Raw genomic sequence first — 57671 nt, 5'->3', positions numbered from 1 at the left:
TCGACGCGCACCGCCACAGGGGCCTGCGCACTCGGTTTCTTTGAAAGGAAATCCCAATGAACACTGGTACAGTCAAATGGTTCAACGCCACCAAGGGCTTCGGCTTTATTCAGCCTGACAACGGCCAGCCGGATGTCTTCGTGCACATCTCGGCAGTGCAGCGCGCTGGCCTGCAGGGCCTCAACGACGGTCAGAAGGTTGAGTTCGAAATCGCTCAGGACCGTCGCACCGGCAAGAGCTCCGCAGAAAGCCTGCGCGCTCTGTAAAAATCATTCGCCCATGTTGACGGGATGTACTGGCAACACGTGGCTGAGTGAAATGGAAAGGTCGGGAAATCCCGGCCTTTTTTTGTTGTTCCATGGGTGCCGCTATTCCAGACCCTGCGAGCTGTTGGCAAGCTCATTGACGAACGTCACGGCAGTGCAATGACCGGATTGAAAGTGGAGGGCGAAATGGACGTTACCGCCTTCCTGAACGCATTACACTTCCGCCGCTGCGCACGCTGCGATCAACATTAGGTTGAGTATTTGAGGCGAATTGCTTGCTTTAGTCGCAGCATTGATGCATGGTCAATCCATCGGCAGCCAATTATCCGGGCGCTGCTGTGAGGGTGGCAGAAGTGCCCTAGCCCCAATAAAAGGAGGACGAAATGTCTTCCGCTCAATACAGACAATTTCTCAACCCCGCAGACCTGAGAATGTTGGACGATGCTCTCAAACTCGCTGGCATGGGCAACCATCACACGCCGGGGCAACAGGAAGTCCGCATGAAAGCCGCGCGATATTTGATTACGCGCTTTCAGCAGGGTGCAAGATCCCCTTCGGAACTCGCTCGCGAACTGCTTGCGCGCGCCGTAGAGCAACCGCGACCAACGGAAATTTCGGCAGTCAGCGAATCGAAGGCCGGCGCCCCGCCTTCATGGCACATCTTGGGACCCGAAAACCCCTTTGGCCCGTACAGGTTTGGTCGCCGCGTAGAAACTGACAGGACATGGACTATTTTTCATGTCTTTACCGGCGAACCTGCCCGGTATGGAACTTGGACGATGAAAGGCCTGAATGCAATGGACGCTTCAAGGGTGCTCCGGACGCTGAACACGCCTCTGACTGCAAATAGCTAGGATCGCAAAATGGATACGTTCGTCTACTATGGTACTACGCTCGCGGCTAAGAAATCGCATCCCCTTCCCACAACCAGGAAAAATAGCAGACCTATCAGACTGGCCACAAGAAAACGCAACGGCGGTGCCGCAGCGCTAATGGTTCTATCGATCATCTGGCTGCCGCTCGCGCGACTGTAATGGCTGCTTTTTCAGCCGTGAGCAGGCGGCGGCGTTGACTGCCAGTGGGGTTCCCTCAGAACTTTAAAAAAGATATTCAAGGCATTGTTTGTTTAGCTATTTTCTGTCGATATGACTTTGTGCGGCCCAAGCCATCAACCTGCCTCCAGCCAACATTTTCGATGAAAATGGCCATGAGAGGATAGCAAATCCATCAGTGGAAGTCGGCAACGGTCAACGTACAAATCGTATGTGAATGCCCCCGATTGTACGCTTTCCTGGCAACTGACAGTATCTCGTCCCGGCAATCGTCGAAAGTGATCAGCAGATCCGATTCCGCGAAGGCGCTACGCGTCGATAATTTCCTCAATACGTCAGCCTCAATGTAAAACTGAACCTCGAAAACCCCATCATAGCCGGCGAACCGCACACGGTTGCCCGTCTGGTCAAAGCTTCGCATATGGTTGGGAAAAGAAAGTGGCACCGCACTCTCCTGTAAATCCGCGCGCAAGTTACGCATCTGATTATAGCACACTTCACCGGACAATGCTTGCCTGTTGCCGGCGCCAAAACCAGTGAGAGCCTAGGCAGCCTGCATTCGCAGATAATGTCAGGCTTGGGCAGAAATCATCCGCTCAGAGATGCTCCGGTGCGAGAATAGAGCTTGTCATCGCCGGAACCATCGGATGAAAGCTCAAGATTTTTCCACTCCGCATCAAGCGTATTGTAGGCCGCTTGCATCATGTCGACATCGTTGATCTGGCTGATTCCGGCCAGGGCGATCATCACATCGCCAATCTCGGCCACGACGTCTGTCGCCGGCCTGGAATAGATTGCCTTGGCCAGCCCACCAGCTTCATCAAGGGTCCCTCCCATCGCTCGATACAACTCTAGCGCATTTTCCAGAAAGCGGGTCCGTCTTTCGACAGTGTCCATTGCGACGGCCGCACCTGGACCTGCAACCAACAATTCAACCGCCCTGTTCTGAAACTCGCTCATCTTGTCCTCTCACCTCAGCTCCCGCAAGGGGCTGCTGCAACATCCTGGCGGCCCGACGGCAGTTTCCTGCGTCCGGCCGAATTGCCCACGCCTTTCCGGTAGATGAAGCCGCTGCAAAAGCGCGCCATCCACCGCCAATACTTTCGCGGTGCGTGAGACATTGCGAATTATGCATCACGACAGGTTGAAAAAGTGCAAACTGCGCGCATCTTCATTGGTTGATACCGCAAATAATGTTGCCTCGACGGCTGAAGGCGACGACGGGGCAACATCAACCTTTCAAAACCGCAATAGATCGAATGCAGCTTCCCTAAACGCCGCCAGGATTCTACTTTCTCTGCGAAACTTCGGCGAGAGAGAAAACCGACCATGTTTATCGGACGTGTCATTGCCATTGTGTTTGCCGTCGCCGGTTCTGTGCTAACAGCGCAAGCCGAGGACGCCGGCCGACTGCAGCCGCAAAACAATTCACACGGTGGAATTTTGGGCCTCTTGCCACCGGATTCTGTAAGCCGGCATGTGCTGAAGACCGTGTCCCGTGAACTGGTCTATACCGCGACCGCCGGCACAATGGATCTCTATGGCGCTGACGGCAAGATCGCTGCGAAAGTCTATTACACCGCCTATATCGCGCAGGACACCGCCCCGAACCGCCCCCTCACCTTTGCCTTCAATGGCGGTCCGGGCGCTGCCTCCGCCTATCTCCATCTTGGCCTGGTAGGGCCGAAAGTCCTCGAATTCGGCCCCGGGGACAATGGCGGGACGACACCCTCGGTGAAAGACAATCCGGAAAGCTGGCTCGACTTTACCGACCTGGTGTTGATCGATCCGGTGGGGACCGGCTGGAGTCGTGCAGCAAGCGATGGCGACAACGCCAAATACTTCGGTGTCAAGCAGGATGCCGAAAGCCTCGCCAAGGTCATTGCCCTCTACGTCCAGAAGAACCAGCGTATCGAATCTGCGAAGTACTTGCTTGGGGAAAGCTATGGCGGCTTTCGCGCCGCCAAGGTCGCCGCGGCGCTGAAAGACAGCCAGGGCATACTCGTTTCAGGCATTGTGATGGTGTCACCTCTGATCGATTCCAGGCTGATATTCGGAGCGACGGACTACCCTCTTGGCGCGGCCCTGCAATTTCCGTCGCTGGCCGCAGCCGAGATGGAGCGCACCAACCGCTTTGACGAGCGTGCCGTGGAAGATGCCGAGCAATTCGCGATGACGGATTACCTTGTTGCGCTTGCCGGTCCTTCGCTCGTCGGCAACGCTGCTGCGAGCTTCTACGGCAAGGTCTCCGGCATGACGGGGGTATCGCTGCGCGACGTCGAACGGACGCGCGGCTTCGTCGACAACGTCTACGCCAAATCCGCAAAATCAGCGTCGGGCGACATCGTCAGCCCCTATGATGCGGCGGTGGCGGCTCCCGATCCCTACCCCGAAGGAAACTGGCAACGCGGCGGCGACCCGGTGCTGGACGGATTTACACGCGCCTATGGATCGGCATTCGTCAGCTATGCGCGCACCGACCTGGGCTTTGCCTGCGACATGACCTACTCGCTGCTGAACACCGATGTGAACCGCCGCTGGGAGTGGGATGGCAACAGAGCGGACGCCAGTGCTGACGATGACATTCGTGATCTGCTGTCGACAATTCCATCGTTCCGGCTGCTGGTGTCGCACGGCTACAGCGACGTGCTGACCCCCTATGGCGCCAGCAAATATGTGCTCGATCACCTGCCTCCCCGGCTTGCACAGGGCCGGACGCGACTGACCCTCTATCGTGGGGGCCACATGTTCTACACGCGAGGCGATTCACGCCGGAAAATGACCGAGGACGCACGGGCCTTCTTTGCTGGTGGAGGAGACGGCAACTGAGAACCGCACCCTTTATGCAGTTCCATTTCCGGTCTTGTCTGCAAAAGCCGGACTCGGTAGGTCGCATATCCCATCTTTTGCCCGGAATTTGGCCGATCCCAGGAACAGCGAATGACTCTTCTGCCAAGACTGATCTGCACACTGATGGTGTCAATCTTCACAGCAACGGCCGCGATGGCCGGGTCCGTTTCCGGCCAGGCCATTGACGAAACCGGAAATCCTGTGGCCGGCGTGCATGTCGAAGTCGTCTATCAGACATGGCGCGCCGATCAGATCATGGGCTACGGCGAAAGCATCAAGGCCGAAGCCGTAACCGGCAGCGATGGACGCTACAGCATCGACACCGGCAGCCTGCCTCCCGGCGAATATGCGGCACACGCGTACCAACCGATCACCAATGGCGGCGAGCAAGCCAACATCGATCTGGTGCCGGACAACAATGCGACCTTCATCGGCCAGGGCGATGCGATTCGCAACTTCAAGGCCGGCATCGTCGAGAGTTCCGACGAATTGCCCTATGGCAATGTCGGCATCTTCGTCCTCAACAATGCAATTTCCGATTTTACCGACCTCAGCACCGCCGAAATGACCCTGGTCAATATCGACACCGGCAAGACCTATGTGAAGGCGGTGCGCAGCAGTGGCGAGGGGCTTGTGGTCACCGGCATCCCATTCGGCACCTATCGCGCATCGGTGAGCCTCAATGGCAAACCCTTGCAGGTTGCCCTCTGGGGTCCGGGTCTATCCGACACTTTTGGCGCCAGCGTCGTGCACGATTTCACCATGGGCTATATGGGAAACCAGATGCAGGTTCAGGTGAAGCCCTGAACTAGCTGCCGTCCCGCATGGGATGCGCCAGCACGCTGATGATGCGGCAATCGCAGATATGGCCGTGACCGCACTCCTTGATCATGCGGGCAAGTTCTTCGCGCAGTGCCTGCAACCGCGCAATCCTCTGGTCGACTTCGCGCAGATGGTTCATGGCGATGCTGTCGGCCTGATGGCACGATGCCTGCGGCTCCGCAGCCATGTCGAGCAATTCCCTGATGTCGTCCACCTCGAAGCCGAGTTCGCGCGCATTGCGGATGAAGTTCAGCCGGTCCACCTCAGGCTGGCCATAGCGCCGCTGGTTGCCCTCGGTCCGTGGCGGCGCGGCGACCAGGCCGATCTGCTCGTAAAAGCGGATTGTCGGCACCTTGACCCCGGTTTTGAGGGAGAGTTGCCCGATCGAAAAATTCATGTTTTTCCCTCTTGAACCTCTAGTGGCTAGAGGTGCTAGCATGTTTCCATGAACTGAGAAAGGCTGGATCATGTCAGCATCACAAATCGAGAAACTGAAATACCGCATCGGCGGAATGGATTGCGCCAGTTGCGTGACGAAGATCGAAAACGCGGTCAGCCGGCTGCCGGGGGTCGATGAAGTCGGTGTATCGCTAGCTTCGGGCACGTTGACCGTGATGCCGGGCACAGCTCTGCCGAAAGGCGCAGTCGAACAGCAGGTCAAGGCGCTCGGTTATTCCATCGCGCCAATGGGAGGTCCCGCCCACGCGGCTGGCGATGATGGTGACCACAGCGGCCATAGCCATGACCATTTCGATCTTGGATCGGGCCCCTGGTGGAAAAGCCGCAAGGCCACGCTTACGCTTGTCACCGGGCTGGCACTGGTTTTGACTTACCTTGCCCATCTGGCGCTGCCTGCCGTGCCGCAATGGATCTTCGTGCCGGCGCTTGCGGTCGGCCTTGTCCCGATCGCCCGGCGCGCAATCGTCGCGGCGATGACGGGTACCCCCTTCTCGATCGAAACCCTGATGACTATTGCCGCTGTTGGCGCGATGTTCATCGGTGCAGCCGAAGAAGCGGTCATGGTGGTGTTCCTGTTTCTGGTCGGCGAACTGCTGGAGGGCGTGGCCGCCAGCCGGGCCCGCGCCAGCATTCGCGGCCTGACGGACCTCGTGCCAAAGACCGCGCTGGTCGAGATGAACGGCAAAACCGAGGAAGTCGCAGCCGAAGCCTTGACGCTCGGCAGCATCGTGGTTGTTCGGCCCGGGGACAGGATCGCGGCCGACGGCATTATCGTCGAAGGCGCGTCTGCCATCAACGAAGCACCGGTCACCGGCGAAAGCGTGCCGAAGACCAAGGGTCCGGGCGACGTGGTTTTCGCCGGAACGATCAACTCCGACACGGTCCTGAAGATCAAGGTGACGGCTGTTGCGGCCGACAACACCATTGCCCGCGTCGTCCGGCTGGTCGAGGAAGCCCAGGAAAGCAAGGCACCGACCGAACGCTTCATCGACAAGTTCTCGCGCTATTACACACCAGGGGTTCTAGTGGTCAGCGCACTCGTGGCCATCGTCCCGCCGCTTGCCTTCGGACAATCCTGGAACGAATGGATCTACAAGGGCCTCGCCGTGCTGCTCATCGGCTGCCCCTGCGCGCTGGTGATCTCGACGCCTGCTGCCATCGCAGCAGGGCTGGCGGCCGGCGCACGCCGCGGCCTGCTCATCAAGGGTGGCGCAATCATCGAAGCGCTGCGGAAGGTTACGCTCGTCGCGCTCGACAAAACCGGCACCCTGACCGAGGGTAAGCCAGTGGTGACCGATATCGTCAGCGTCGGCAGGCTGGAGAACAAGGTTCTGTCGCTCGCCGCTGCCCTGGAAAGCGGTTCGAACCATCCCCTGGCACTGGCAATTCTCGCAAAAGCAAAAGCCGACAAGGCGCCCGTCCCTCCGGCCATGAACGCCAAGGCGATCCCCGGCAAGGGCGTCTCGGGCTCTGTCGGCGGCGAGGACATTCTGCTGCTTTCGCCAAAGGCGGCTGGGGCAATGATCCCCCTCGATCCGAACTTGCTGGAAAACATCGAGGCACTGAACGCGGAGGGCAAGACAGTTTCGGTTCTGCTCGCAGGCGGCTCGGTCGCAGGTCTCCTCGCCATCCGCGACGAGCCGCGCGCCGATGCAATCGCCGGTCTCAAGGCGCTGTCGTCGGAAAACATCGGCACGGTGATGCTGACCGGCGACAATGAGCGGACTGCCAGGGCCATTGGCGCCGGACTGGGCATCGAGGTTCGCGCGGGGCTGCTGCCGGAAGACAAGCAGGCGATCGTCCGCCAAAAACAGCAGGAAGGCTACGTTGTGGCCAAGGTCGGAGACGGCATCAACGACGCTCCGGCCCTTGCCGCAGCCGATATCGGCATTGCCATGGGCGGCGGCACCGATATTGCGCTGGAAACAGCCGATGCGGCAGTGCTGCATGGCCGCGTGACCGATATCGCCAACATGATCGACCTGTCGAAGGCGACGATGGGCAACATCTGGCAAAACATCACCGTGGCACTGGGGCTGAAGGCGGTGTTCCTTGTCACTACGATCATCGGCATAACAGGGCTTTGGCCGGCCATCCTGGCTGATACCGGCGCAACCGTGCTGGTCACCATGAACGCCTTGCGGCTTCTGGCCTGGAAGGCGCCGACATCGGCCTGATGGAACCCGGCAGCGATCTGATGTGTTCTCCATCCGGAAGGAGAACACAGATGCTCGACAAATCCGAACGGCAGGAGCGCCTCGACCGCCTTCACGACTTGATAGAATCTCGCCTGCTGATGATCGTCGCGGATGCCAACCGCGACGGCTTCGCCACCGATGAAGCACTATACGCGATCGAAAAGGCAATCGGCGAACAGTGGCAGGCATTGGAACAAGATCCAGACCCGGCGGATGATCCGGAATGAAGTCCTTCATGGCTAACATGTAAGGCTCCATCTGCCACGAACGCTGCCGCACTGTCGTCACAGCAGACACATTCTGCAGCGCATGGCTCATCGCATGCGCCCCGCCCATCCCCTTCTGAAATGCACGAGCGCTATTGAATGCCGCCGCCAGCATTTCAACTTGGCCGTCTTGCATCGAACGCCAAACCGTCACCAATCCGCGGGTTTGAAAATACTTGAAATCGACGCTTGACCTTACCATTATTGGAAGGTTCATTGTTCGTGGCAGTTAAGGCCAACAGGAGAAAAACCATGAATTCGGTGACTGCCATCGGGAACGCCGACCGGACGCCAGACCAGCCCGCGGTCAATTCTGCCAACATCGCAATCTGGGGCATGACCTGCGCAAGCTGTGTGCGCCGCGTCGAGAAATCGCTGCTCGCCGTTCCCGGCGTCGTCTCCGCATCGGTCAATCTCGCCACCGAACGCGCCGAAGTCATCTATGACAAGCAGACCTCACCGGCAGATCTCAGCGCCGCAATCGTCGGCGCCGGATACCAGACCGGCGAAGAGGATATCGCGTTGGCGATCGAAGGGATGACCTGCTCGTCCTGCGTACGCCGCGTCGAAAAGGCGTTGCAGGCTGTACCCGGCGTCATCTCCGCCTCGGTCAATTTCGCCACCGAGCGCGCCGATATCAAAAGGATCGCAGGCGCCGGCGATGTCGCGGCACTGATCGGCGCCATCGAACAGGCCGGCTATAGCGCGCGCCTTTTCGAAGCTGCCGCACCCTCCGACCCGCAGGCGGACCGGCGTGCCGAGGAGAGCCGCGCGCTCGCCCGCGATTTTGCCATTGCCGCTGCGCTGACGCTGCCGGTCTTCATTCTGGAAATGGGCTCGCATTTCGTGCCGGCCATCCATGAATTCGTCATGGGCACCATCGGCATGCAGGAAAGCCGCATCCTGCAGTTTGCACTGGTGACACTGGTTCTCGCCTGGCCGGGTCTGCGTTTTTACCAGAAGGGCATTCCTTCGCTGCTGAAGGGTCATCCCGACATGAATTCGCTGGTCGCGCTGGGAACGCTGGCCGCGTGGACCTATTCGGTGATTTCGACATTTGCTCCAGGCCTGCTGCCGGAAGGCACCGTCAACGTCTATTATGAAGCCGCCGCCGTGATCGTCACACTGGTGCTGCTGGGCCGCATGCTGGAGGCGCGCGCCAAGGGCCGGACGTCGGAAGCGATCCGCAAACTTGTCGGCCTGCAAGCCAACACGGCATTGGTCATTCGCTCCGGCGAGACGGTCGAAGTGCCGATTGCCGACGTGCGCGTCGGCGACACGCTGCTGGTTCGGCCCGGAGAACGCATCGCCGTCGACGGCGAGGTCGTCAGCGGTCATTCGTTCGTCGATGAGTCGATGATTTCGGGCGAACCGATCCCGGTCGAGAAGAACGGTGGCGCCGAGCTGATCGCAGGAACCATCAACACGTCTGGCGCCCTCACCTATCGCGCCACCCGCATCGGCGCCGATACACTGCTGGCGCAGATCATCCGCATGGTCGAACAGGCGCAAGGCGCCAAGCTGCCGATCCAGTCGCTGGTCGACAGGATTACCGCTTGGTTCGTGCCTGCCGTTATGGTGATTGCCGCGCTGACTGTGCTCGTCTGGCTGATCTTCGGGCCCGATCCGGCGCTTGCCTTTGCTCTGGTCAACGGTGTTGCGGTGCTGATCATCGCCTGCCCCTGCGCCATGGGCCTGGCAACGCCCGTCTCGATCATGGTGGGCACCGGTCGCGCTGCCGAACTCGGCATCCTGTTTCGCAAGGGCGATGCCCTGCAGGGGCTCGGCGAAGCCGCCGTGGTCGCCTTCGACAAGACCGGCACGCTGACCAACGGAAAGCCCGAGCTGACCGACCTGGTGACAGCCAATGGTTATAGCCGCGATGAAGTGCTGACGCTTTCCGCATCGCTGGAGGCACTCTCTAGCCACCCGATCGCAACGGCAATCGTGACAGCGGCCAAAACAGAGGGCCTGCGGCTTCTGGCAGCCGACCGGTTCGAGAACCGTGCCGGTTTCGGTGCGCTGGCGACTGTGGACGGAAAGGCCGTCGCGATCGGAGCAGACCGGATGATGCGGGAACTTGGCATCGATGTCGCCGTTTTCGGCACCGAAGCGGCCCGGCTCGGAACCCAGGGCAAGTCACCGCTTTACGCGGCAATCGACGGCAAGCTCGCCGCCATCATCGCGGTTGCCGATCCGATCAAGAAAAGCGCTGTGCCCGCCATCCGCGCGCTCAAGGCAAACGGCATCAGGCTGGCGATGATCACCGGTGACAACCGCCGCACCGCAGAAGCTATCGCCTCGGAACTGGGCATCGACGAGGTCGTGGCCGAAGTCCTGCCCGACGGCAAGGTGGCGGCAATCGAACGGCTGCAGGCGGGCGGCAGGAAAGTGACGTTCGTCGGCGACGGTATCAACGATGCGCCGGCACTGGCGAAAGCCGACACCGGCATCGCCATCGGCACAGGCACGGATATCGCCATCGAAAGCGCCGACCTTGTGCTGATGTCCGGCGAACTCGAAGGCGTATCAAACGCAATCGCGCTCTCCAAGGCAACGATGCGCAACATCAGGCAGAACCTGTTCTGGGCGTTCGCCTACAACGCTGTCCTCATTCCGGTCGCCGCAGGGGTGCTGTATCCAGCCTACGGGTTGCTGCTGTCGCCCGCGATCGGTGCTGGAGCGATGGCGCTATCGAGCGTCTTCGTCATCGGAAATGCCCTGAGGCTTCGCCGCTTCAGGGCGGCGTAAAGCCGGCAACCAGCCGCGTTGTCGTCAGAAAGACGGCAGCGTGGCGGTGCAACCCGCGACAAACCGGAAGGAAATGACCATGAATATTGGTGACGTGGCCCGACAGTCGGGCGTTTCTGCCAAGATGATCCGCTACTATGAAAGCATCGGCCTCATTCCGGAAGCCGGGCGCAGCGAAAGCGGCTACCGCAATTACGGCACAAACGACGTCCACACGCTGCGCTTCATTCGTCGGGCGCGCGATCTGGGATTTACCGTCGAACAGATGGGGGATCTGCTGGCTCTATGGAACGACCGCTCCCGCGCCAGCGCGGAAGTCAAGAAGATTGCGCTCGATCACGTTGCGATCCTGGAAAGCAAGATCGCCGAACTGCAGGCCATGGCCCGCACGCTTGGATACCTCGCCAATCATTGCCAGGGCAACGATCGACCGGATTGTCCGATCCTGGACGACCTCGCCCAGATGGATCGTGAACCCCGGCGACATGCCGATGCGACCAAATTTGGCCGCACCGGCATCAGGCCCGCCGAACCGAAACGGTGAAGCGGGCATTAGCCCGCTTCACGATTATCAGAACTTGTAACCGACGCCGAACAGCACCTGGTGCTGCCTTGCGTCGAAGTTAACGCCGCCAATCTTCTCGCTGCCGTAATCGTTGAAGCGATACTCGGCGCGCGCGAAGATGTTCTGGGTGAACTTGTAGTCGACACCAGCACCGAGGGTATAACCCTGCAGCGCCTTGGTCTTCTTGCCGCCGTTGTTCGGATCGACGAAGCCACGCGCAGTGGTCCAGCCAGCCGCACCGTAGATCAAGGCGTCATCCCAAGCGTAACCGGCACGAGCGCGGACGGATCCAGCCCAGTCAGTCCCGACGTCGGTACCATTGATGTCCTTGTCGTTCCAGTTGTACGAGACGTCCCCTTCGATGCCGAGCACGAAGTTGTTGTCGAACTGATAGTTGTAGCCACCAAACTTGCCGATGACGCCACCGCCCGACGTGCGGCTATGCGACGATGTGCCGAAATCGTAATCGCCGTCCAGCCAGCCCGCTCCCCCGAACGCACCGATATAGGCGCCGTCCCAGCTGGAAATCGGGGCCACTTCAACGACTTCCGGTGCAACCGGCTCAGGCGTCACCACATCCGCTGCAAAAGCTGCGCTGGAAACGCCGGCCAGCAATGCGGAAATCAAAACCACTTTCTTCATCGTGCTCTCCTTCGCGAATTCCCCACAAACACCGGGAATGTCGCAGTCGCCTCCGATTTGGGAGGCTTCGTTTGATTGCATAAATGCCTGTCAAAACCCTAAGTCAGGATCGTGCATGAGCCACTTCTAGACAGAATTGTGGCGACAATAGTTCTGTATATCATGAAAAGATTTCGTACGCCATCGATCGGCAGCGGTGAGTTGCAAATCCGCCACACACAGCTCCCCGCCCTCGAAGTTTTCCACCGCCGCGGCAATGTGGGCGACAAAAATCCATTGCAAGGCGCCCCTAAATCTGTACAGTTGACTGGACAACTTGGGAAGCGAACATGTCACGACTTCTTGAAAGCGGCGAACCCTATTACCTGCAGATCGCAGGCCGTCTGCGCGGCCTCGTCGACGGACTGCCGGCAGGCGAACGACTACCGAGCGAGCCGCAGCTTGCCAAGGATTTCAAAGTGAGTCGCTTCACCGTCTCGAAGGCGGTGGAACAACTCGTCAAAGACGGTCTGATTGTGCGCAAGCAGGGCAGCGGCACATTCGTGGCCGAGGCGCCCCTGAGGCGCCAGCCGGGCTACCTGCTCTCCTTTACTGAAGCTGTAGAGGCGGCCGGACACATCGCGACCCACAAGGTGCTTGCGTTCGAGCCGACGGAGTGGTCGCCCGGCCTTCCTTATTCCCCCGATGCGGCGCTGGTGCTGTTTGATCGTCTCCGGCTGGTCGATGCAACAGCCGTTGCACGCCATCGATCCGTTCTGACAGCAGAGTTGGTCAAGACAATCGGCCTGACCCCGGATGTGGTCAGCGATCCGGCTTTCTCGCTCTATTCAAGATTCGAAAGTCACGGCCTCACGGTCGCCACCGCCAACGAGCGTCTGCTTGCGCGGCTTGCCAGCGTCGAGGAGCGGCAACTTCTGAACCTCGACGCCCACGCGGTCGTCGTTGCCGTCAGCCGCCAGACCTTTGCGCATGACGGCACGCCGCTCGACGCAGTCGATGCCACCTACGACGCTCGCCATTACTCATACGAAGCCAGGCTGACGCGTCAGCCTGAAGCCGGGAACCCAAAACCAAAACTGGAGAGAAACGATGAATTCCAAACCCATGAAGTGGATGGCCACCACGGTCCTCGCCTCGGTCCTTGGGGCGATGAGCGCGCAGGCGGCTGACAAGCCGGTCGCGCTTGTGATCGCACAGGGTGGACTGGGCGACCAGTCATACAACGATCTCGCCTATGCCGGCTTCCAGCGCGCGCTCAAGGAAACTGGCCTCGAAGGCAAGCCAGTCGAATCCAAGGACATCGTTGCGCAGGCGGCCGACATCCTGCGCCGCGCCTCCGATGCCGATTTTGGCCTGATCCTCGACCTTGAATACTCGCACGGCGAGCCGATGGTCGAAGTGGCCAAGGACTATCCGGACACAACATTCGCCATCCTCAACCAGGTCCAGAAGGGCGACAACATCGTCTCGGTCCTGTTCCAGGAACAGGAAGGCTCCTATCTCGCCGGCATGCTGGCGGCTCAGGTGACCACGGACACCTCGATCAAGGGCATCAACGACAAGCCGATCCTCGGTGTTATCGGCGGCACGAAGTCGGCCGGCATCGACAAGTTCATCGCCGGCTTCATCGAAGGCGCCAAGGCCGCCAACCCGAAGGTTGAAGTCAAGGTCGCCTATTCCAACAACTTCGGCGACCCCGCACTCGGCCAGCAGATGGCGAAAGCCATGTACGAGGAAGGCGCCGACATCATCTACCAGATCGCGGGCGGCACCGGCATTGGCGTCATCCAGGCGGCCAAGGAAACCGGCCATTATGCGATCGGCGTCGACGGTGACCAGGACGGACTTGCACCGGGCAACGTGCTGACCTCGATGATCAAGCGCGCCGATGTCGCCGTGGAGAACGTGGTCAAGGACTACGCCAAGGACGTCAAGCTCGGCGGCACCACCGTCGCGTTCGGCCTCAAGGAAGACGGCGTCGGTCTTTCCGAGATGAAGTTCACCAAGGACCTCATCCCGGCCGCCTATCTCGAAAAAGTGGAAGCCGCCAAGGCCGACATCATTTCCGGCAAGATCAAGGTCTGGAATGTCGTTGACCAGGGCTACCCCGACTATCTGAAGTAAGCGCCTTGCCGGCACCGGAGTTCATGACTTGAATACCGTAAGCAACCCGACAGCGGCCCGCGTGCGTCTTGGCGCACACGGCGTGACGCGACGCTTCGGCACACTAATCGCCAATGACACCGTGGATTTCTCCGCCCTTGCTGGAACCATCCACGCCATCGTCGGCGGCAACGGCGCCGGCAAATCGACTCTTATGCGCATCCTGCAGGGCATGGACCGGCCGGATGCGGGCACGGTGATCGTCAACGATCAGCCTGCTACTTTGAACGGACCTGCCGATGCCTTCGACAAGGGTATTGGCATGGTTCACCAGGAATTCATGCTCGTTCCCGGGCTGACGCTACTCGAAAATCTCGTTCTCGCGCGCGAGCCGGTCAAGGGTCTTGGTTTGATTGACCGCGACAAGGCCCTTGGTGCGGCTCGCGCCCTGGAGAAGGAAGCTGGCGTCACGCTCGACTGGGACATGCTGGTCGACGACGCGCCCGTGCATGTCCGCCAGATCGTGGAAATTCTCCGTCTGCTCTATCGTGGCGCCGATGTGCTGATCCTCGACGAGCCAACCGCCGTGCTGGCCCCCTCGCAGATACGCGAGCTGATTGCCCTGCTGAAACGGCTGCGCGACGATGGCCGCACAATCCTGTTCATCAGCCACAAGCTGGACGAAGTCATGGGCGTGAGCGACGACATCACCGTCATCCGTGCCGGGCGCGTGATCCGCAGCATGAAGACGTCGGAAACGACAAAGGCCGAGCTGGCCGAACTGATGATCGGCGAAATCCTGCACGAGACATCGGCGCGGCCGGGCCAGCAAGGCAAATCTGTCCTCGTCGCAGAAAACCTTTCGGCCGATGATAGCCGCGGCGTCGCCAAACTGAAGAGCGCGAACTTTACCGTTCACGCCGGCGAAATCGTCGCCATTGCCGGTGTTTCCGGCAACGGCCAGGACGAACTGATCGGTGCAGTTACCGGCCTCATCGCCGCCCGTGGCGGCAGCGTCTCGCTATCGGGCAACGATATCTCGAAACTCCCCCTGCCCGCGCGTCGCGCGCGTGGCCTGGCCTATCTGAGCCCCGATCGGGCTGCCGAGGGCCTCTGCCTCGAAGCCTCGATCGCCGAAAACGCCATTGTCGGCCATCACCGCCGCAGCGCATTCGTCTCTGCCGGCATCCTCAAGCTCGGCCAGATCGCGGCGCATGCGGAAAAGCTGCTCGACGCCTACTCGGTCAAGCGCGCCTCCTCCGACCTGCCGATATCGAGCCTTTCCGGCGGCAACCAGCAGCGTGTCGCCATCGCCCGCGAACTCGACGGCAACCCGGACATCCTTGTCGCCTGTCAGCCGACGCGCGGCGTCGATATCCGCGGTATCGCCTTCATTCACCAATGCCTGCTCGAATACCGGGACCGCGGTGGCGCGGTGCTGCTGGTATCGGAGGAACTCAACGAGATCATCACCTTGGCCGACCGCATTATAGTCCTTTACAATGGCGAACTTCGTGGCGAGTTGCATCGCGGCGACGGCGACATCGAGCTGATCGGCCGCATGATGCTCGGGGAGGCTGCATAATGGTCGCTGTCGTTTCCCCCACCCCGACGGCAAGCCGCCTTTCGTGGCTGGTGCCGGTCGTAACCGCCTTGCAGCCGCTGGTTATCGCGCTCTTGCTTGGCGCGGTCGTGCTTGCGATTGCCGGCCACAATCCGTTGGAAACCTATGGCCTGCTGTTTGCAGAATCGTTCGGTTCCACCAAGCGCATTGCGGCAACCTTGTCGGCTTCCACGCCGCTGATCTTCACCGGACTGGCAACCGCCATCGCGTTTCGCGCCGGCGCGTTCAATGTCGGTGTCGAAGGCTGCGTCAATGTCGGTGGTCTCGCCGCCGCGTTCGTCGGCTTTACCTTTGTTTCCCTGTCGGCGTTCATCCTGCTGCCTGCCGCGATCGTTGCCGCGGCCATCTTCGGCACGCTATGGATGGTCATTCCCGGCCTCTTGAAGTCGCGCCTCGATGTCGATGAAGTCGTGACGACTCTGATGCTGAACTTCATCGCCATCAGCCTGACCGCATGGCTGGTCAACGGCCCGCTGCTCGCGCCCGGCTCGGCTAACTCCGCCACGCCGATGATCGCCGACGCCGCGCGTCTTCCCAAGCTGATGCGTGGCTCAACGCTCAATGCCGGCTTCCTGATCGCACTGGCCTTCGTCATCCTCTATTGGCTTTGGGGCAAGTGGGCAGCCCTTGGATTTGAAACCCGGCTGGCCGGCATGAATGCCCGTTTTGCCACGGCATCGGGCATGAACGTTCCCGGCCTCGTCTTCAAGATGATGCTGCTTTCGGGCGCTATCGGTGGCATTGCCGGCGGCGTGCACGCACTCGGCAACGTCTTCCGCTACGTCTCCGGTTTTTCACCCGGCTACGGTTTCGTCGGCATCGCGGTGGCGTTGCTGGGTCGCGGAAACGCATTTGGCATCCTGCTTGCTGCCATCCTGTTCGGCGCGCTTGCGACTTCAGGCGCAACGATCCAGCTGTTCAGCGACGTGCCGATTGAAATCGTCAATATCCTCCAGGGCTTGGTGATGATCTTCGCGGTTGCCCGCTTCTCCTGGATCTTTTCGCGGCGGGCCAAATCATGATCGACAACATCATTCATGCCGCATTGATCATGACGACGCCGGTGCTGCTGGCAGCACTTGGCGGCCTCATCAACCGCACCGGCGGCCTCGTCAACATCGGCCTCGATTCGATGATGCTGGTCGGCGCGCTTGTCGGGCTCATCCTCGCATCGGGCAACGGAAACTGGGGCGTGGCGCTTGCCGGCGCCGGCTTTGCCGGAGCCATGATGGGCCTGATGATGTCGCTGTGCGTCACACGCCTCAGCGCCAACGAGATCATCGTCGGCCTGGGCTTCAACATCGTCGCTGCCGGTCTGGTCCGCTTCTTCCTGAAGACGACCTACGAAACGTCGGGAACGCTGAGCCTGCCTGATGTAACCCGCCTGCCGCGCTGGGATATCCCTGTCATCGAGGATATCCCCGTGCTCGGCGCAATCTTCTCCGGCCACGATATCCTGACTTGGGCCGCATGGCTGCTGGTTCCGGTAACCGTATGGTTTCTTGCCCGCACGCGTCCCGGCCTGAGGCTCCGTGCGGCGGGCGCCGGTCCCAAGGCTGCGCGTGCACTCGGCCTCGACCCACTGCGCACCAAGGATCTGTCAACGGTGTTTGCCGGCTTCATGTCCGGTCTTGCCGGAGCATATCTGTCCATCGGCGTGGTCGGCATCTTCAATGAAGGCATTACCGCCGGACGTGGCTTCATCGCCATGGCGGCCTTCTATTTCGGCCGCACAAGACCTGTGATGACCGCCATCGGCGCGTTGCTGTTCGGCTTCTTCGACGCCTTCCAGATCCGGCTCCAGGGACGTGGGCTCCCCGCTGAACTGGTCCAGACCCTCCCCTACGTCATGGTCATCGTGATCCTGACCCTAATTGCCATCGCGGCAAAGAAATCCCGCGGAGTGAAATCATGAGCACCCAGGAAAAGACTGCACTCATCCTCGTCGACGTCATCAACTCGTTCTTCGAACCGGGTCATCCCAATTACTACAAGGCCGTCGAGGATGTTCTGGAGCCCATGCGCGCGCTCAGGAAGGCCGCAAGCGAAAACAACATCGTCACGGTTCACGCCGTCGAGCGCCACCGTCCGGAAGTGTTCCATGATTTCGAATGGAAGAAGCTGCCGGTCCATCACCTGGAAGACGCGCATGACGCAGATTTCTTCGCCGATTTCCGTCCACAGGGCAAGAACGAGACCGTCGTGATCAAGCGTCGCTTCAGCGCCTTCTTCGCCACCGATCTTGCGCTTTTCTTGCACGAGCAGAAGGTGACGCGGGTCATCATCGCTGGCGTGAAGACCAATGTCTGCATCCGGGCGACCGCCCAGGACGCATTCGCCAACGGCTTCGAGCCGGTTATCGTCCGCGAGGCGACCAATTCCAACCGGCCGCATCTGGCCGAAGCGTCGCTGGAAGACATCGAGCGCTACATGGGCCGCGTCGTCAGTCTCGACGAAGGACTGGAGATGCTGGCATGACCGGCATCGCCATATCAGGCTATGCGAGCCTCGACCATGTCATCGTCCTCGACGGCGATGTCAGGCCGGGCCGCACAACCACGATCCTCAGCCGTCCGGAAAGCGCCTGGCCACGCCTCGGCGGCGGCCCTGCCTACGTCGCACAGGCAATTGCCAAAGACTACCAGGGCCCGGTTCATCCAGTGAGCTGGATCGGCACCGACGCGCCCGGCGAAGTCTATCTCGGCCAGCTCGCGGACATAGGCATCTCGCGCGACGGCATGGCGAAGGTCGAGGGCGCACGCACACCAATTTCCGTGCTTGCTTATGAGCCGACCGGCGATTGCGCCTGCCTCTACCATCCCGGCCTGCCCGATGGCATCGGACTGACCGAGCAGCAGAAGACCCTGGTGGCAAGCGCCGAGTGGGTCTGCATCGCCATCGGACCGAAGATCGTCACCGATCAGATCCTCGACATGATCCGCCCCGACCAGAAGCTTGCATGGATCGTCAAGGACGATCCGCGCGCCATTACGCCGGAACAGACGGCCCGGCTGGTGAGCCGCGCCGACCTGATCTTCTGTAACGGCCGCGAACGCAGCTTCCTCGAAAGCGCACGCACGACAAGCCACGCACGCGAAGGCCAGACCATCGTCGAGACGCAGGGCCGCCGCGGCGCCGTCTTCCTTTGCAACGGTCAAAGCACATTCGTGGCAGCCGAACCTGTTGACGTCACCGACCCGACCGGGGCCGGCGACACATTTGCCGGCGGCGTCATTGCCGCCATCATGAAGGGCGAAACCGAGCTGGAAGCCATTGGCCGGGCAGGCAATGCCGCCGCGCGCGCCCTTCTGCTCAATAGAAAAGCCGAAGAAACCGAAAGCTGATAGCATGACTGAAAAAGAACAGACGAAACAGGCCTGGTACATCGGAGCCAAGCGCGATGAAGTCGGCAAGGCCGCCATCCTCGTTGGCGACCCGGCCCGCATCGAGCGCATCGCCGCGCACATGACCGACGTGCATTTCGTGCCGGAGCAGCGCGGTCTGAAGACCGTCACCGGAACGCGCGGCGGCCAGCGCATCACCGTGTCTGCTTTCGGCATGGGCGCCCCCATTGCCACTATCGTTCTACACGAGTTGCATGCGCTCGGCATCCGCAACTTCCTGCGCATCGGCACAGCCATGGCCGTGCCGCCAGCCAAGCTTGGCGATTTCGTTCTGGCTGATGGCGCGCTGCGCACCGACGGCACGTCCAACTCCTATGCGCCGCTCGGTTTTCCGGCAATTGCCGACTTCGACCTCAACCTGGTCGTCCGCGAAAAGCTGAAGTCCAGCGGCAAGACCTGGCATGCCGGCATCTTCGGCACCTATGACGGTTTCTATACCGAGATGTTTGCGCTGTCGGGCGAGCGACGCTCGATCATCGGCAAGCTCAAGGATGACATCCAGCGCCTCGGCCTGATCGGCACCGACATGGAAACGTCGGCCCTGCTCACCGCTGCCCGCATTCTCGGTGTGCGCGCCTCGACACTCTGCATCGCCACCGTCGATGCCAACACCCAGGAAAAGATCGGCGACGACCTGATGGCCACGCTCGAGCCCGACATGTTCGAGCTTGCCCTCGATTCCATGGCCGCCATGGCCGCCGGCGAACAGTAATAGACAGAAAGGACGTGGACATGACTGATCTCTCCACCCGCTACTTCGACACCCTGATCGAGCGTCTCGCCAAGGTGCGCGACGAACAGAACGCCGCCATCGACAAGGCCGCCGAGATGTGCGCGAAATCGATCGCCGCCGGCAAGCTCGCCTTCACCTTTGGTACCGGCCACGGCGCAATCCCGGCGCTGGAAAGCTTTCCGCGCACCGGCACCATCGTCGGCTTCCGTCCGATTGTCGAAAGCACGATGATCTCGTTCCACCACGTCTGGGGCGACATGGGCGCGCGCCAGTACCGTTTCATCCACGCACAGGAAGGCTATGGCCGCGCCATCATGCGCTCGCACCAGCTCGACAGCGCCGACACGATGATCCTGTTCTCGCATTCCGGCATCAACGCCGTGATCCTCGACATCGCCATGGAGTGCAAGGAACGCGGCATCGGCCTGATTGCCGTTACATCCCTGCCGCATTCGAGCACCGTTCCGTCGCGCCACTCCTCCGGCAAGCGGCTCTATGAAGTCGCCGACGTCGTCATCGACACCGGCATTCCGAAGGGCGATGCAGCGATCTACATCGACGGCCTGGAACATCCGGTCGGCGGCAGCTCCACCAGCGTCACCATCGCGATTGCCCATGCCATCGTTTCCAACACGGCAGAAAAGCTCGTCAAGCAGGGCATCACGCCCGGCGTCATGGTCAGCCCCAACACGACCGAGAAGAAAATCGCAGACAAGCAGAACGATGAAAACTACGACGCCCTGTGGGCTCGTTTGAAAGCACGGTGACCCCCATGAACCGCAAGCTTTACATCGACGGGAAGTGGCAGGATTCGCTTTCGGGCGAAACTGCCGTCATCCTTGACCCGGCCACCAGCGACCCGGTCGGCACCAGCGCCATTGCCAGCGCCGCCGATGTTGACAAGGCCGTCGAAGCCGCCACCCGCGCGTTCCCGCTCTGGGCCAGCATGCACACCGACAAGCGCGCGCAGATCATGCACCGCGCCGCCGACCTGATCGCTGAACGCATTGATGCCATCGCCGAGCTGCTGACCCGCGAACAGGGCAAGCCCGTCCCCGATTCGAAGAAGGAAATCGCCTTCGGCATCGAGGTCATCCGCTACTATGCCGAAGAAGGCCGTCGCGTGCATGGCTCGCTGCGCCCGGGCTCGCGTGCCGATATCCGCAATATCGTCACCTCCCATCCGGTGGGCGTGGTTGCGGGCATCGTTCCCTGGAACTACCCGGTCGATCTCTACGCCTGGAAGGTTGCCCCTGTACTGGCTGCCGGCTGCGTGCTGATCGTCAAGCCGCCACACGAGACGCCCCTTGCCATCGGCATGGTGGTAAAGTGCTTCGAGGAAGCAGGCCTGCCCGCCGGCGTGCTCAACGACATTCCGGGCACCGGCCCTGAAGTCGGCGCGGCACTTTCCGCCCATAACGGCATCCACATGATCACCGCGACCGCGTCTGTTCCGGCCGGTCAGGCAATCATGCGGGCTTCGGCCGGCAACCTCAAGCGCCTGTCGCTGGAACTTGGTGGCCAGTGCCCGTTCGTGGTGCTTGATGATGCCGATCCGGTAGAGGCGGCAGCGGCTGCGGCTCGCCGTTCGTTCTCGAACATGGGCCAGATCTGCATCGCGGTGAACCGCATCCTGGTCTCGAAGGGAATTCACGCGCGCTTCGTCGAAGCGCTGGTGGAGGAAACCCGCAAGATCCAGCTCGGTCACGGCGTCAATCCCGGCGTGCTTTACGGCCCGGTGCTGAATGAAGGCGTCCGCACCCGCGTCAAGCGCCACATCGATGACGCGGTCACGCGCGGCGGCAAGCTGCTGACCGGCGGCTCGGTGCCTAAGGGCGAAGCATTCGACAAGGGCTTCTTCTTTCAGCCGGCGATCGTCGACGAGGTTCCCGATGGCGCGCTGGCAACCACCGAAGAAACCTTCGGCCCGCTGGCAGCAGTTCGTGCGGTTGCCGATGACCGTGAGGCGATCCGTATCGCCAATGCCCTGCCCTTCGGACTGGCGGCCTACGTCTACTCCGGCGATCTCGAACGCGGCTGGGGTGTCGCCGAGCAGATCGAGGCAGGCGCCGTCGGTGTCAACGTCAACGATACCAGCGAATTGCAGGCGCCTTTCGGCGGCTGGAAGATGAGCGGCGTCGGCCGCGAGCTTGGCCCTGAAGGCCTCGACGCCTTCCTTGAGAAGAAGCACATCAAGCTCAGGCTTCGCGACCGCCTGCGTTAACCCAAAACCATTACGCCCGGCTGAATGCAGCCGGGCGTAATTTGCTTTTCATGACACCGGAATGCGGCTTGCAGCCGGCATTGATCTCACGGTTTCCGACAACCCGACACGCCTGCCCCGACCACATTACGAGAGCACAATTCTATTTTTACTAATACAAAGAATAGGTTCGGCGGAAACTAAACGTTAAGCGGTTAAAGTCTTAACAAAATATGCAACATTGCAGATAGGCCTTTCCATTACTGTCGGTGATCTGAAAGGGCAGATCACGCCGATGACAGAGATTGTCACAATTTCACCAATCACCGCCGCCTATGCGACGCAATCGCTGAAGGCGAGCGCGCGCGTCAGCGGCTCGAGCCCTGCTGAACGCACGTTGCGTCAGCTTGCCAGTGAAACGATGCGCGGCGAAGACGGCCCGATGTCGACGATGGATATCGTCGGCACATCGGCAATGACGCTGTTTTTCCTGACGTCCGGCCAGAAGCGAAACCAGCCCCAGACCTCCCGGCGCCAGGCCGAGGAGGAATACCTCCTCAACAACCTCGACGAGACGCTTTCGCCGTCCGCCGAGGCACGTGAGGAAGAACAAGGGATGGGTCTCGGAGATATCCCCGAGCTTGCTCCGCCGGTTCTTGCCCTGCCCGATCTCACCGACGAAGCCTAAGCCCATCAAGGTGGCAAGCGCGGGACGTGTTCCGCGCCTGACCGATCACATCTTGTGCTGCATGCCGCCCTTGCGATCGACAACCGGGATCTCAATTTCCACGGTTCCGGCCTTTTCGAAGACGAATGTCGCCTTGACGGTGTCGCCGGCCATGAACGGCTTTTTCACGCCCATGAACATCATGTGCAGCCCACCGGGCTTCATTTCCGTCGTCTTGCCGGCGGGCAACGCGATGCCATCGTTCAGTTTGCGCATGCGCATCACGTCGCCATCCACCTTCATCTCATGGAGTTCGACATGATCGGCGCCCGAGGCAGGGCTGACGGATACCAGCCGATCATCGGTCTTGCCGTTGTTGGCAATGGTGACGAAACCGCCGCCGACCGGTTGGCCGGGCGTCATCGCCTTGATGAAGGCGGCGCTGAGTTCGAGAGCACCGACCTTGACCGGAGAAAATTCCGCAGCTTTCATCTCCATGCCGTGATGGTCGTGGCCCTCGCCCGCGGTCAGGGTGACGGTCGGCGCCGGGTTTTTCAGATCGTGCGGATTCTGGCCTTCGGCCGGCAATTCGGTCCAGGCCACCTTGCCCTCGCTGCCGCAAAGCTGGGTGCTGACGAAGGGTACGGATGTACCGGCCGCAATGCCGGAGAATTTCCCCGAAATCGTGAAGGTGTCGTAATATTCGTCCGGCAGGTTGCCGTTCTTCCAGCGAATTTCGACCGGCCCTTCCGTCACGGTCTTGCCATGCAGATCGTAGCTCTTCTGATATTTACCCTTGATGATCTCGATCTCCCAGCCGGCCTTCGGTTGCGGTTTGGCTGCAATGAAGCCTTCGGGGAGCTTGATCTGTACTTCTGTCGTGGCCTTGCCGTCACAACCATGCGGCACCTGCAGGGTGGCAAGATAATAGCTGTCGGCGGACGCTTCGGGAATCTGCATCGTGGCATGGGCGAACGCCATTGCCGGGACGGCAGACAGGATAACGGATGAAATGATTCTGATATTTTTCATAGGGATACACTCTGAATACACGCCAATGCGTGCTGGCCTTGCCGCAAGCGCGGCAGTAAGTCGTGGAGTAGACGATCAAGCCTTCAGCGGCGGTCCACGGCTTAGCTGATGAAAAGAAGTGATGCGCTTCAGGTTGGGATTGCTATCCCGATTGATTTTTTCGACCGGCTGAGCTGCGCGATTTGCCAGAACTGCGAAAGCGGGCGGCGTAAACAGGTGTATGGTCGCAAATACACAGACGTCGCAATGATTGCCGTCGGAATGCGGCGCGCCCCCATGTTCTTCACTGGGAAGGCACATCGAGGCATAGCTGCCGTCCGGCAGCATGTACTCAGCGCCATACGGCCCGATTGCCGCCCGGGTATCGGCGTGAGCGGCAAAACCGAGCATGAATAGCGCAATCACGCAGATGATGCGTGTCGCCATCGCTCTCCTTGCCCAATGCTCCATAGCTACGATCCCATAAGCCTGTCATTCTCATAGACAACTAATTGCGCGTTGGGAAGGCGGCTGCGATGTTCCCGAGGCTGCGAATTGCCGCACTCTCCCCTAACGTAAAGCGCGGCAGCGACAAATATGTGGTCCCCAGCGCCATTCCCCTTGCCATCGGCCCCGTCGAGCCGCTATCTATTGGCGACCCATTGGGAGAATCTGCATCTGGCATGCAGTGCCGAAGGAGCAACCGCCCCGGAAACTCTCAGGCAAAAGGACCAACGGGCAGGATAGAAACTCTGGAGAACGGTGCTTGCGCATCTGCCGAAGGGATAACAATCTCAGGCAAAGGGACAGAGGGGGCTTAAGTATGCGGGTGCCGAGGAGCGCCCTGTCTTGAGCGGCGCCATGCGCCAAACCCGGAGGCCTGTTCGTGAGCGAACAATCGCTGAAAAAGACCCCATTGCATGCGCTGCACCTGTCACTTGGTGCGCGGATGGTTCCGTTTGCCGGCTACGACATGCCGGTGCAATATCCCGCCGGCGTGCTCAAGGAGCACCTGTCGACCCGCACCCTGTGCGGTCTGTTCGACGTTTCCCACATGGGCCAGGTGATCATCCGCCCCAAGTCCGGCAGGATGGAAGACGCAGCCCTTGCGCTGGAGAAAATTATCCCTGTCGACATTGTCGGCCTCAAGCCCGGCCGCCAGCGCTACGGCCTGTTCACCAATGCGGAAGGCGGCATTCTCGACGATCTGATGGTCGCCAATCGCGAAGATCATTTCTACATGGTGGTCAACGCCTCCTGCAAGGACGACGATTTTGCCCATATGGCAGCGCATCTGTCCGACGCCTGCACCCTGGAAATGATCGAAGACCGCGCATTGATCGCGCTGCAGGGCCCGCATGCCGAACATGTGCTGGCAGAATTCTGTCCTGAGGTCACCAGCATGAAGTTCATGGATGTCGAGGGCGACGACCTGCACGACATCGACTGCATCATCTCCCGCAGCGGCTATTCGGGCGAAGACGGCTTCGAAATTTCGATTCCCGCCGACAAGGCCGAAACCGCGGTGCAGCGGCTGCTCGATCATCCCGATTGTGAGCCGGTCGGTCTCGGCGCCCGCGACAGCCTACGGCTCGAAGCAGGCCTGTGCCTCTACGGCAACGACATCGACACGACAACGACTCCGGTCGAAGCCGCTCTGGAATGGGCGATCCAGAAGGTCAGACGCAATGGCGGCGCACGCGCTGGCGGTTTTCCGGGCGCGGACCGTATACTTGCTGAACTGGACAATGGTGCTTCACGCCGCCGCGTCGGCCTGAAGCCGGAAGGCAAGGCGCCGGTACGCGCCCATGCAAAGCTCTATGCCGACGAAACCGGGCAGTCACCGATCGGCGAGATCACATCGGGAGGGTTCGGCCCGAGCGTCGATGGCCCGATTTCGATGGGCTATGTGCCAACAGGGTTATCCGCCGACGGCACCCGCGTCTTTGCCGAAGTGCGCGGCAAGTTCCTGCCGATGACGGTATCGGCCCTACCCTTCATTACCCCGACATACAAACGCTGAACGGAAAACCAACCGGCAAGATGTTCTCGGCCCATCACCCTAGCGTTCTCCCCGTCCTTGCATAGCGAAGGCGGCAGCAGCCGGATGAGGGGCATCAATTCAACCGCAAACAGACAATTGCAAACAGACGATTGAAGGAATCCTGAGATGTTGAAATTCACCGAAGAGCATGAGTGGCTGAAGATCGAAGACGGCGTTGCCACCGTGGGCATCACGGCGCATGCGGCCGAACAGCTCGGCGACCTCGTCTTCGTCGAACTGCCTGCGGCCGGCGCGTCTTTCGGCAAGAACGACAACGCCGCCACCGTCGAAAGCGTCAAGGCCGCCTCCGACGTGTTTTGTCCCCTCGATGGCGAGATCACCGAGGTCAACGATGCCATCACCGCGGACCCCTCGCTGGTCAATTCCGACCCGATGGGCGCGGGCTGGTTCTTCAAACTCAAGCTTGCCAATCCCTCTGACGCCGACGGCCTGATGGATGAGGCAGCCTATGCGAGGATGATTGCATAATGGCCCTCCCGACCGATTTTACCTTCACGGACTACGATCCGTACAATTTCGCTGACCGACGGCATATCGGCCCCTCGCCCGTCGAGATGGCCGCGATGCTGAAAACCGTCGGTTACTCCAGCCTCGACGCGCTGATCGACGACACTGTGCCGTCCTCGATCCGGCTGAAGACGCCGCTAAAATGGGACAAGCCGCTGACCGAGCGCGAGGCGCTCGACAAGATGCGCGAGACCGCCAACCTGAACCAGAAGCTCGTCTCGCTGATCGGCCAGGGTTATTACGGCACGATCACGCCGCCGGTCATCCAGCGCACGATCCTTGAAAATCCGGCCTGGTACACAGCCTATACGCCGTACCAGCCTGAGATCAGCCAGGGCCGTCTCGAGGCACTGTTGAACTACCAGACCATGGTCAGCGACCTGACCGGTCTCGATATCGCCAATGCCTCGCTGCTGGATGAGTCGACCGCCGCCGCCGAAGCGATGGCCATGGCGCAGCGCGTCGCCAAATCCAAGTCCCTGACCTTCTTCGCCGATGAGAACTGCCACCCGCAGAACATCGCGCTGCTCAGGACGCGCGCCGAGCCGCTTGGCTGGAACGTCGTTGTCGGCAATCCCTTCACCGACCTCGATACCAACAACGTCTTCGGTGCGATCTTCCAGTATCCGGGTACGCACGGCCATGTGCACGATTTCACTCCGCTGATGGACAAGCTGCATGCCGCCGGCGCCATCGGTATCGTAATTGCCGATCCACTTGCGCTTTGCCTGCTGAAATCGCCGGGCGAGATGGGCGCGGACATCGCTGTCGGCACCACCCAGCGTTTCGGCGTGCCGGTTGGCTATGGTGGCCCGCATGCCGCCTATATGGCGGTCAAGGACGAATGGAAGCGCTCCATGCCCGGCCGCCTCGTCGGCGTCTCGGTCGATGCGCGCGGCAACCGTGCCTATCGCCTGTCGCTGCAGACCCGCGAACAGCATATCCGCCGCGAAAAGGCGACGTCCAACATCTGCACCGCCCAGGTGCTGCTCGCCGTCATGGCCTCGATGTATGCGGTCTTCCACGGTCCGCAGGGCCTGAAGGCGATTGCCCAGAGCGTGCACCAGAAGACGGTACGGCTGGCCAAGGGCCTGGAAAAACTCGGCTACACCGTCGAGCCCGGCACGTTCTTCGACACGATCACCATCGAAGTCGGCAAGCTGCAGGGCGTCATCCTCAAGGCCGCCGAGGCCGAGGAAGTCAACCTGCGCAAGATCGGCAACGACCGGATCGGCATCTCGCTCGACGAGCGTTCGCGGCCTGTGACGCTGGAAGCCGTCTGGCGTGCGTTCGGCGGCGACTTCAAGATCGAGGAATTCCAGCCGGACTGGCGCCTCCCGGAAGAGATGCTGCGCACCAGCCAGTATCTCACCCATCCGATCTTTCACATGAACCGCGCCGAAAGCGAGATGACCCGCTACATAAGGCGGCTGTCGGACCGGGATCTGGCGCTCGATCGCTCGATGATCCCGCTCGGCTCCTGCACGATGAAGTTGAACGCGACAGCCGAAATGCTGCCGATCACCTGGCCGGAATTCGCCGAGATCCACCCCTTCGTTCCCGATCATCAGGCCTTAGGCTACAAGGTGATGCTTGACGATCTCAGCCAGAAGCTGTGCGACGTGACCGGTTACGATGCCTTCTCCATGCAGCCGAACTCCGGCGCGCAGGGTGAATATGCGGGCCTGCTGACAATCCGCAACTACCATTTCGCCCGGGGCGACAACCATCGTGACGTCTGCCTGATCCCGATGTCGGCGCATGGCACCAACCCGGCGTCTGCACAGATGGCGGGCATGAAGGTGGTTCCGGTCAAGGCTTCGGACAACGGCGACATCGACATCGCCGATTTCCGCGCCCAGGCTGAAAAGCACGCCGCCAACCTCTCCTGCGTGATGATCACCTATCCTTCGACGCATGGCGTTTTCGAGGAGACGGTGCGCGAGATCTGCGACATCACGCACGCGCATGGCGGCCAGGTCTATCTCGACGGCGCCAACATGAACGCCATGGTCGGCCTTGCCCGCCCCGGCGACATCGGCTCCGACGTCAGCCACCTCAACCTGCACAAGACGTTCTGCATCCCGCATGGCGGCGGTGGTCCCGGCATGGGGCCGATCGGCGTCAAGGCGCATCTCGCCCCCCACCTGCCCGGCCATCCGGAAAGCGACGGCAAGGACGGCGCGGTGTCTGCCGCTCCCTTCGGCTCGGCCTCGATCCTACCGATTTCCTGGAGCTACATCCTGATGATGGGTGGCGAAGGGCTGACGCAGGCAACCAAGGTGGCGATCCTCAATGCCAACTACATCGCCGCACGCCTGAAGGGCGCCTATGACGTGCTCTACACGTCCGACAAGGGCCGCGTGGCACATGAGTGCATCATCGACACAAGGCCGCTGCAGGCATCGTCGGGCGTCTCGGTCGAGGATATCGCCAAGCGGCTGATCGATTGCGGCTTCCACGCCCCGACCATGAGCTGGCCGGTGGCCGGCACGCTGATGATCGAGCCGACGGAATCGGAAACCAAGGCCGAGATCGATCGCTTCTGCGACGCCATGCTGGCGATCCGCGAGGAAACCCGCGCCATCGAGGCCGGCACCATGGACCGGGACAACAACCCGCTGAAGAATGCCCCGCACACGGTGCAGGACCTGGTGGGTGACTGGGATCGTCCCTACAGCCGCGAACAGGCCTGCTTCCCGCCGGGTGCCTTCCGTGTCGACAAGTACTGGCCTCCGGTCAATCGCGTCGACAACGTCTATGGCGACCGCAACCTCGTCTGCTCGTGCCCACCGGTGAGCGACTATCTCGAAGCGGCAGAATAACAAAAAGGCCGGAAACCCCTCAAGGTTTCCGGCCTTTTCGATTGGAAACTTTCTTCGCTCAGCGGGCGGGCACCACGGCATCGCCGCGCGCGGCAAGGGCTGCCAGATCGGCGGGCTTGAGCTCGACGGATTCGCCGCATCCGCAGGCTGATGTCTGGTTCGGATTGGAAAAGGTGAAGCCTGAGCGCAGGGTCGTGACTTCGAAGCCCATTTCGGTGCCGAGCAGATAGAGCACGGCCGCCGGCTCGACCCAGACCTTGGCGCCATCGCGCTCGATCAGGTCATCCTTGGCGTTGGGTTCGGTCACCAGATTGATGGTGTATTCCATTCCCGCACAGCCGCCCTTCTTGATCCCGACGCGGATGCCCAGCGCTTCGGAGGCGGAATTCTCGACGATTTCACGAACACGCGCCGCGGCACCATCCGTCATGGTCATTACTGCAAAGCCCATCGGCTCACTCCTTCAACGACCGGGTTCAAGGCCCGATGTTTCACGATTCCAATGTAGTCCTGGTGCGTTAAACCTTCAATACCAGCCGAGCGCAACCTGCGCTTCTTCGCTCATCCGGTCGGCGGACCACGGCGGATCGAAGGTCATCGACACTTCGACGCCCATCACACCCTCCACCGCGCTCACGGCATTTTCCACCCAGCCCGGCATCTCGCCGGCGACCGGGCAACCCGGCGCCGTCAGTGTCATGACGATCTTGACCATACGGTCGTCCTCGATATCGACGCGGTAGATCAGCCCGAGTTCGTAGATATCGGCGGGAATTTCCGGATCGTAGACCGTCTTCAGAGCCGCGACGATATCATCGGACAGCCGGTCCAGTTCCTCCGGGGGAATGGCCGACTTGACCAGCCCTTCGCGGACATCGATCTTTTCGCCTTCAGTGGTGCTCATATCATTTTTCCTTTCAGGCGAAGAACTTGCGGGCATATTCGAGTGCGTCCACCAGCGCGTCGACCTCGGTCTTGGTGTTGTAAAGGCCGAACGATGCCCTGCATGTGGAGGTGACGCCGAAGCGTTGCAAGAGCGGTTGTGCACAATGGGTGCCGGCGCGAACGGCGACACCGGCGCGGTCGATGACCATCGACACGTCGTGGGAATGGATGCCTTCGAGCTCGAAGGAGAAGATTCCACCCTTGCCCGGCGCATTGCCGAAGATTTTCAGCGAGTTGACGCTGCGCAGGCGTTCGGCGGCATAGGCAGCAAGCCCCGCTTCGTGCTCGGCAATCGCCGCCCGGCCGATACCGTCCATATAATCGAGTGCATAGCCCAACCCGATCGCCTGCACGATCGGCGGCGTACCAGCTTCGAAGCGATGCGGCGGTTCGTTATAGGTGACATTGTCCGTGGTGACTTCGACAATCATCTCGCCGCCGCCCATGAACGGCCGCATGGATTTCAGCCGGTCCGTCTTGCCATAGAGCACGCCGATGCCTGACGGCCCGTAGAGCTTGTGGCCGGTCATCACGTACCAGTCGCAATCGATGTCGCGGACATCGACCGGCATGTGCACGGCGGCCTGAGAACCATCTACCAGCACCGGAATGCCGCGCGCATGCGCGATACGGCAGACTTCCTTGACGTTGACGACGGTGCCGAGCGCATTCGACATGTGGGTGATGGCAACGAGCTTGGTCTTGTCGGTCAGGCATTTCTCGAAATCGTCGAGGTGGAAAGCCCCATCGTCATCGACCGGCGCCCACACCAGCTTGGCGCCCTGGCGCTCGCGGATGAAGTGCCACGGAACGATGTTGGAATGGTGCTCCATGATCGACACGACGATCTCGTCGCCTGCGCCGATATGCGGCATGCCGTAGCCATAGGCGACCGTGTTGATCGCCTCGGTCGAGGACTTGGTGAAGATGATTTCGTCCACCGAACCTGCATTGAGGAACCTGCGGACTTTTTCGCGCGATGCTTCATAGGCATCAGTCGCGGCATTGGAGAGGAAATGCAGCCCCCGGTGAACGTTTGCATACTCATTGGAATAGGCATGCGCCACCGCATCGATCACCGCCTGCGGCTTCTGGGCCGAGGCACCGTTGTCGAGATAAACGAGCGGCTTGCCGTAGACGGTGCGCGACAGGATGGGAAAATCCTTGCGGATCGCTTCGACGTCGTAAGTGCCAATGCCAGACATAGAGCCATCTTTCCAATTTCGTGGGGCAATGAATGCCCCTCATCCGGCTGCCGCCACCTTCTCCCCGTCGTACGGGGAGAAGGGAGTTGTGGCACGGCCAGTGCATTTAGCGTCACCTCGCCCCGCTCGCGGGGAGAGGTCAGGGTGAGGGGCAATCACCCTTCAGGCGTGCTTTTCCAGCCATGCCTGGATGATCGCTTCCAAGGGTTCTATCAGCGTCTCGTCTTCCAGTTCCTCGACAGTCTCCTGCACGAAGGCCTGCACGAGCAGTCCGCGCGCCTGCTTTTCGGGAATGCCGCGCGACTGCAGGTAGAAGAGATGGGTATGGTCGATATCGGCGACCGTCGCTCCATGTCCGCAGACCACGTCGTCGGCGAAGATTTCCAGTTCCGGCTTGGTCGCGAATTCGGCCTCGTCGGAAAGCAGCAGCGTGTTGCACGACATCTTCGCATCAGTCTTCTGGGCGTCGGGGGCAACCCGGATCTGTCCCTGGAAGATACCCTTGGCGCGGTCGAAGATCACGTTGCGCATGATCTCGGTCGAGGTCGTGTGTGGCACGTTGTGGCCCAGCACCAGCGTCACATCGGTATGGCTGTCGCCGCCGAGCAGGTTGATGCCGCGCAGCGTCAGGTCCGAGCCCTCGCCCTCGACATCGATGAAAATGTCCTGACGCACGAGCCGGCCGCCGGCATTGATCACGTAAAGCTTGAGCTTGGCATTCTTGCCGAACCGCACCTTGATCTGGCCAAGATGGGTGTCGTCTGCGCCCTGCTCCTGCAGCACGATCCAGATGACGTCAGCACCTTCGCCCAGTGTGATGTCGCTGACGGCAGTCACCAGCGCCTGCGATCCGTTGACGGCGCGATGGCGCTCGATGATAGTGGCCTTGGCGCTCGCGCCGAAATTCACCGGCAGCCGGGTGTTGACGAAACCGCCACCCTGAACGAGCTGGATTTCGACCGGCTTGTCGCTTTCGTAACGATCGGGAAAATGGATCGCATAACCATCGCTGACGAAGCTGCCATTGAGACGGCCGATCAGGTCGTCGCTGCTGCGCACCGAAAGACCCTTCAGCGCCGAGCCATCGACCAGGCTGTCACGGTAGTTCTTGACGGTCACGCCTTCGATCCGGGCATCGTCGACCGCAGTGCCATTGAGGATGGACAGGACATCCGAACCGGAAACCAGCGGATCGGCTGCGCTGACGGCCACGGGTGCGGCTTCAGGAATGGTCCTGAGCAGCGAGCGCAGGTCGGTGTAATGCCAGTTTTCAACCCGCCGCGTCGGCAGGCCGTTGGTCTTGATCGCCTGAATCAACGTCGAACGCTGGGTGGTGATGGCCGCATCGCCGGGCAACTGGCCGATCGCGCCGCCGAAGGCGTCGATCAGCGCGGTTTCCGCGGCTGTCGGCTTGATAGGAGCCTGAATGGTCATGATCTCACCTCCGGCCTCAGGCCGCTTCGCCGATAATGTCGGCGTAGCCGTTGGCTTCGAGCTCATGAGCCAGTTCCTTCGGACCCGACTTGATGATCTGGCCCTTGTAGAGCACGTGCACGGAGTCTGGCACGATATGGTCGAGCAGGCGCTGGTAATGGGTGATCACGACGATGGCGCGATCGGGCGAGCGCAGCGCGTTGACGCCGTCGGACACAATCTTCAGCGCATCGATGTCGAGACCGGAATCGGTTTCGTCGAGAACGCAAAGCGAGGGCTGCAGGAGCGACATCTGCAGGATTTCCGCGCGCTTCTTCTCACCGCCGGAGAAGCCGACATTGAGCGGCCGGCGCAGCATATCGGTGTTGATCTGCAGCTCAGCCGCGGCAGCCTTGACGCGCTTGAGGAATTCCGGCGTCGTCAGTTCGTCCTCGCCGCGCGCCTTGCGCTGCTCGTTCATCGCGACCTTGAGGAACTGCATGGTGGCAACACCGGGGATTTCGACCGGATACTGGAAGGCCAGGAACACGCCCTTGGCAGCGCGCTCGGCCGGATCGAGTTCGAGAATGCTCTCGCCGTTGAACAGGATGTCGCCTTCGGTGACTTCATAGTCTTCACGGCCCGACAGGATGTAGGACAGCGTCGACTTGCCCGAGCCGTTCGGGCCCATGATCGCGGCGACTTCGCCGGCCTTGACGGTGAGGTTCAGGCCACGGATGATTTCGGTGCCGTCTTCGGCGATGCGGGCATGAAGGTTTCTGATTTCAAGCATAGTGGTTTCCTAGCAATGGCGTGTGCGGCTTCGGGCCGCCATGAATGAGTATGACAGGCGACGATGACCGGCTTAGCCGACCGATCCCTCAAGGCTGATACCGATCAGCTTCTGCGCTTCCACGGCAAATTCCATCGGCAGTTCCTGAATGACGTCGCGGACGAAGCCATTGACGATCAGGGCGAGAGCCGCTTCTTCCGGAATGCCGCGCTGCATGCAGTAGAACAGATGATCTTCCGACACTTTCGACGTCGTCGCTTCATGCTCGAGCTGTGCCGTCGAGTTCTTTGCCTCGATATAGGGCACGGTGTGAGCACCGCACTTGTCGCCGATCAGCAGCGAGTCGCACTGGGTGAAGTTGCGGGCGTTTTCCGCCTTGCGGTGGATCGACACCTGGCCGCGATAGGTGTTGTTGGAACGGCCGGCCGAAATGCCCTTGGAGATGATGCGGCTCGAGGTGTTCTTGCCGAGATGCAGCATCTTGGTGCCCGAGTCGATCTGCTGGTAGCCGTTGGACACCGCGATCGAGTAGAACTCGCCGCGCGAACCATCGCCGCGCAGGATGCAGGACGGGTATTTCCAGGTGATCGCCGAACCGGTCTCGACCTGGGTCCAGGAGATCTTGGAATTCTTGCCACGGCAATCGCCGCGCTTGGTGACGAAGTTGTAGATGCCGCCCTTGCCGTTCTTGTCGCCGGGATACCAGTTCTGCACCGTCGAATACTTGATCTCGGCGTCATCGAGCGCCACGAGCTCGACCACCGCGGCATGCAGCTGGTTTTCGTCGCGCTGTGGGGCCGTGCAGCCTTCCAGATAGGAGACGTAGGCGCCTTCCTCGGCGATGATCAGCGTGCGTTCGAACTGGCCGGTGTTCTTCTCGTTAATGCGGAAGTAGGTCGACAGCTCCATCGGGCAGCGCACGCCCTTCGGAACGTAGACGAACGAGCCGTCAGTAAAGACCGCCGAGTTCAGTGTCGCATAGTAGTTGTCGGTCACTGGCACGACCGAGCCGATATACTTGCGTACGAGATCCGGGTGCTCGCGGAGCGCCTCGGAGATCGACATGAAGATCACGCCAGCCTTTTTCAGCTCGTCCTTGAAGGTCGTTACAACAGAGACGGAATCGAACACGGCATCAACAGCGACCCTGCGGTTCTGCACGCCGGCGAGTATTTCCTGCTCACGCAGCGGAATGCCGAGCTTCTCATAGGTCTTGAGAATCTCGGGATCGATATCGTCAAGCGACATCGGCCCGGACTGCCCCTTCGGGGCCGAATAATAGCTGATTGAGTTGAAATCGATCGTCGGATAATCGACGCGTGCCCAGGTGGGCTCGTCCATGGTCAGCCAGCGGCGATAGGCGTCGAGACGCCATTCGAGCATCCATTCGGGCTCATTCTTCTTGGCCGAAATCAACCGGATGACGTCTTCGTTCAGGCCTGGCGGCACCTTGTCGGATTCGATGTTCGTCTCGAAGCCGTATTTGTACTGGTCCACGTCGATCGCGCGGACCTGGTCTATGGTCTCTTGAACCGCAGCCATTTCGATCTCCAATCTCGCCGGGTCAAGGCCGGCAGCTTGTTGTCGTTGTGACAGCCAACACATACATTCATACGATGCGTTGCCGTCTATATAAGGTCGCCAAAAGGGATTTTTCACCCCTTTTGGCAAGCGGAAATTTGACTTCCCGCAAAAATTACGCCGCCTTTGGCTTGGCCAGCCGTCCGGCAATCTTTCGGAACGCTTCAATCGTCTGGGCGATCTCCGCCTCTGATGTCGACGGTCCGAAAGAAATCCTCAGCGCACCCATGCGCGGATCAAGCCCCATGCCCTTCAGCACATGGCTCTCGCCAACCTTGCCCGACGAACACGCGGACCCGGCCGACAGTGCGATGCCTTCGAGGTCGAAGGCGATCTGGCCGGTTTCCGACTTCATCCCTGCAAGAGAAAAGAAGGTCGTGTTCGGCAGCCGATCGGCTAAACGTCCATGAATGACCGTCTCGGGCACAATCTCCAACAGCGCAGCCTCGATGGCGTCACGCCGCGCGGCCATATCGGCGACGCGCATATCCAGCAAAGCATTCACCTCCGTTGCCGCCGCACCGAAGCCGGCAATTGCCGCTGCATTCTCCGTGCCGGAACGATGTCCTTTTTCCTGGCCTCCGCCACGGATGAGAGGCGTGGGCATCATCGCCTCGCCGCGTGCCACAAGCGCACCAGCGCCCTTTGGCCCGCCGATCTTGTGGCTGGAGACGAACAGGAAGTCCGCATCCAGCGCTTCGATATCCACGGGGATGCGGCCAAACGCCTGCACGGCATCGACAACAAGGATACCTCCATGGGCGTGGACGATCTTTGCCGCTTCACAAACCGGCTGGATGACACCCGTCTCGTTGTTGGCCAGCATCAACGCCACCATGGGCAGGCCGCTGGTCTTGTCGTGGGTCGACAGAAGAGCTTCGAGCGCCGCCAGATCCGCTACGCCATCGGCATTAACAGGAAAGATCGAAACCTCCGGCGCAGAAAACCGGCCGCCCTCGAAAACCGCCTTGTGCTCGATGGCCGAAACGTAAAGCCGTCCGATAGACAATGGCGAACGCCCCATCCGGAAGTGAGGCGTCAGGACGGTGTTGGCCGCTTCCGTAGCACCGCTGGTAAAGGTCACGCTTGCCGGCTTGGCGCCCAGCGCCTCAGCCAGCGCCCGACGTGCCGCCTCGACTTCGGCCCGGACCGCGCGTCCCTCGCGGTGGACGGAGGAAGGATTACCCTCCATCAGCGCCACGCGCAGGAAGGCATCGCGCGCGGCATCAAGCAGCGGCGCTGTCGCATTCCAGTCCATGTAGGCGCGGGCCTTGGTCACGGTAAAAATCCATCCTTGGCGAGATAACCGGTCTCGAATCGCATTTTTCTTGAAATTCCGGTCTCGCCTGTCCTATGAAGCGTCACACGAAACGGGCAAAGCCCAACTTTCGAACGGTTCTAAACTAGCTCTTAGAAAAGCTGACTGGTTTCGTCAAGACTGGAATGCGGTTTCAGGGCTGTTTTTGCGAAGTTTCAACATCTGGAGTAAGAATGCCCGAAGTCATCTTCAACGGTCCGGCCGGTCGGCTGGAAGGACGCTACCAGCCTTCCAAGCAGAAGAGCGCGCCAATAGCGATCATCCTTCATCCGCATCCGCAGTTCGGCGGTACGATGAACAACCAGATCGTCTACCAGATGTTCTACATGTTCCAGAAGCGCGGCTTCACCACGCTGCGCTTCAACTTCCGTTCGATTGGCCGCAGCCAGGGCGAATTCGACCATGGCGCCGGCGAGCTTTCCGATGCCGCTTCGGCTCTGGACTGGGTTCAGAGCCTGCATCCGGATTCGAAGAGCTGCTGGGTGGCCGGCTATTCGTTCGGATCGTGGATCGGCATGCAGTTGCTGATGCGCAGGCCCGAGATCGAAGGCTTCATCTCGGTGGCGCCACAGCCCAACACCTATGATTTCTCCTTCCTCGCCCCCTGCCCGTCTTCCGGCCTGATCATCAACGGCGATGCCGACAAGGTCGCACCGGAAAAAGACGTCACCGGCTTGGTTGAAAAACTCAAGCAGCAGAAGGGCATCCTGATCACCCACAAGACGATCCCGGACGCCAATCATTTCTTCTCCGGCCAGATGGACACGCTGATCGAGGAATGCGGCGACTATCTCGACCGTCGCATGGCCGGCGAACTGGTGCCGGAACCGGCAGCCAAGCGCATCCGGTAAAACCAATATGCGGGTTATCGCCGATACAAACGTCTTCATCAGCGCTTGTATCGGCGGTGGCGCCTCGTCAAAAGTGATCTGAGGCATTTCCACCTCAGCGCAGCAAGCGAGAAGTGGCCCTCGCGCTGCTGCGCCGCAAATAGGCTTGGTTACTCCCCCGCCCGCATCTCAAAGAACACATTGTCGCCCATTGAGGCGTTGTTTTCGAGTTCGAATTCCTGCATTCCCATCTTTTCGAGCACACGCAACGACGCCAGGTTATTGACGTCAGATGCGGCTCGCAGCGTTCCCGTGGGTCGGGAAGTGGCAAACCATGCCATCAAGGCGCGGCCGATCTCGGTGGCATAACCCTTGCCCGCTTCCTCCGGCAGGATGGAGAAGCTGAGTCCATACACATCGGCTGCGCGGTGGTAGTGAATGCCGGCGCGCCCGATGAACCGCCCCTCGTCCTTCGCGACAAGCTTCAGCATGCCGATGCCGTCGCGTTTGAACTCGGCGATCCAGCTCGCCATGCGCTCCTCGGCCCTCTCCAGCGTCCACGGCTGACCATCGGCCAGATAGCGAACCGACTCCAGCTGGCTGTGCAGCGCTTTTACCAGCACGGCGTCGCCAGGTTGCCAGTGAGTCAGGATTAACCGCTCGGTATCGAGAAACACCGGCCCGACGATCACACCTCCGGTAACGGGCTTTTTCACACCCGTGGTTCCCGGAAATGTCAGCGGTAGACCTTTTGCCGAACGTACAGCCAGATAAGCCCAGGCTTCGGCCTCCATGCTATCGCCATTGAAGCCGAAATCTTCGGCAGGTGCGACGCTGGCGCCGGCGAACAACGCCTGCAGATCGGACATGATCACCCTGTTCAGCCTGCCGCCGCCACAAACGATCACCAATACCGGAACTTCCGGCAGATGCCGTGTCGACATTGAAATTGCGGCTGCCGTCACATAAGCGAGCGTCCTTGCGCCGTCGTGCAGCCCCGCCTCGCTTGCTTCGGGCGGCCGGAAATCGTTGCGATCAAGCGACATACGTCTTTCGGACGTAAAGAACAGATTGGCCAGATAACGCTCGGCCAGGCCTCCGATGACCACACCTTCGGAGGCGATCGCACCGCCCTGATCGTAAGGCACCCCGGCCTGATCCTCCACCCACTGGTCGATGAGCGTGTTTCCCGGTCCGGAGTCGAAAGCGACAATCGCGCCATCCGAACCGATAAAGGTCAGGTTGGAAATGCCGCCGATGTTGACAAACATCACCGGCTTGCCGCCGTAGCCCTCGATACCCGCCGCCAAGGCAGCATGATAAACCGGCACCAGTGGCGCACCCTGCCCGCCATGCACCATGTCGTTGGCGCGCATGTCGTAGACGACGGAAATACCGGTCTCGGTGGCGAGCAATGGACCATCGCCAATCTGCACGGTCAGGGCCTGATGCGGCCGGTGCAAGACCGTCTGGCCGTGAAATCCAATAAAATCAACATCCTGCGATGGAATTTTGAAACGACCCAGGAAAGCCCTGACCGCTTCGGCATGACGCAAGGTGAGCTCCTGCTCTATCTGCCGCATGTCTTCCGGTCGCTCGTCGCGGTGCTTGATCGACTTGGCGATCTCCAAGGTTTGCGCAAGCCGTTTGCGGAAATCCGGCGGATAGGCAAGGCCGAGCGCTGGACCGCGCTCGACGATAGCCTCGCCGTCCGTCCTTACCAGGGCAACATCGATCCCATCCATCGAGGTGCCGCTCATCAGCCCGATTGCAGTCTTCAAGTCAGGCATTGATGGACCTCATCGCAAACATTGATGGAAGACATGCGCCAGAAGGGGTGCAACGCAGCGAAAACTTTGCTAAAGGCCCCGTGAAATCACGATTACCTTCCGAAAGCAGTCGGTCATGTCAAAATTCAAATCCGAATTTCTCCACACGCTCTCCGAGCGTGGCTTCATTCACCAGATTTCCGATGAATCGGGCCTGGATGATCTTCTACACAAGGAAACGGTAACCGCCTATATCGGATTTGATCCCACGGCGCCATCGCTTCACGCGGGTGGTCTCATCCAGATCATGATGCTGCACTGGTTGCAGAAGACTGGTCACCGGGCCATCTCGCTCATGGGTGGCGGCACCGGCATGGTCGGCGACCCCTCGTTCAAGGACGAAGCTCGCCAGTTGATGACGGTCGACACCATCGCCGACAACATTGCATCGATCAAGAAGGTGTTCTCGAGCTACCTTACCTATGGCGACGGCCCCAAGGACGCGTTGATGATCAACAACGCCGACTGGCTTGCCGGCATCAACTACCTTGAATTCCTGCGCGATGTCGGTCGCCACTTTTCGGTCAACCGCATGCTGTCGTTCGATAGCGTCAAGACGCGGCTGGACCGCGAGCAATCGCTTTCCTTCCTCGAATTCAACTACATGATCCTGCAGGCCTACGACTTCGTCGAGCTCAACAAGCGCTATGGCACGCGCCTGCAGATGGGCGGCTCGGATCAGTGGGGCAACATCATCAACGGCATCGACCTCGGCCACCGCATGGGCACGCCGCAGCTCTACGCGCTGACCTCGCCGCTGTTGACCACCTCTTCCGGTGCCAAGATGGGCAAATCGGTCAACGGAGCCGTATGGCTGAACGCCGACATGCTGTCGGCTTACGACTTCTGGCAATACTGGCGCAACACCGAGGACGCCGATGTCGGCCGCTTCCTCAAGCTATACACCACGCTGCCGATGGACGAGATTGCCCGCCTTTCGACACTGGGCGGTTCGGAAATCAATGAGGTCAAGAAGATCCTGGCGACCGAAATCACCGCCTTGCTGCATGGCCGCGCTGCTGCCGAGCAGGCAGCGGAAACCGCACGCAAGGTGTTCGAGGAAGGCGCCGCTGATTCAAACCTGCCGACGGTGACGCTGCCGGCCGCCGAGATCGAAGCCGGTATCGGCCTGCTTGGGCTGTTCGTCAAGGCAGGCCTTGCCGCCTCCAACGGCGAGATGCGCCGGCATGTTCAGGGTGGCGCGGTACGGATCAACGACGAACCGGTCTCCGACGAAAAGCGCGTCATCGGCTCTGCCGATCTCAATGCCGACCAGGTCATCAAGCTCTCGCTCGGCAAGAAGAAGCATGTGCTGGTAAAGCCGGCCTGATCAATCAAGCAGACGACATCCGATACCAGGCCCTGCCGGACACGGCGGGGCTTTTTCATTCAAACTCGAAGATGTTGCGGAACACGCCCGGCGCGATCAGCGACAGCGGGTTGATCGACAAAGCTGGCTGGTCATAGGGGCCGACCAGCTTGAATGTGATACCGAGCAGGCCGCGATCGCGGCCGTTGCCCAGAAGCACGCCAATCAGGGGAAGTTCGCTGAACAGGCGGTTCAGGCCATAAGCAGGCATGAACGTTCCGGTCATCGCCATCATCCCGTCGGCATCGCGGACAGTTCCCTGAAATGTCGCCCCGACCTCGTCGCCACGCACAACCCCGTTCTCCACACGCACGAGCTTTCCGTCGATCAGCAGCCTCGCGAAACCTCGCCGGAACTTCTGCGAACTGACATCGATATCGGCCTTGACCGCATCGGACAGGCTGCGGCCGTCTTCACCGGCCCTGGCGGAAACAATTGATTTCAACCGCGCTTCGTTGACGAGAGCAAAGTTGCGGATATCAACCGAGCCATGCCATGAATCGGCATCCCTGGACTTCAGATTGACGTTCAGCAGACCACCATTCATGTTGCGGTAGATGTCGGCAAAGCGCCCCACGGCTCCAGCATCGCCGCTCGTGACCTCGATCTGGTCCCTTCCCTTGCGAATCACCACCGCCTGCCCCGAACGGGTCACAGCGGAAAAATTCACCGCCGACATCGCCCCTTTGGCCATAACCATGTCGAGATTGACCGACGTCAGGCTCTCATTGTTGTAGCCTATCGCGCGATCGATACGGGCCGAGACCGAGTTGCTGGTATCCGCCGTCTTACCTTTATCGCTCACGCTATTGCCGGACTTGGCGAGATCGAGGAAGCTTCGCATATCGATGGAATCGCCGTTGATGCCCACCGATAGCCCCGCCCCCTTGCGCGTCAGTGAAAGGGCAAAATTATCCGAGCTGGCAAGGCGAACACGGTTGAGCTTTGCAGTGACGAGGCCCTTGGCGTCGAACGTCAAGTCACCGCGCGCGCCAAAGCCGTCGCCTGAAACGACCAGGTCGTTGATTTCGGTCCGGCCATCATTCGACACAAGCTCGAACTCTGCCTTGGCTGGAACTCCCGGCCCCTTTCGCCAACCGACCAGCGGAATGGACAGATCGGCCGAAGTCAATGAAAGAGTTGCCTTGTGCCTGTCCTTGCCCAGATACTGGAGATTGACGTCCATATTGCCGGAGAAGTACCCCGCAAGAGTTGGCGCAAGTTTCAGAACCTCGGCACTGGAAACCCTGCCATCAAGTTGCCAGTCGCGTTTGGCAATCGCATCCTTGTCGATAGGTTCGGTTGCCACGACATCAAATCCCATCCCATCGACATCAGCCTTGCCTTTCATGACGGCCTGCTCGGTATTGATCGTCACCTTGCCTTCGACGTTGGCGATCTTGCGGTTGTCGAATGGAGTCTTGAGCCCCACTTTGTCCAGATCGAGAACAATATTCCAGTCGGGCTTCACCTTGCTCGGAGCGTGATCGAGGCCGAAACTCGCGCGGATGCTCGCGGACAACTTCCCGGTCAGGTCGGCCGGAGAAACCGGGAAACGCGACATGGCGTTGATCGGCTTGAAGCTTGCAAACTCCGCCGCCGCCGCCGCTTCGCCCACGGCTTTGATGTCCAGCGCACCGGCGAGCGGCTTCTTGGCCGTATCGGCGATCTCGAATACTCCATCGCTACCCGCAAGCCGCTTGCCGGACGGCAGGTTGATGGTACCTTGCGCAACATCGATACGCATATTCCGGTCGGTCAGGTCGAAGTGGCCGAACGTGTCGCGCGACACAGGCATGGTGTCGATGTATTTCACCGTCAATCCCTCGGCATCGAAGGCGATATGCATCTCATTGTTTTCGAACAACATGGGCTCGGGATGCTCAGGAATGCGTCCTGCAGCGAGAGATACGTCGATAACGGCATTCTTGACCACGCCATCCCTTATATTTTCCAGGATCCAGTGCCGCGCCTTCTTGCCGAACCAGAACGGCCAAAGCTGTTTGACGGTGGCAACGCTCAATGTGTCGGCGCGCGCGGCGAAATTGATGGCGGGCGACGGCTCCACCAGTCGCATGTTGAGCGAGCCGGCAAAATTGCCGGAACTGGTAACGATCCCGATCGTATCGAGCTGCAACTCTCTGGCCTGCGGCAGATAATAGCCGGAGACACGGGCATTGAAGCGCTCGGGCGCCTCGCCCGAACCTTCAGCACTTCCAACCGCATCATTTCCGATTGCCTCGAAGGCGAAACCAGGCGGTTTTCCGCTGGCGACACGGTCGAGGTCGATCAAGGTTCCTTCCAGCGGTACAACTGTCGGGCCGAAGTCCATCACCCCATTCATCAGCCGTATCTTCTTCTCCTTGAAATCGTAGGAGAAAACACCCTTCCCAGCCCGTACGGGCTGGGCATCTCCATCGCCGTAGAACAAGCCTGCCCCGGCATCCAGCTTGGCAATCAGGTTGCGATCCCGATCTGATGAGATGGAAAAACTCAGCGGCAGGTCCATGCCCTGCCGGATCTCGCCGGTCACAGCGCTATACTTGAGAAGGAAAGGTTCGGCTTCCAGACCGGCAATAGCGACACTGAAGGATGTTGCTTTTTCGCCGTCGCTATCGAGTTTCACGGTCAGGGACGGCGCAAGCTCACCGTAGCGAACCCCGGCAGTCATTTCATAATGATTGTCCCGTGAATTCTGGAATTCGAGATCGTTGAGGCTGATCCGATCGCCGAGCGCTGTTTTTGATGGCAGCAACAGTCCGAGCTCGCCAGCGACAATCGTCTCGGTATTGGAGCGCTCGAGAAAGCCTATGATCTGGTCAATTTGCGGATAAAGCGCCTGCAGCAAGGCGGGAACAGCATCGACCCGCACTGTCGCCCAATCGATCGGCCCACGCGCTGGCAGGAATCGAAGGTCGCCTTCCGCCGCACCGATCTCCACTCTGGCAAGCGCCATCCTGCCTGCCAGCAGCGCCACCGGGTCAAGCACCGCCTTTATCGAATCCGTCTTCAGCAACGCGATCTTGCTCTGCCGGTGGGTAATCTGCAGATCGGCGGCTTCGAATGCCAGCATCCAGTTTTGCGCAAACCGCAGCCGGATAGCACCGACGTTCGGCTCGAACTCATCGCCAAGTGCATGTGAAAGAGCCTGCGTCGCGCGCGATCTCAAGGTCTGGTCGAGATAGCCGCCTTCCAGGGCAACGAAGAGAAGCCCGACGGCCATTGCTGCCAGCAAAATGAGCGCCAAAACAAATTTGGCCAGCCGCCGGAAAAAATGCCGCGATCGCGGAACGCCAAGAACCACCGCATCCTGCTGGGCCACGGATGGCATGGCATCGAGCGGATGGTAGTCTTCCTTGCCGAATACGACTTTTTCGCCGCGAATTTCATTCACGTAGCGGTGCCTTTCAAGTTTGCACGTCCTATAAGATCACTGTCTCGCCGGCGATTCTCTGGCAGGACGATGCGTAAGCGCCGAAAGGATTTCAAGGCAACATGATCGAATTGTCCATTGGCGATCAAGCCCCGGATTTCACTCTGCCCACGAATGGCGGCGGAACGGTCTCGCTATCGGCGCTTTCCGGCAAAAAAGTGGTCATCTATTTCTATCCGAAGGATAACACGCAAAGCTGCACTGTGGAGGCAATAGATTTCACGCGCCTTTCCGCAGAGTTCGAGGACGCTGGCACAACGATCATCGGAATTTCGCCCGATAGCGTGAAAAAACACGACAATTTCTGCAAGAAGCATTCGCTTGGCATCACATTGGCCGCTGACGAGCAAAAGCAGGCGATAGACGCCTACGGCCTGTGGGTCGAAAAGACGATGTACGGGCTGAAGTATATGGGCGTGGAGCGTACAACCTTGCTGATCGATGCCGCTGGCCGGATCGCCAGGATCTGGCGCAAGGTGAAGGTCAAGGGCCACGCCGAGGAAGTGCTGGAAGCGGCCAAACTTCTTCGGTGATCTCCAGCAAACTGCGAGCAGTTGCGAGAAAGCGATTCAAATGACTCCCGAATTCAGCATCCGTACCCTGCGCGCAGGAGCGATTGCAGCGGTATCGGCAGCCGACCTCGACCGAAAAGTCGCCTTGACGCGCGAGACACACCGCCTTTGGAGCGAACGCACTTTGTCACTGCGTTCGCCACTCGATCCTTCCGTTCCGTCGCGCCCCGGCAGGCCGGAAAAACCAGACCTGATCTCTCCCGGCAAGATGAAGAAGCGCTCGCTGCACACCCCGCAAGGGCGCATCGCCCTCCTCCACGCCATTTGCCACATCGAACTCAATGCGGTCGATCTGGCACTCGATATTGTCGCCCGGTTTGCCGACCAGCCGGTTCCCCGCTCGTTTTTTGACGGCTGGCTGCAGGTGGCCTTCGAGGAAGCCAAGCATTTTTGCATGGTCCGTGATCGCCTGCGCGACCTCGGTGCCGACTACGGCGACCTGCCCGCCCATGACGGCCTATGGGAAGCGGCGCACCACACCCGCAACTCGCTGACCGCAAGGCTCGCGGTGGTTCCCTTGATTCTTGAGGCACGCGGCCTGGACGTCACGCCCTCGATGCGCGACAAACTGCGCGAACTCGGCGACGAGCCAAGTGCGGCAATTTTCGACGTGATTTACAATGACGAGAAGGGGCATGTGGCGATCGGTGCGAAATGGTTCCGCTTCCTTTGCGCCCGCGAAAAACGAGATCCCGCAGCAGCTTTTCAAGAACTTGTCCGCGCCAACTTCCGCGGCGGGCTAAAAGCCCCCTTCAACGATCTGGCGCGCGCCGAAGCTGGGCTGACGCCAGGATTCTACAGATCGCTCTCATCGATCTCAAACGCCTGATTCCAGAGGCTTTAACTCGGCCAGCCGATCACGCGTAGACCCATTGTTAACCTTAATGGTTTGTAATCGTCCGCAAGCGGAATCAACCATGTCCCCCGCGAATCTGCGTCAATGGTGGAGGCGTTAAAGGATGACAAGCGGCGGCCAGAGCCAGGTTTTCGGAAAACGGAAGGAGAATGTCTTCCTGATCCTCGCCTGCGGCGAAAAAGTTCGCCACATGACCGTTCGTCCCTGGATGACCGCCGCCGGCGTTTCGATCTTTGGACTTTTCACCATTATCTATCTGACCGCGACGGCCTATCTGGTCATTCGCGACGACCTGATCGGCGCTTCGATGGCGCGACAGGCGCGTATGCAGCACGAATACGAAGACCGGATCTCGGCATTGCGTGCCCAGGTCGATCGGATCACATCCCGGCAACTCCTCGACCAGCAGGTCGTCGAAGATAAGGTAGAGAAACTGCTCGAGCAGCAGATGGCGCTGACCAATCGGCAGGGAATGCTCGGCAGCGTTCTGGAACGGGCAGAAAATTCCGGCCTGGAAGCCGCCTCACCCGTTTCGGTAGAGGCAAGCGACTCCCTTACGCAAGACCACAGCGACGCCGGTTCACTGGACGCCTTCAAAACCCTGCTTGGCGAGCAGCACGCCGAACTTGGGGGCATGAAAACACGCGCTCTGGCCTTCGCGGCACCGGAGCGCGGCATGGCCGATCGCGCCGACAAGCTGTTCTCCAAAGTGACCCACTCGTTGAAAAGCATCGAGATGGAACAGCTCACCCACATACAGAACCTGACCGTCGACGCCTCGGAGCGAACGGAAAACATTCGCCGAATCCTGACAAACACCGGCGTCAACATTCCGGAAAAAATGGCCGGCCTCGACATGGCAGAGCCATCCGACACCGCCATGGGCGGGCCCTATGTCGCCCCCGAGACGTCGTCGGAATTCGAAGCCTCGATAGCCGACCTCGATATGGCACTCGACAAATTCGAGCATGTGAAGAAATTCGCGCTCATGCTGCCCTTTGCAAACCCCGCCCCAGGCAAGCAGATCACCTCGCTGTTCGGCAACCGTCTGGACCCCTTTTTCGGCAGGCTCGCCATGCATGCCGGCGTTGATTTCCGGCAAAAGACCGGATCGGAAGTCGCCGCCACCGGCGCAGGCGTCGTGATCGCGGCTGGTCCGGCCGGCGGCTACGGAATCATGGTCGAAATTGACCACGGCAACGGCATCACCACACGCTATGGCCACCTGTCGCGTATACTCGTCAAGAACGGAGACAAGGTCATCGCTGGCGAGACGATTGCGTTATCCGGTTCGACGGGCCGCTCTACCGGCCCGCATCTGCATTATGAAGTCCGCCGCAATGGCCGCGCCATCGATCCGGTGCGTTTCCTGAACGCAGGCCTGAAGCTGGATACCTATATAGAATAGGACTTTAGCGAACGGCGGCACTTCGGGTTTACCAGCTCCATCGGCTGGCGGACACCAATCAGGTGATTTTCTTGACTTTGCAGGCGTTAACGATTATGAGCAGCGCAGCCTCGACCACCATCAGGTGCGCCGACCCTTCAGCATAAGACGCTAACAAACGGAAAAGTCATTTCCATTGACAACCTTTCAAGACCTTGGCCTGAGCCCAAAAGTCCTCTCTGCCGTTACTGATGCCGGCTACTCCACCCCCACTCCCATCCAGGCCGGCGCAATCCCGCATGCTCTGAAACACCGGGATATTCTCGGGATTGCACAGACCGGAACTGGCAAGACGGCGTCCTTTGTGCTGCCGATGCTGACGCTGCTGGAAAAGGGCCGGGCCCGGGCCCGGATGCCGCGCACACTGATTCTCGAGCCGACCCGCGAGCTCGCCGCTCAGGTCGCTGAAAATTTCGAAAAATACGGCAAGAACCACAAGCTCAATGTCGCATTGCTGATCGGCGGCGTCTCCTTCGACGACCAGAACCGCAAGCTCGAGCGCGGCGCAGACGTTCTGATCGCCACACCCGGCCGACTGCTCGACCATTGCGAACGTGGCAAGCTGCTGATGACCGGCGTCGACATCCTGGTTATCGACGAAGCCGACCGCATGCTCGACATGGGCTTCATTCCGGACATCGAACGCATCGTCAAGATGATCCCCTTCACCCGCCAGACGCTGTTCTTCTCGGCCACGATGCCGCCGGAAATCCAGAAGCTGGCCGATGCGTTTCTGCAGAACCCCGAGCGCATCGAAGTGGCCCCGCCGTCGTCCACCGCCAAGACGGTCACCCAGCGGCTGGTCGCCAGCCATTCGCAGGATTGGGACAAGCGCGCCACGCTGCGCGACCTGCTGCGCGAAGTCGAAGCGGATATCAACAACGCCATCATCTTCTGCAACCGCAAGAAGGATGTCGCCGATTTGTTCCGCTCGCTCGAACGCCACGGCTTCGAAGTCGGTGCGCTGCATGGAGACATGGACCAGCGCTCGCGTACGACGATGCTGCAGAATTTCCGCGACGGAAATCTCAAGCTGCTCGTCGCATCCGATGTCGCGGCCCGCGGCCTCGACATTCCTGATGTCAGCCACGTCTTCAATTTCGATGTCCCTATCCATGCCGAGGACTATGTCCACCGTATCGGCCGTACCGGCCGGGCCGGCCGCTCCGGCGCTGCCTTCATGCTGGTGACCAAGCGCGATTCCAAGCATCTCGATGCGATCGAGAAATTGATCGGCGAAAAAGTCGAATGGCACAAGGGTGACATCGCTGCCCTTCCCGCAAAGGAAGAGAGCGAAGAGCGCCCCCGCAACGAACGTCGTTCCGGAGGCCGGGATCGCGATCGCGACCGCCGCAAGGATGGACGCGTGCCACGCAAGGAAGCTGCAATTCACACCGTTGTTCACAACAATGACATCGAAGCCGTGGACAATGGCTCCGTAATCGACATCGAATCGAAGAGAGCGGAGAAACCCATGACGAAGGCGAATGTGGCACCGAAGAAGGATCATGCCGCGCGCGACCACCGTCCCTACCCGGCCAATGATGATCGCGCCCGCCAAAATCGCCGCTATCACCAGCAGGACGATGGCCCGACCCCTGTCGGTTTCGGCGATGATATCCCGGCCTTCATGCTGACCAGCGCCGCGCTGAAGTAAGAATGGGCGCAACGCCAGGTAAAGATTTTCCCGGTCTCGGGACTGGCCTTGCCATCCTTCGGGATGGCAAGTTGCTTTTGTACAGGCGCACGCGCGCTCCAGAGGCAGGGCACTGGAATATCGTCGGCGGCAAGATCGATCATCTCGAATGTTCAGAGAAGGCCACTCGCCGCGAGGCAGAGGAAGAATCGGGATTGACGATTCTATCGGTCGAATATCTCTGCGTTTCCGAACAGATTTTTGCTGACGAAGGCCATCACTGGGCTTCGATCATCTATACGACAACGGATTTCATCGGTGAACCCAAAGTGATGGAGCCGGAGAAACTGCCGGAATTCGGCTGGTTCGGGCTCGACGCGCTGCCCTCGCCACTTTCCCGCTTCGCCATGGATGCCGTACGGCATCTGAAGGGGCGATAAGCGCCGCAATCGTCATTTGCTCGAACGTCGCGCCGCTTCCAACGCAATCTGCACCCACTTTGCAGCCTCGTCGGGGTCGTCGAACGCCTCTGCGGGTATCGGCCAGTAAGGCATTGCAACAGCTTTTCCGGACTTGTTGTGGGTGTATGTCCAACGCTTCGAGCCTGCTGCCTCGTAAAGCGCGCCGGCTTGTGCGTCGCCCTTCAGCATCGCCTCGTCGCGGAGTTCCACCGCGATGATAAGCCCGTCGACATAGATTCCCTTGCCGCCGAACATCCGCTTGATCGTCACCGGCCCTATCGACTGGAACAGTTCCTGGATTGCGTCATTGTCCATGAAAACCCCCGATGGTCTCTTCGACTATCGGGGGCAAATTCTCTGGCGTTGTCAAGCAGGCTTAGAATTGCGCAGTAGCGCCAACCATGATCGTACGTCCGCGGCCGTTGGTAATGCCGCTCAGGATATCGCCAGTTCCGGTATTTGCCGTCCAGTAACTTTTGTCGAAAAGGTTTTGCACCGTGGCAAAGGCGCGGAAATTATCTGTGACTTTCCAGGAGCCGTACAGATCGAAAAGCGTGTAGGCCGGGCGCTTGATCGATTGCGCCTTGTCCAGATAGGCCTGCACGCTTTCACCGGTGTAACGCATGCGGCCGCCGACCGTGACTTTTTGCTCGAGGAAGCGCGCCCCAAGGTCGACCGTAAAGAAATCATCCGGCAACGTACCGACATCGTTACCAAAGCCGGCGCCCTCGCCGAGCGGCTGCTTGGTGTCGGCCATGGTGACGGCAACCTTCGCAAAGGCGATGCCCGCATCATAGCCGCCCTCGATCTCGACGCCTTGCATGGTCGTGGTGCCGGGAAGATTGATCCACTTTGCATCGCCTTTGGCATCGTAACCGTAGGTGATGTAATCGGAAATCCGATTGTGGAAGTATCCGACTTTCACATAGCCCTGGTCGTCTGCCGTCAAAAGACCTTCACCGATCAGGTTGACGCCGATGTCGATACCCTTCTGGCGCTCCGGCACCAGGTTCGGATTGTTGTTGATAGGATCGCCCGTGCCATCGAAGTTGTGGCCGCCGGGAAAGAACATTTCCGACGCTGTCGGCGGACGCATGGTGTGCGCATAGGTTGCGTAAAGCTGCAGCCAGTCTTTCGGGGTGACTGTGACACCGATCTTCGGGTTCCATTCGGCACCATCGCGCGAAAGCGACGGTCCGTCGCAAAGGCCATTATGACCGCTCGGGCATCCAGGAGTACCCGGGGTAAGATACTCAGTGACGCCGTCGACGTTCCAGGCGTCGTACCGCATCCCCGCAATCAGCCCGAACATGCCGTACGTGAGGGTAGCATCCGTAAAGGCGCCGCTCTTTATCAAAGAGCCGTCCGGATTTGCACCACGGGCATCGTTGCCCTTGTAGTCGTCGGAGTTGATCGCCGCGCCATAGGCGAGCTTCAGCTCGGTGTCGGCGTTCAGATCGAAGATACTCGTATTGCTGATATCGAAACCAAGTCCGGTATCGGTGCCGTCGCGCCCCGCAAACGTGCCTTCGGCGCTCGCCATGGTGATATCGGTGATGTTCATGTAGGCGTTGATCTTCAGATCGACGAGATTGTCGCCGGGCTGATAGGCATATTTGGCCGTATAGGTCTGGTTCTTGATGCCCCAGTCGTAGCCCGCACTCTCCACCGCAAAGGCGTTCTCGTAGTAGATGCCGCCCAGTTGCAGGGAATGATCGCTATCCGGTGCAAAGTCGAACTTGAACAGGCCCGAATTCGGCTTCTGCGCCGCATCATATGGATATGCGATTCCGTCGCCGTTCTCGAAATTGCTGAAATTGCTGCCGCTGAGCGCGCCCATGATCGAGACGCTCCCCTCGTTGCCGAGGTCCCGTCGCCATCCGCCAGCCGTCAGGCGCGAGAAATTCTGGCCATTCGTCCCGCCCTGCAGGGTGACCAGGCCACCATAATCCTTGCCCTCCATCAGTACGTCGTTGATGCCAACGGTGCGAAAATTGGCCGCGCCCGAGAGCGTGCCCATGCCCTGATTGCCATCGACCGCGCCGCGCGCGATATCGATACCAACAAGCATGTTCGGGTCGACATAGGCCATGTTGTCGAATGTGCCACCATGGCCGGAAAGATTGCGAAAGGTCTGCGGCACGCCGTCGATCATCGTGTTGACGCGACCCATGCCCTGCATGCCGCGCACATTGACGATCACACCCGGCTGCTCGGCCTGTTCACGGGTGTAGGCTCCGGGTGTCGAGCGGATGGCCTCATTGGTGTTGCCAGCGAAACGCTCCCTGAAGGTTTCGGAATCGATGATCGACACAGCCTCCGGCTTCGTGGCGATGTCGGCGGGCGATTGGTCCGCACCGATGACGATGCGCTTCAACCTGGTTGTGCCGTCAGCATCCGTTGTGCCAGTGTCATCGCCATCGGCTGCGGCATCATCAAGGACAATTTCCTCCGGTTCGTCGGACTGCGCAAAGGCGAAATGCTGCGGCAGAACAACCGTAAACGCCGCGCCAGCCAGCAGCGTGGCAACCAAACCCTTCAAGACTCTCACGGAAAACCCCCGTCCATTCCATTTCTCGACCTGTCTGGCTTGCCCCTGAGAAATGGCGGCTGGCTGATGACCGGATAGCGCGCACAGCCATATGCCGTGCAAGCCGGACCATGAAGAAGTGGACTATTTATGTCAAGTTATGGCGAGGGGAAAAATGAGGAAATTCGCTATCGATTCAATTGACGATCACACCGCCGGCGGCCTGAATTTCCTCAGGCGTGTCCGTGTCGAGATGGGCAGCCATGCCAATTTCGACATCGACGATCGCTTGGCCGCTCTCCTCGATGACCGTGCGTGCGCCAACGTCGCCTTCGAGGCGGGAAAGCGCGGCAAATGTCGCGCGCGGAAGGATCACGGGATTGCCTCTCTTGCCATCGGATACCGCGCGAATGATCGCCCGCCCCTCCTGGGCCCGAAAAGCCGCGATCAGTGTATCCAGATCATCATGCGTCACGCCCGGCATGTCGGCGAGCATCACCAGCATTCCATCTGCAACGTCCTCGACGGCGGAAAGGCCTGCCCGTAGCGACGAAGCCATGCCGCTGGCAAAATCAGGGTTGTGCACGGTCCAGAGGTCGCCATGTCCAATGGCATCGGCGATTTCTTCGGACCGATAGCCGGTCACGATCAAGGCACTGTCGGCATGCGAAGCCAACACGGTTTCCACCGATTTGCGCACCAGCGGCACGCCGTCGAACTCCGCAAGCAATTTGTGCTTGCCCGCAGACCCCATTCGCCTTGCCTGCCCCGCCGCAAGGATGACAGCAGCCACATGCAGGCGGCGATCTTGCGCCTGACCGGCAAGTCGCGGCTGCGGACGGCTGGGAATTTCCATCAACAATCCTCCGACGCCCCATCCGGTAAGCTCTTCGACCGAAGGCTTCTCGCCAGCCAGGATGCGCGCCAAAATCCAGTCGAAGGCATTCTCCTTCGGGCTTCTGGCACAACCCGGCGCGCCGATGACGGGCACGTCGCCGACATGGCCGAGCACGAGCAGATTGCCGGGATCAACAGGAAGACCCACCTGCTCCACCACCCCTCCGGCAAGCCGGATGGCAGCGGGGATCACATCTTCGGCATCCGAGACGGCCGATGCGCCGAAGACGATGATCATGCCATGCTCGCGATACGTCTCGCGAATGGCGTCCGCGACCGCCTCGGCACGATGGGGGACGCGTCGCTCGACGGCGACATGACTGCCGGAAGGCCGAAGCCGGGCTTCCAGCAGGCGTCGGGTCTTGTCCATCACAGATGGTTTGAGCGAGGCAAGCTCCGTTGCGACAAGCACGACTTGTCGCCCGGAAAAGGGCTTGACCTCGAACGGGCGCCTTTTGCCGAACAGTTCGACAGCCCGGTCGACCGCCAAACTGGAGACCGCCAGCGGTATGATCTTGATGGTCGCCACCATGTCGCCGGCCTTGACCTCCGCATGGTCGCGCAGACAGGCAAGAGTAATTGCCGGATCGACACGGTTGACCGCATCTACGATCTCGCGGGAAGCCCTGAACAGGCCATTGACCGTCGCGAATATGTTTACCCGTCCGGTGCTTGCAGGCGAAAACTTGAGATGATCGATCGGAACGGCAGCCGCGATACGAGCCGCCGCCTCGTCCTCCATCATGTCCCCTGCATCCAGTGTTGCGGCTATAACAGAGCTCACACCGCGCGCTGTGAGGGCCGCGACATCGTTCGCACTCAGCCTGCGTCCTTTTGAAAACCGCAGGTCTCCGGCGCTGACCGAATGGGCGAGAACAGCGCCTTCCGCGTCCTGCAATGCCACGTCGCCGAATTTCATAAGCGCCTCACTTCTCAATGAGGTCAGCAGACCATGGAACATCCGCGGCGTAAATCCGCTCGCGTCACGCACAATCTGAAATTTCCGCCAACTGGCGCAAATCTGCGCCTCCGCTACGTCAGCCTCGATCGCGGAACCGATTTGTAATCGGATAGCGTCGGTCGCGACCGAAATTCTTCTGGGTGATCTTCACGCCGGGCGCCGATTGCCGGCGCTTGTATTCGGCGATGTAGAGCAGGTGCTCGATCCGGTGCACAGTGGCCGCGTCATGGCCGCGCGCGATGATCTCCTCGGTTGCCATTTCCTTTTCCACAAGGCACTCGAGAATATCGTCGAGCATCGGATAGGGCGGCAGCGAATCCTGGTCGGTCTGGTTTGGCCGCAGTTCCGCCGATGGCGCCTTGTCGATAATGTTGACCGGGATTACCTCGCCCGAGGGACCAAGCGCGCCCGGCGGCACATGGGCATTGCGCCAGCGTGACAGGCCGTAGACCTGCATCTTGTACAGATCCTTGATCGGATTGAAGCCGCCGTTCATGTCGCCATAGAGCGTGCAGTAGCCCACCGACACTTCCGACTTGTTGCCAGTCGTTACCACCATCGAACCGAATTTGTTGGAAATAGCCATCAGGATGGTGCCACGCGCGCGGCTCTGGAGGTTTTCCTCGGTGATGCCTGTTTCCGTGCCTTCGAAAAGATCGGAAAGTGCCGAAAGGAATCCACCCACCGGCTCCTCGATCGCCACGACGTCGTAGTGGCAACCGAGCGCCTTGGCGCAAGCCTCTGCATCGACCAGAGAGTCCGCCGATGTGTAGCGATAGGGCATCATAACGGTGCGAACACGCTCCTCGCCCAGCGCATCGACAGCAATCGCCGCGCAGATCGCCGAATCGATTCCGCCGGACAGGCCGAGAACGACGTTCTTGAACCCGTTCTTGTTAACATAGTCGCGGAAGCCCAGCACGCAGGCGCGGTAATCCGCCTCCTCACTATCCGGCAGGCGCGACATCGGTCCGGCATGGCATGCCCACTTGCCGTCCTTCTTCTTCCAGTCGGTGGTGGTCACCGAATCCTCGAACTGGCTCATCTGGAAGGCCAGATTGCCGTCGGCGTTGTAGGCGAAGCTCGCGCCATCGAAGACGAGCTCGTCCTGGCCACCCAACTGGTTGGCAAACAGCAGCGGCAGACCGGTCAGTTCTACCTGGCGGAGCGCGACCTGATGGCGAACATCGATCTTGCCACGATAGTAGGGCGAGCCATTGGGAACCAGCAGGATTTCCGCCCCGCCCTTCGCCAGCGTCTCGCAAACCTGCATGTCGTTCCAGATCTCCTCGCAGATCGGAATGCCGATACGGACACCGCGAAATTCGACCGTCGTCGGCGCGCCGCCCTCGACGAAAACCCGCTTCTCGTCGAACTCGCCATAATTAGGCAGGTCGATCTTGTCGCGGAACGCCAGGATCTTTCCACCATCAAGAACCGCTATCGAATTGTGCCTGCCCGTTTCGCTCTGGCGGGGAAAGCCTATCACCATGCCCGGGCCGCCATCGGCAGTCTCGGCCGCCAATGTTTCCACTGCTTTCAGGCAAGCCTTGAGGAACGCCGGTTTGAGCACCAGATCCTCGGGCGGATAACCGGAAATGAACAATTCGGTCATCAGGACCATGTCGGCGCCCTGGCGCGCGGCATCGGCGCGCGCCTCGCGGGCTTTTGCAAGGTTGGCAGAGACATCGCCGACAGTCGGATTCAACTGGGCGACGGCAATCCGGAAAACATCAGTGATCGTGCTCATGCCATTGGTCTAGCCTGCCGGTCTCGTCAATTCAATCGTATTTCCGCAATCGGCCTGCTGGAATCGAACGTCGGATTAACATTGATCATAGTGCGAAAGCCGTTGTTTTCGCATAGGCTTTGGGTGAAGTATGCGTGCACTGGAGAAGGAGACTTTGAGCATGCTGCACGATCTCGAGAAGGTCATTTTCGACAGGCCCGTCGAAGAACTGACCCCCGCCGAAAAGAAGGTCCTGAAACTCGCACGCGAACGCAAGACGCTGTCGTCCAATGCAAATGAAGACTTCCTGGCTGATTCCACGCCGGGACAGCGGCTGGCCGACACCATCGCGCGCGTGGGCGGCTCGTGGGGCTTCATCATCGGTTTTTTGAGTTTCCTCGCATTTTGGGTCATCCTCAATGCCGTCGTGCTCGTCACCGGTTCCTTCGACCCTTACCCTTTCATTTTCCTCAACCTGATCCTGTCGATGCTGGCCGCGATCCAGGCGCCGATCATCATGATGAGCCAGAACCGGCAATCCGAGCGCGACCGCTTCATGGCCGCCAAGGACTACGAGATCAATCTCAAGGCGGAAATCGAAGTGCTCGGCCTGCATCACAAGATCGACCTGCAGGTTCTCAAGGAAATCAATGGGCTGCATCAAAAAATTGACTCAATTTCACAAGATCTGAAAGCGCTCGGCCAGTCGGTGCCGCCTCGCGCCTGAAGATCTCCGAGCCCGCTATTCGGTATTCGTCACTATACCTGGACTGTCTTTGCGAAACTGCGGCAAACCATCATTGATCTCGTAAAAATCGCCCTTGTCGGCGCAGAAGATGTGATAGCCAGGCGTCAGATTGGTCGGCATATCGACCGAACCCGCCTGTATCGAGATCTGGCCCGTTCCTTCGTACTTCCAGAACAAGGTCGAACCGCAATGCTTGCAGAAGCCGCGCCTGCCCTTGTCACTGGAATGGTACCACGTTACTTCATCCGCACCCTCAATGGCGATGTCGCTATCGGCGACATTCGTCGACGCATAATAGAGACCGGTCTGCTTGCGGCACTGGCCGCAATGGCAGAATACCACCTCGCGCATCGGGCCGGACGTGGTATATCTGACTGCTCCACAAAGGCAGCCGCCGGTGTGTATCCCTGTCATCGTTCTCCCCCTCTTGGTTTTCGCCACTTTTGCCATCGAACGTACAAAGGTCAAATGAATTGGCCTTGGTGGAGGTTCAATGATTCTGAACCATGCCTCGCCGCCAGATTCGGGTTTCAAATCTGATTTTGCCATGTGCCTTGCGACCAAGTTGTTCGGATCGGTGTAACAATTTAAAATAATTTGATTTCAGGGGCTTGCCCACAGCCGTTTCTTCAATCTATCCGTGCTGGAAAGAAGCTCACAATTTCAGACCAATCTCCAGTAATCCACGGCATCATCAACAATGACTTCCATTATGCTTGCGGCATTTGCAATCATCCTCGCTCTCATCTTCATACTGCTGCTGCAAGCTGGCAAAGGCGGTCGGATCATATCCATCAGCCGGCGCTCCGCAGCCGACCCTGAAAGCTCCTGGGGCAATCTGCAGAGCGCGTGGCTCGGCAACGGCCTGACCTTCAAGCCTTCGCATCTGGTGGCTTCCGAAGACGAAGAGGGCAGCCACCGCCTCACCACGTCCTCGAACGGCGCAGTCGATGAGTTTTCACTGAAGCTGTGGCCTCAGCCGTCGCCTTGCTCGATCGCTTTTTCGGTGACTAGCAAGAACGGACGTCCGAGCCCGAATGGCGAGAGACATTTCGAACATTGGTCGGTGGAGCCAGACGGAGCAGGCTCCAAAATCACGGTGCAAACCCGTTTCGAGCAGGGATTTGCCCACACTGTCACTACACTTCTTCGCCTTTGGCGAAATGTCGGCATTCTCGCGTCACCAAAGGCCGAAATTGCGCTTGAGACCGTAAACACATCTGGCTCTGCACCCCCGAAGCAAGGAACGAAGCCGCACCCCGCGCGACCACGCCGGCCGTCCCCGACGAATTTGCCATCCCACTACGGACGGGAAGCAGCAATTTCGCTAATCGCTTTCGGCTATCTGCTGACACAGTACAAATGGCAATCGGCGGTCGTGCTGGCGCTTGTCATTCTCTGGCACGAGTATGGCCATCTGCTTGCCTACCGCCTAACGGGCAAGACCGGCAACCGATTGATGCTGGTGCCCTTCTTCGGCGGCATCGCCGTGGCGGGCGCACCGCACAAAAGCGAGTTCGAGAAAGCCTTCTGTGCACTCATGGGGCCCGGCATTTGCGCGCCGCTGACGCTCGGGGCCTTCGCGCTCTGGTACTACGACGTTGCGCCTGATTACGACGACTGGTTCTGGCTGTTCATCCATTTCAGCTCGGTACTGAACTTGCTGAACCTGCTGCCGATCTACCCACTCGATGGCGGACAGACCGCGGAAAGCTTCCTGCGGTCGTTTCTGCCGAGCTCGATCCTGGTGCATCTCTCCGGCCTGTCAGTGGCGGGTCTGGTGGTCCTGCTGGGCTACGAGTACTACGAGATGGCGGTTTTTGTCGGCCTGTTCAGCCTCATGGGCTTGAGGACGCTCCCCTCGCACTCGCCAATGGCGCCCATGTCCAAACCCCAGGCGCTGATCATCGCAATCTTTTACGCAGCAATCGTAGCTGCCCATGGCGGTGTTTTTTACTACGTCTCCTGATCTGGCAAACTTGCAAAGTCATGACCTCCACCAAAGGTGGAGGTTTGAAACGCTGCGCTTGAACCGCTAGAAGCGGTTTTGCTATAGATTAGTAGCTACGATTAAAGAGGTCGGCAAAGTCGGAAGCTTTGTCGAC

At 60.0% G+C, this 57671-nt stretch carries 51 protein-coding genes, 1 pseudogene and 1 riboswitch; of the genes and pseudogenes, 31 read left to right on the top strand and 21 right to left on the bottom strand.

Features of this window, described 5'->3' with window-relative positions; genetic code table 11:
- The first annotated feature begins 56 nt into the window (after positions 1-56).
- On the top strand, positions 57-266 hold the full coding sequence (locus JJB09_RS17750) for a cold-shock protein (protein ID WP_201661151.1): 210 nt from the start codon (positions 57-59) through the stop codon (positions 264-266).
- A gap of 383 nt (positions 267-649) precedes the next feature.
- Positions 650-1120 (top strand): hypothetical protein, encoded by a 471-nt coding sequence (locus JJB09_RS17745; RefSeq protein WP_246748772.1) that lies wholly within the window; start codon positions 650-652, stop codon positions 1118-1120.
- A gap of 373 nt (positions 1121-1493) precedes the next feature.
- Here the strand turns inward: JJB09_RS17745 and JJB09_RS17740 are convergent, their stop codons facing one another.
- Positions 1494-1799 (bottom strand): DUF1488 family protein, encoded by a 306-nt coding sequence (locus tag JJB09_RS17740; RefSeq protein WP_210341770.1) that lies wholly within the window; start codon positions 1797-1799, stop codon positions 1494-1496.
- A gap of 107 nt (positions 1800-1906) precedes the next feature.
- Positions 1907-2278: a nucleoside triphosphate pyrophosphohydrolase family protein gene (locus JJB09_RS17735; RefSeq protein ID WP_201661149.1), complete on the bottom strand. Its 372-nt coding sequence runs from the start codon at positions 2276-2278 to the stop codon at positions 1907-1909.
- A gap of 369 nt (positions 2279-2647) precedes the next feature.
- Between JJB09_RS17735 and JJB09_RS17730 the strand changes: the two genes are divergently transcribed.
- Together JJB09_RS17730 and JJB09_RS17725 are read left to right on the top strand one after the other, a co-directional pair.
- Positions 2648-4147 carry a S10 family peptidase gene (locus JJB09_RS17730; protein WP_201661146.1) on the top strand — a complete coding sequence of 500 codons (1500 nt, stop codon included), beginning with the start codon at positions 2648-2650 and terminating at the stop codon, positions 4145-4147.
- Between the two features lie 111 nt (positions 4148-4258).
- Positions 4259-4975, top strand: a complete 717-nt coding sequence (locus JJB09_RS17725) for a carboxypeptidase-like regulatory domain-containing protein (RefSeq protein WP_201661143.1) — start codon at positions 4259-4261, stop codon at positions 4973-4975.
- Between the two features lies 1 nt (position 4976).
- Here the strand turns inward: JJB09_RS17725 and JJB09_RS17720 are convergent, their stop codons facing one another.
- Positions 4977-5387: a MerR family transcriptional regulator gene (locus JJB09_RS17720; RefSeq protein WP_201661141.1), complete on the bottom strand. Its 411-nt coding sequence runs from the start codon at positions 5385-5387 to the stop codon at positions 4977-4979.
- A 70-nt stretch (positions 5388-5457) separates the two neighbouring features.
- Between JJB09_RS17720 and JJB09_RS17715 the strand changes: the two genes are divergently transcribed.
- From JJB09_RS17715 to cueR, 4 genes are all read left to right on the top strand, one after another.
- Positions 5458-7626: a heavy metal translocating P-type ATPase gene (locus JJB09_RS17715; protein WP_201661138.1), complete on the top strand. Its 2169-nt coding sequence runs from the start codon at positions 5458-5460 to the stop codon at positions 7624-7626.
- Positions 7627-7676: 50 nt separating this feature from the next.
- A complete protein-coding gene (locus tag JJB09_RS17710) occupies positions 7677-7874 on the top strand; it encodes a hypothetical protein (RefSeq protein ID WP_201661135.1) in 198 nt (65 codons plus the stop codon).
- Between the two features lie 291 nt (positions 7875-8165).
- A complete protein-coding gene (locus JJB09_RS17705; RefSeq protein WP_201661132.1) occupies positions 8166-10664 on the top strand; it encodes a heavy metal translocating P-type ATPase in 2499 nt (832 codons plus the stop codon).
- A gap of 79 nt (positions 10665-10743) precedes the next feature.
- Complete coding sequence (cueR, locus tag JJB09_RS17700; protein ID WP_201661129.1) at positions 10744-11208, top strand: Cu(I)-responsive transcriptional regulator; 465 nt, start codon at positions 10744-10746, stop codon at positions 11206-11208.
- Between the two features lie 27 nt (positions 11209-11235).
- On the opposite strand, the gene JJB09_RS17695 is transcribed toward cueR, so the two are convergent.
- On the bottom strand, positions 11236-11871 hold the full coding sequence (locus tag JJB09_RS17695; RefSeq protein WP_201661125.1) for an outer membrane protein: 636 nt from the start codon (positions 11869-11871) through the stop codon (positions 11236-11238).
- A gap of 329 nt (positions 11872-12200) precedes the next feature.
- Here JJB09_RS17695 and JJB09_RS17690 point away from each other — a divergent pair, with 329 nt between their 5' ends.
- From JJB09_RS17690 to JJB09_RS17640, 11 genes are all read left to right on the top strand, one after another.
- Positions 12201-13040 carry a GntR family transcriptional regulator gene (locus JJB09_RS17690; protein ID WP_201661122.1) on the top strand — a complete coding sequence of 280 codons (840 nt, stop codon included), beginning with the start codon at positions 12201-12203 and terminating at the stop codon, positions 13038-13040.
- Positions 12961-13995 carry a BMP family lipoprotein gene (locus JJB09_RS17685; RefSeq protein WP_201661096.1) on the top strand — a complete coding sequence of 345 codons (1035 nt, stop codon included), beginning with the start codon at positions 12961-12963 and terminating at the stop codon, positions 13993-13995. Before JJB09_RS17690 ends, JJB09_RS17685 begins: the two co-directional genes overlap by 80 nt.
- 28 nt (positions 13996-14023) lie before the next feature.
- On the top strand, positions 14024-15559 hold the full coding sequence (locus JJB09_RS17680; RefSeq protein WP_201661093.1) for an ABC transporter ATP-binding protein: 1536 nt from the start codon (positions 14024-14026) through the stop codon (positions 15557-15559).
- Positions 15559-16620 (top strand): ABC transporter permease, encoded by a 1062-nt coding sequence (locus JJB09_RS17675; RefSeq protein ID WP_201661090.1) that lies wholly within the window; start codon positions 15559-15561, stop codon positions 16618-16620. The genes JJB09_RS17680 and JJB09_RS17675 overlap by 1 nt, the downstream gene beginning before the upstream one ends.
- On the top strand, positions 16617-17513 hold the full coding sequence (locus JJB09_RS17670; protein ID WP_201661087.1) for an ABC transporter permease: 897 nt from the start codon (positions 16617-16619) through the stop codon (positions 17511-17513). Before JJB09_RS17675 ends, JJB09_RS17670 begins: the two co-directional genes overlap by 4 nt.
- Complete coding sequence (locus tag JJB09_RS17665; protein ID WP_201661084.1) at positions 17510-18076, top strand: cysteine hydrolase family protein; 567 nt, start codon at positions 17510-17512, stop codon at positions 18074-18076. Before JJB09_RS17670 ends, JJB09_RS17665 begins: the two co-directional genes overlap by 4 nt.
- Positions 18073-18942, top strand: coding sequence for a carbohydrate kinase family protein (locus JJB09_RS17660; RefSeq protein WP_201661081.1), 870 nt, complete (start codon positions 18073-18075; stop codon positions 18940-18942). Before JJB09_RS17665 ends, JJB09_RS17660 begins: the two co-directional genes overlap by 4 nt.
- 4 nt (positions 18943-18946) lie before the next feature.
- A complete protein-coding gene (locus tag JJB09_RS17655; protein ID WP_201661078.1) occupies positions 18947-19714 on the top strand; it encodes a nucleoside phosphorylase in 768 nt (255 codons plus the stop codon).
- Between the two features lie 20 nt (positions 19715-19734).
- Positions 19735-20502, top strand: coding sequence for a sugar isomerase domain-containing protein (locus JJB09_RS17650; protein ID WP_201661076.1), 768 nt, complete (start codon positions 19735-19737; stop codon positions 20500-20502).
- Between the two features lie 5 nt (positions 20503-20507).
- Positions 20508-21959, top strand: a complete 1452-nt coding sequence (locus tag JJB09_RS17645) for an aldehyde dehydrogenase family protein (RefSeq protein WP_201661073.1) — start codon at positions 20508-20510, stop codon at positions 21957-21959.
- Between the two features lie 274 nt (positions 21960-22233).
- Positions 22234-22626 carry a hypothetical protein gene (locus tag JJB09_RS17640; RefSeq protein WP_201661070.1) on the top strand — a complete coding sequence of 131 codons (393 nt, stop codon included), beginning with the start codon at positions 22234-22236 and terminating at the stop codon, positions 22624-22626.
- Between the two features lie 45 nt (positions 22627-22671).
- Here the strand turns inward: JJB09_RS17640 and JJB09_RS17635 are convergent, their stop codons facing one another.
- Both JJB09_RS17635 and JJB09_RS17630 read right to left on the bottom strand, forming a co-directional pair.
- A complete protein-coding gene (locus JJB09_RS17635) occupies positions 22672-23637 on the bottom strand; it encodes a DUF1775 domain-containing protein (protein WP_201661067.1) in 966 nt (321 codons plus the stop codon).
- A gap of 75 nt (positions 23638-23712) precedes the next feature.
- Positions 23713-24063, bottom strand: a complete 351-nt coding sequence (locus JJB09_RS17630; protein WP_201661063.1) for a DUF2946 family protein — start codon at positions 24061-24063, stop codon at positions 23713-23715.
- 206 nt (positions 24064-24269) lie between these two features.
- Positions 24270-24360, top strand: a riboswitch (glycine riboswitch).
- 142 nt (positions 24361-24502) lie between these two features.
- Here JJB09_RS17630 and gcvT point away from each other — a divergent pair.
- The 3 genes from gcvT (at position 24503) to gcvP (ending at position 29013) form a co-directional block, all read left to right on the top strand.
- Entirely contained in the window at positions 24503-25639 is a 1137-nt protein-coding gene (gcvT, locus tag JJB09_RS17625; RefSeq protein WP_201661060.1) for a glycine cleavage system aminomethyltransferase GcvT, read from the top strand.
- 147 nt (positions 25640-25786) lie between these two features.
- Positions 25787-26149, top strand: a complete 363-nt coding sequence (gene gcvH / locus JJB09_RS17620) for a glycine cleavage system protein GcvH (protein WP_201661058.1) — start codon at positions 25787-25789, stop codon at positions 26147-26149.
- Positions 26149-29013 carry an aminomethyl-transferring glycine dehydrogenase gene (gcvP, locus tag JJB09_RS17615; protein WP_201661055.1) on the top strand — a complete coding sequence of 955 codons (2865 nt, stop codon included), beginning with the start codon at positions 26149-26151 and terminating at the stop codon, positions 29011-29013. The genes gcvH and gcvP overlap by 1 nt, the downstream gene beginning before the upstream one ends.
- A gap of 58 nt (positions 29014-29071) precedes the next feature.
- On the opposite strand, the gene sufA is transcribed toward gcvP, so the two are convergent.
- The 7 genes from sufA to JJB09_RS17580 all read right to left on the bottom strand — a co-directional run bounded on the left by sufA (position 29072) and on the right by JJB09_RS17580 (position 36229).
- Entirely contained in the window at positions 29072-29464 is a 393-nt protein-coding gene (gene sufA, locus JJB09_RS17610; RefSeq protein WP_201661052.1) for a Fe-S cluster assembly scaffold SufA, read from the bottom strand.
- 75 nt (positions 29465-29539) lie between these two features.
- Positions 29540-29917 carry an SUF system Fe-S cluster assembly protein gene (locus JJB09_RS17605; protein ID WP_201661049.1) on the bottom strand — a complete coding sequence of 126 codons (378 nt, stop codon included), beginning with the start codon at positions 29915-29917 and terminating at the stop codon, positions 29540-29542.
- Between the two features lie 13 nt (positions 29918-29930).
- Positions 29931-31163, bottom strand: coding sequence for a cysteine desulfurase (locus JJB09_RS17600; RefSeq protein WP_201661046.1), 1233 nt, complete (start codon positions 31161-31163; stop codon positions 29931-29933).
- A gap of 162 nt (positions 31164-31325) precedes the next feature.
- The gene (gene sufD, locus JJB09_RS17595) at positions 31326-32597 is read right to left on the bottom strand and encodes a Fe-S cluster assembly protein SufD (protein ID WP_201661043.1); all 1272 of its coding nucleotides are present in this window, start codon (positions 32595-32597) and stop codon (positions 31326-31328) included.
- A 16-nt stretch (positions 32598-32613) separates the two neighbouring features.
- Positions 32614-33369 (bottom strand): Fe-S cluster assembly ATPase SufC, encoded by a 756-nt coding sequence (gene sufC / locus JJB09_RS17590; RefSeq protein ID WP_201661039.1) that lies wholly within the window; start codon positions 33367-33369, stop codon positions 32614-32616.
- A gap of 72 nt (positions 33370-33441) precedes the next feature.
- Entirely contained in the window at positions 33442-34911 is a 1470-nt protein-coding gene (sufB, locus tag JJB09_RS17585; protein WP_201661037.1) for a Fe-S cluster assembly protein SufB, read from the bottom strand.
- Positions 34912-35065: 154 nt separating this feature from the next.
- Positions 35066-36229, bottom strand: coding sequence for an aminotransferase class V-fold PLP-dependent enzyme (locus JJB09_RS17580; RefSeq protein ID WP_201661033.1), 1164 nt, complete (start codon positions 36227-36229; stop codon positions 35066-35068).
- Positions 36230-36441: 212 nt separating this feature from the next.
- On the opposite strand from JJB09_RS17580, the gene JJB09_RS17575 reads away from it, so the two are divergent.
- Complete coding sequence (locus JJB09_RS17575) at positions 36442-37119, top strand: alpha/beta hydrolase (protein ID WP_201661029.1); 678 nt, start codon at positions 36442-36444, stop codon at positions 37117-37119.
- Between the two features lie 149 nt (positions 37120-37268).
- Here JJB09_RS17575 and JJB09_RS26690 read toward each other — a convergent pair whose 3' ends face one another.
- Together JJB09_RS26690 and JJB09_RS17570 are read right to left on the bottom strand one after the other, a co-directional pair.
- Positions 37269-37775, bottom strand: a complete 507-nt coding sequence (locus tag JJB09_RS26690) for a GNAT family N-acetyltransferase (protein ID WP_343229055.1) — start codon at positions 37773-37775, stop codon at positions 37269-37271.
- Positions 37776-38888 (bottom strand): annotated as a pseudogene (locus JJB09_RS17570) (anhydro-N-acetylmuramic acid kinase); the annotation flags it as partial.
- Between the two features lie 115 nt (positions 38889-39003).
- Here JJB09_RS17570 and tyrS point away from each other — a divergent pair.
- Positions 39004-40257: a tyrosine--tRNA ligase gene (gene tyrS, locus JJB09_RS17565; protein WP_201661023.1), complete on the top strand. Its 1254-nt coding sequence runs from the start codon at positions 39004-39006 to the stop codon at positions 40255-40257.
- A gap of 55 nt (positions 40258-40312) precedes the next feature.
- Here tyrS and JJB09_RS27050 read toward each other — a convergent pair whose 3' ends face one another.
- Positions 40313-43690: a YhdP family protein gene (locus JJB09_RS27050; protein ID WP_201661021.1), complete on the bottom strand. Its 3378-nt coding sequence runs from the start codon at positions 43688-43690 to the stop codon at positions 40313-40315.
- A gap of 101 nt (positions 43691-43791) precedes the next feature.
- Here JJB09_RS27050 and JJB09_RS17555 point away from each other — a divergent pair, with 101 nt between their 5' ends.
- The 5 genes from JJB09_RS17555 (at position 43792) to JJB09_RS17535 (ending at position 48680) form a co-directional block, all read left to right on the top strand.
- Entirely contained in the window at positions 43792-44262 is a 471-nt protein-coding gene (locus JJB09_RS17555) for a peroxiredoxin (protein ID WP_201661019.1), read from the top strand.
- 40 nt (positions 44263-44302) lie between these two features.
- On the top strand, positions 44303-45130 hold the full coding sequence (locus JJB09_RS17550; protein ID WP_201661017.1) for a ferritin-like domain-containing protein: 828 nt from the start codon (positions 44303-44305) through the stop codon (positions 45128-45130).
- Positions 45131-45260: 130 nt separating this feature from the next.
- Positions 45261-46565, top strand: a complete 1305-nt coding sequence (locus JJB09_RS17545; protein ID WP_201661015.1) for a M23 family metallopeptidase — start codon at positions 45261-45263, stop codon at positions 46563-46565.
- A 175-nt stretch (positions 46566-46740) separates the two neighbouring features.
- Complete coding sequence (locus tag JJB09_RS17540) at positions 46741-48261, top strand: DEAD/DEAH box helicase (RefSeq protein WP_201661013.1); 1521 nt, start codon at positions 46741-46743, stop codon at positions 48259-48261.
- 2 nt (positions 48262-48263) lie between these two features.
- Positions 48264-48680: an NUDIX domain-containing protein gene (locus JJB09_RS17535; protein WP_201661011.1), complete on the top strand. Its 417-nt coding sequence runs from the start codon at positions 48264-48266 to the stop codon at positions 48678-48680.
- Positions 48681-48692: 12 nt separating this feature from the next.
- Here JJB09_RS17535 and JJB09_RS17530 read toward each other — a convergent pair whose 3' ends face one another.
- The 4 genes from JJB09_RS17530 to JJB09_RS17515 form a co-directional block, all read right to left on the bottom strand.
- The gene (locus JJB09_RS17530; RefSeq protein WP_201661009.1) at positions 48693-49016 is read right to left on the bottom strand and encodes a TfoX/Sxy family protein; all 324 of its coding nucleotides are present in this window, start codon (positions 49014-49016) and stop codon (positions 48693-48695) included.
- A gap of 61 nt (positions 49017-49077) precedes the next feature.
- Positions 49078-51252: a TonB-dependent receptor domain-containing protein gene (locus tag JJB09_RS17525; protein ID WP_201661007.1), complete on the bottom strand. Its 2175-nt coding sequence runs from the start codon at positions 51250-51252 to the stop codon at positions 49078-49080.
- A 175-nt stretch (positions 51253-51427) separates the two neighbouring features.
- Complete coding sequence (locus JJB09_RS17520; protein WP_201661005.1) at positions 51428-53047, bottom strand: NTP transferase domain-containing protein; 1620 nt, start codon at positions 53045-53047, stop codon at positions 51428-51430.
- Between the two features lie 118 nt (positions 53048-53165).
- Positions 53166-54839 (bottom strand): NAD+ synthase, encoded by a 1674-nt coding sequence (locus JJB09_RS17515; RefSeq protein WP_201661003.1) that lies wholly within the window; start codon positions 54837-54839, stop codon positions 53166-53168.
- 160 nt (positions 54840-54999) lie between these two features.
- Between JJB09_RS17515 and JJB09_RS17510 the strand changes: the two genes are divergently transcribed.
- Positions 55000-55545, top strand: a complete 546-nt coding sequence (locus tag JJB09_RS17510) for a DUF1003 domain-containing protein (RefSeq protein ID WP_201661001.1) — start codon at positions 55000-55002, stop codon at positions 55543-55545.
- 15 nt (positions 55546-55560) lie between these two features.
- Here JJB09_RS17510 and JJB09_RS17505 read toward each other — a convergent pair whose 3' ends face one another.
- Positions 55561-55980, bottom strand: a complete 420-nt coding sequence (locus JJB09_RS17505; RefSeq protein ID WP_201660999.1) for a GFA family protein — start codon at positions 55978-55980, stop codon at positions 55561-55563.
- Positions 55981-56266: 286 nt separating this feature from the next.
- On the opposite strand from JJB09_RS17505, the gene JJB09_RS17500 reads away from it, so the two are divergent.
- Positions 56267-57535, top strand: coding sequence for a zinc metalloprotease (locus tag JJB09_RS17500; RefSeq protein ID WP_201660996.1), 1269 nt, complete (start codon positions 56267-56269; stop codon positions 57533-57535).
- Positions 57536-57671: the final 136 nt, after the last annotated feature.

The sequence above is a fragment of the Phytoamicus setariae genome (genome assembly GCF_016722925.1).
Lineage (GTDB): Bacteria > Pseudomonadota > Alphaproteobacteria > Rhizobiales > Rhizobiaceae > Rhizobium_E > Rhizobium_E setariae.
This window is presented reverse-complemented; position numbering and strand designations above follow the sequence as displayed.

Coding starts and splice junctions, on each gene's coding strand:
- gcvH (WP_201661058.1), top strand. CDS start 25,787: ATGTTGAAATTCACCGAAGAGCATGAGTGGCTGAAGATCGAAGACGGC.
- JJB09_RS17710 (WP_201661135.1), top strand. CDS start 7,677: ATGCTCGACAAATCCGAACGGCAGGAGCGCCTCGACCGCCTTCACGAC.
- JJB09_RS17715 (WP_201661138.1), top strand. CDS start 5,458: ATGTCAGCATCACAAATCGAGAAACTGAAATACCGCATCGGCGGAATG.
- JJB09_RS17670 (WP_201661087.1), top strand. CDS start 16,617: ATGATCGACAACATCATTCATGCCGCATTGATCATGACGACGCCGGTG.
- JJB09_RS17750 (WP_201661151.1), top strand. CDS start 57: ATGAACACTGGTACAGTCAAATGGTTCAACGCCACCAAGGGCTTCGGC.
- JJB09_RS17655 (WP_201661078.1), top strand. CDS start 18,947: ATGACTGAAAAAGAACAGACGAAACAGGCCTGGTACATCGGAGCCAAG.
- JJB09_RS17705 (WP_201661132.1), top strand. CDS start 8,166: ATGAATTCGGTGACTGCCATCGGGAACGCCGACCGGACGCCAGACCAG.
- JJB09_RS17735 (WP_201661149.1), bottom strand. CDS start 2,278: ATGAGCGAGTTTCAGAACAGGGCGGTTGAATTGTTGGTTGCAGGTCCA.
- JJB09_RS17545 (WP_201661015.1), top strand. CDS start 45,261: ATGACAAGCGGCGGCCAGAGCCAGGTTTTCGGAAAACGGAAGGAGAAT.
- JJB09_RS17555 (WP_201661019.1), top strand. CDS start 43,792: ATGATCGAATTGTCCATTGGCGATCAAGCCCCGGATTTCACTCTGCCC.
- JJB09_RS17650 (WP_201661076.1), top strand. CDS start 19,735: ATGACTGATCTCTCCACCCGCTACTTCGACACCCTGATCGAGCGTCTC.
- sufC (WP_201661039.1), bottom strand. CDS start 33,369: ATGCTTGAAATCAGAAACCTTCATGCCCGCATCGCCGAAGACGGCACC.
- gcvP (WP_201661055.1), top strand. CDS start 26,149: ATGGCCCTCCCGACCGATTTTACCTTCACGGACTACGATCCGTACAAT.
- JJB09_RS17575 (WP_201661029.1), top strand. CDS start 36,442: ATGCCCGAAGTCATCTTCAACGGTCCGGCCGGTCGGCTGGAAGGACGC.
- JJB09_RS17730 (WP_201661146.1), top strand. CDS start 2,648: ATGTTTATCGGACGTGTCATTGCCATTGTGTTTGCCGTCGCCGGTTCT.
- JJB09_RS17685 (WP_201661096.1), top strand. CDS start 12,961: ATGAATTCCAAACCCATGAAGTGGATGGCCACCACGGTCCTCGCCTCG.
- JJB09_RS17695 (WP_201661125.1), bottom strand. CDS start 11,871: ATGAAGAAAGTGGTTTTGATTTCCGCATTGCTGGCCGGCGTTTCCAGC.
- JJB09_RS17740 (WP_210341770.1), bottom strand. CDS start 1,799: ATGCGTAACTTGCGCGCGGATTTACAGGAGAGTGCGGTGCCACTTTCT.
- JJB09_RS17510 (WP_201661001.1), top strand. CDS start 55,000: ATGCTGCACGATCTCGAGAAGGTCATTTTCGACAGGCCCGTCGAAGAA.
- sufA (WP_201661052.1), bottom strand. CDS start 29,464: ATGGGCTTTGCAGTAATGACCATGACGGATGGTGCCGCGGCGCGTGTT.
- JJB09_RS17500 (WP_201660996.1), top strand. CDS start 56,267: ATGACTTCCATTATGCTTGCGGCATTTGCAATCATCCTCGCTCTCATC.
- JJB09_RS17640 (WP_201661070.1), top strand. CDS start 22,234: ATGACAGAGATTGTCACAATTTCACCAATCACCGCCGCCTATGCGACG.
- JJB09_RS17605 (WP_201661049.1), bottom strand. CDS start 29,917: ATGAGCACCACTGAAGGCGAAAAGATCGATGTCCGCGAAGGGCTGGTC.
- JJB09_RS17725 (WP_201661143.1), top strand. CDS start 4,259: ATGACTCTTCTGCCAAGACTGATCTGCACACTGATGGTGTCAATCTTC.
- tyrS (WP_201661023.1), top strand. CDS start 39,004: ATGTCAAAATTCAAATCCGAATTTCTCCACACGCTCTCCGAGCGTGGC.
- JJB09_RS17550 (WP_201661017.1), top strand. CDS start 44,303: ATGACTCCCGAATTCAGCATCCGTACCCTGCGCGCAGGAGCGATTGCA.
- JJB09_RS17530 (WP_201661009.1), bottom strand. CDS start 49,016: ATGGACAATGACGCAATCCAGGAACTGTTCCAGTCGATAGGGCCGGTG.
- JJB09_RS17665 (WP_201661084.1), top strand. CDS start 17,510: ATGAGCACCCAGGAAAAGACTGCACTCATCCTCGTCGACGTCATCAAC.
- JJB09_RS17520 (WP_201661005.1), bottom strand. CDS start 53,047: ATGAAATTCGGCGACGTGGCATTGCAGGACGCGGAAGGCGCTGTTCTC.
- sufB (WP_201661037.1), bottom strand. CDS start 34,911: ATGGCTGCGGTTCAAGAGACCATAGACCAGGTCCGCGCGATCGACGTG.
- JJB09_RS17535 (WP_201661011.1), top strand. CDS start 48,264: ATGGGCGCAACGCCAGGTAAAGATTTTCCCGGTCTCGGGACTGGCCTT.
- cueR (WP_201661129.1), top strand. CDS start 10,744: ATGAATATTGGTGACGTGGCCCGACAGTCGGGCGTTTCTGCCAAGATG.
- JJB09_RS17675 (WP_201661090.1), top strand. CDS start 15,559: ATGGTCGCTGTCGTTTCCCCCACCCCGACGGCAAGCCGCCTTTCGTGG.
- JJB09_RS17690 (WP_201661122.1), top strand. CDS start 12,201: ATGTCACGACTTCTTGAAAGCGGCGAACCCTATTACCTGCAGATCGCA.
- JJB09_RS17720 (WP_201661141.1), bottom strand. CDS start 5,387: ATGAATTTTTCGATCGGGCAACTCTCCCTCAAAACCGGGGTCAAGGTG.
- JJB09_RS17515 (WP_201661003.1), bottom strand. CDS start 54,839: ATGAGCACGATCACTGATGTTTTCCGGATTGCCGTCGCCCAGTTGAAT.
- sufD (WP_201661043.1), bottom strand. CDS start 32,597: ATGACCATTCAGGCTCCTATCAAGCCGACAGCCGCGGAAACCGCGCTG.
- JJB09_RS17745 (WP_246748772.1), top strand. CDS start 650: ATGTCTTCCGCTCAATACAGACAATTTCTCAACCCCGCAGACCTGAGA.
- JJB09_RS17600 (WP_201661046.1), bottom strand. CDS start 31,163: ATGTCTGGCATTGGCACTTACGACGTCGAAGCGATCCGCAAGGATTTT.
- JJB09_RS17635 (WP_201661067.1), bottom strand. CDS start 23,637: ATGAAAAATATCAGAATCATTTCATCCGTTATCCTGTCTGCCGTCCCG.
- JJB09_RS17505 (WP_201660999.1), bottom strand. CDS start 55,980: ATGACAGGGATACACACCGGCGGCTGCCTTTGTGGAGCAGTCAGATAT.
- JJB09_RS17645 (WP_201661073.1), top strand. CDS start 20,508: ATGAACCGCAAGCTTTACATCGACGGGAAGTGGCAGGATTCGCTTTCG.
- JJB09_RS17660 (WP_201661081.1), top strand. CDS start 18,073: ATGACCGGCATCGCCATATCAGGCTATGCGAGCCTCGACCATGTCATC.
- JJB09_RS17630 (WP_201661063.1), bottom strand. CDS start 24,063: ATGGCGACACGCATCATCTGCGTGATTGCGCTATTCATGCTCGGTTTT.